The following is a 56,011-nucleotide window of genomic DNA, read 5'->3' on the forward strand; positions in this document are numbered from 1 at the left end:
CTGGCGGCGGGACTCGTACCTCTCGCACGCCGCGCGGCGCTGGCTCGCGCTCGCTCGCGACATCCTCGGCCCCGGCGGCGACGGTGAAGCAAAGGCCGCCATTGCGGGCGGTGCACGGCGGACATGACCGCGAACGTCACGTCGAACGTGACGCCGCCGAGCACGCATCGCTCGCTCAACGCACGCTCACGATCCGCCGCGATGCGACGATTGCGGTATCCTTGCCGCTGACAAATTTCCCCATGCCGCCCGTGTTCGAACGGTGCGGCACATCGACACACTCATGCGCATCATTACCGCGAATCTGAACGGCGTGCGATCGGCCGCCAAGAAGGGCTTTTTCGAGTGGTTCGGCAATCAGGACGCCGACATCCTCTGCGTGCAGGAGATCAAGGCGCAATTGCCCGACATGACGCCGGACTTTCTCAAGCCGCACGACTATCAGGGCTATTTCCACTATGCCGAGAAGAAGGGCTACAGCGGCGCGGGCGTCTACGTGCGCCGCGAGCCCGACGACATCGTCATCGGCTGGGGCAATCCGGAGTTCGACGCCGAGGGGCGTTACGTCGAAGTGCGCTACGGCAACCTGTCGGTGATCTCGGTGTACATCCCGTCGGGATCGAGCGGCGAAGAGCGTCAGGCCGCCAAGTTCCGTTTCATGGCGGACTTCATGCCGCATCTGCTGGCGCTCAAGGCAGCGGGACGCGAAGTGGTGCTGTGCGGCGACGTGAACATCGCGCACAAGGAAATCGACATCAAGAACTGGAAGGGCAACCTGAAGAATTCGGGTTTCCTGCCGGAAGAGCGCGCGTGGCTCTCGCAGTTGTTCGACGAGCACGGCTATGTCGACGTCTTCCGCACGCTCGACCCGCGCGCGGAGCAGTACACGTGGTGGAGCAATCGCGGACAAGCGTATGCCAAGAACGTGGGCTGGCGCATCGACTACCAGATCGCCACGCAGGCCATCGCCAGCAAGGCGAAAACCACGTCGGTGTTCCGCGACATCAAGTTCAGCGATCACGCCCCGCTGACCGTGGACTACGACCACGCGCTGTAAGCGCGGCTGACTTCGCCCCGTGCGTCGCAGGCACCCCGTTGCCGTCGTCGTCGTCCGCGCCCCAGGGCGCGACCTTCGGTAGCAGCAGCATGCCGGGCACGGCCAGTGCCGTGCAGATGAGGAAGAACGTCAGCCAGCCCACACCGTCCACGATGTAGCCGGTGCCCGCGTTCGCGAACGTGCGCGGCACCGACGCCAGACTCGTGAACAATGCGAACTGCGTCGCCGTATAGCGCGGGTCCGTCGTGCGCGCGATGTAGGCGGTAAACGCCGCCGTGCCCAAGCCCGCCGTGAACGCTTCGAACGCAATCACCGCGCCCAGCCCCGTGATTACCGGTCCGGCTTCCGCCAACCACGCGAAGCCCAGCACCGACACCAGTTGCAGCACGCCGAACACCCACAGCCCACGGTTGATACCGAGCTTGATCAGCCAGATCCCGCCGATGATGCCGCCCGCCACGCTCGCCCACAGGCTCGTCGCCTTGGCCACCACGCCGATCTGCGTCTTCGTGAAACCGAGATCGAGATAGAACGATGTGGCCAGCGACGTCGCCATCGAATCGCCCAGCTTGTATAGAAAGATGAACGCGAGCACCAGCAACGCCTGCGACCATCCCCCTCGCGTTACGAACTCGTGAAACGGCTCGACCACCGCCTCGCGCAATGTCTTCGGCGGGGTGCCGCGTATCTCCGGCTCCTTGACGACGAGCGTCATCACGATGCCGGGCAGCATAAACGCCGCCGTCGCGAAAAACACCTGCGACCACGGCAGATGATCGGCCATGATCAGCGCGAGCGACCCCGGCACGAGACCCGCCACCTTGTAGGCGTTCACATGCATCGCCGTACCAAGCCCCTGCTCGCGATCGGACAGCAGCTCGCGTCGATAGGCGTCAAGACAGATATCGAGACTCGCGCTGAAGAACGCCAGCGCCGCCGCCAGCGCGGCAATCGTCATCAGATCGCGCTGCGGTGAATACGTCCCCATGATCGCCACCGCGCCGGCCACGAGCAATTGCGTGACGAACATCCAGCCGCGACGCCGTCCCGGCTTCCAGCCGAACACGTTGGGCGCGAAGCGATCCATGAGCGGCGCCCACAGGAACTTCCATGTGTAGGGAAACTGGATCAGTGCGAACAGCCCGATCGACTTGAGATCCACGTGCTCGCTGCGCAACCATGCCTGCACGAGATTGAGCAGGATGAAAAGCGGCAAGCCGGAGGTGAAACCGAGAATCACGCAGATGAGCATCCGCGTGGGGTGGAAGACGCGCCCGTCGTCGGGCCGCAGCGAATCTGTCATGGAAAGGACAATTGGGGCCAGCCGCCCGTGCTGCACGGCACCCGGCCCCCGGCGTCTTCTTCCGTCGGGGCCCAGCGCCGCACTGCCCCGCGAGCTGCCGTCGGTTCAGGAACGCTTGACGCGATAGACCGCAAGACTACCACGCCAGTTCGCCCCCACCGACACGAGTTGCCCGTTGTGCAATACGGCGCGATCCAGAATCTTCACACCGACGTCCGGCGCCAGCGCCTCGAAGTCCTTGATCGTCAACACACGCACGTTGGGCGTGTTGTGCCACTGGAATGGCAGACTCTTCGACACCGGCATGCGTCCCTGCAACACCGACAGCCGATGCGGCCAGTAGCCGAAGTTCGGGAACGAGACAATCGCTTCGCGGCCGACCCGCACCGTCTCGCGCAAAATATCCGCCGTGCGGTGGATAGTCTGCAACGTTTGGGAAAGAATGACGGTATCGAAACTCTGGTCTTCGAACAGCTTCAGCCCGTCTTCCATGTTCTGCTGAATGACGTTGATGCCACGCTGCGCGGACGCGAGCACGCCGGCGTCGTCGATCTCGACGCCATAGCCGCTCACGTCAAGTTCGTCGGTCAGCAGGCGCAGCAACGAGCCGTCGCTGCACCCGAGGTCGAGCACCTGCGACGACGGCTCGATCCAGCGGGCAATGACACGAAAGTCGGGACGATCCGCGAGCGACGCCGAAATGCGATTACGCGATGCGGCCAGTTGTGCGGCCTGCGAACTGCCGGCCGGTACCGTGGACTGACTCATACCCCGACCTCCTGGGCGATACGTTCGTAATAGGCGCGCACCAGATTGTGATAGCGCGCATCGGTGAGCAGGAAGGCGTCGTGACCGTGCGGCGCATCGATCTCGGCGTAGCTCACCGTACGGCGCGTGTCGAGCAGCGCCTTGACGATCTCGCGCGAGCGCGTCGGTGCAAAACGCCAATCGGTCGTGAACGACACGATCAGATACTTCGCCGACGTGTGCGACAGCGCCTTCGCCAGATCGCCGCCGACCGTGCGGGCCGGATCGAAGTAATCGAGCGCGCGCGTAATCAGCAAATAGGTGTTGGCGTCGAAATACTCGGCGAACTTGTCGCCCTGATAGCGCAGGTACGACTCCACTTCGAACTCCACGTCGAAGCTGAAGCGGTAGCTGTCGTCACCATTGCCGTTACCTTTCGCATTGGCGCTGGTCTTCACCCCGTCGACCAGCGCTTCGGCGCGCCGCAGGGCACGGCCGAACTTGGTCGCCATGTCCTCGTCGGACAGATAGGTGATGTGACCGATCATGCGCGCCACGCGCAGCCCCCGGCGCGGCACCACGCCGTGCGCGTAATAGTCGCCGCCGTGAAAATCCGGATCGGAAAGGATGGCCGAGCGCGCGACTTCGTTGAACGCGATGTTCTGTGCGGAGAGCTTCGGCGTGGACGCGATCACCAGACAGTGCCCCACCCGCTCGGGATACATGATGCTCCACGCGAGCGCCTGCATGCCGCCGAGACTACCGCCCATGACCGCCGCGAACTTGTGAATGCCGAAGACGTCGGCCACGCGCGCCTGCGCGTTGACCCAGTCTTCAACGGTCACGACAGGGAAGCGCGCGCCATACGGCGTGCCGGTGGCCTCGTCGAGACTCATCGGGCCGGTCGAGCCGAAGCACGAGCCGAGGTTGTTCACCCCGATGACGAAGAAGCGATTGGTGTCGAGCGGTTTGCCCGGGCCGACCATGTTGTCCCACCAGCCGACGTCCTTGGGATTGTCGGCGGCGATACCTGCCACGTGATGCGACGCGTTGAGCGCGTGACAAACCAGCACCGCATTGCTGCGATCAGCGTTGAGCTCGCCGTAAGTCTCGACCATCAGGTCGTAGCCCGCGAGGGTGCTGCCGTTTTGCAATGCCAGCGGCTCAGCGAAATGCATCCGCTGCGGCGTGACGATTCCGATTGAAGATTCCATAAATCCCTGTCCGAAACATGTCGGGGCCAGTGTCGCTGTCAATCGTGATCGACGGACGGCGTCCTGAAGCGTTCTGTGCGGGAAAAGGGGTCGACGGAAAAACGGCGGGGTGCGCGAACGACCTCTTTAGCCGCATTTTTAGTGAATGCCCACTGCCAGGGGAAACCCCGGCCGTGTCATTCGCGCGCCCGCAAGCGAGTCACCAAATCGGCGCGCCAATTATCGCAACGAAGCCGGGCGGAAACGGCGCCAGCCTCATCGCGAGTTGCAAAAGTATAACGTAATCTACGTCGCGGGCGCAGACCACCCGCCTGACGCAGTTAGCGCAGCAATGCCGCGACTTGCGGCTCTGCGCCTTCGGCCGGCGAGCGCTTGAAGCCGCTCTTGGCGAAGCGATGCCAGCGGCCCAGCACGTAGGACACGAGCAGGTTGGCACGCGAGTTGGCGTCGAACGTCTCGGGCAGCGTGCCCTGAGCCACCGCCAGACGCAGCACCTGGCGCAGCGACGCCTCGATGCGGTCGAGCAACTGGTTCATACGCTCTTGCAGACGCTCGTGTTCGCCGACCAGCGCTTCACCGGTCAGCACGCGTGTCATGCCCGGGTTCTTCTCCGCGAAACCGAGCAGCATCAGCACGATCGCGCGCGCTTGCGTCACGCCGTCCTGATCCTGAGCGGAGATCTGGTTGATCAGACCGAAAATGGTCTGTTCGATGAACTCGATGAGGCCTTCGAACATCTGGGCCTTGCTCGCGAAGTGGCGATAGAGCGCCGCTTCGGAGACATCGAGACGCGCGGCGAGCGCGGCCGTGGTGATCTTCTCGCCTTTGGGGGTCTCAAGCATGGCTGCGAGGGTTTGCAACACCTGTACACGGCGCTCGCCCGGCTTGGGGCGAGTGGTCTTCACCGGCGCGGGCGCGGCCTCCAGCGCATCGGCGGTGCCATAGCCGGCGCCGCTCGAAGAGTTTTCCTGCTGCATCGTCTGGTCGTTATCGGTTGGGATTTGATTGTCGGACGGCCTTTACGCGTTTCGCGCCTTCCCCGATCGCCAGGCACGCCCGTAACTCGCGCAGAGATTGTACTTTGATATCCACGTAGTGTGGGCGGCCACTTCGCGGCATTACCTTGCCAAAGCTGTTTCTCGCCGGCAGATGCCCCGTGATCCAGACCGTCTTGATGCCGAAATGCCGGAGGTGTTTCAGGTGCGAGCGCGTGTCCTCGACCAGCCACGTGCGCTCGGGCGCCAGACCCTCGCGCACGAGCAGGCGTCGCAGCATGGTCGCGTCGGGTTTGGCCCGCCAGGCACGCCGGTCCGCCATGTCCTCGATACTCACGCAACGCTCGAAATGACGCCGAATGCCCAGCGCCTCGACAATCGGCATGGCGTAATGCGCCGGCGCGTTCGTCAGCAGAATCTTGCGTCCCGGCAATCCGGCCATGAGCCGGGCGACGCCCCGCTCGGCGCGCAGCACCTCGGCCAGCGGCGGCAACTCGTGCACCCGGGCGAGGAATTCGTGCGGATCGATGGCGTGATGCCGGATCAGACCGAGCAGTACCGCACCGTACCGCTCCGTATAGGCGAAGCGCAGCCGGTTGGCCTCGTCATGCGGCAGTCCGAGCTTCTCGACGATATAGGCGGTCATCGCACGATTGATGCGCGGAAAGATCGCGTGAGACGCGCGATGCAGCGTGTTGTCCAGATCGAACAGCCAAACCGGACCGCGCGTGCCGTGCTCGCTGCGGGCGCGATACGCCCGGCGTCGCCGGCTCAAAACATGAGAAGAAGACACGGAGATAGCGGAATTTTGCGAGGAGATACCGTGGATACGGGGAAATGACCGAAGCCGCCGGCCAGATGCCCTTTGGGCAGAGAACGCGGCGCAGCCTCAGCAAGGCAAGATGCTATCGCGCGGTGCCCGCTTTGACAAATCGGTTCGGCGAGGCTTCGGCGTCATCCTATCGCGCTTCTCTTCGCGCGTCCGATGGCGCGCGGTTTCCCCCACCGATTCCCATACATTCCCCATACAAAACCCCCTCCAGCGCAAGGTCGACCCCGCAACCCTGTGCCGTCACCCGGCCCGCGCCTTCGCACGCGCGCGCAGCAGGCTCACCCCGCCGCCCAGCGCAGCCAGTACGGTGGCACAAACCATCGCCGCGCGCGCCCCGCCGTCGCCATAAAGATCGAACAGCAGCGCCACGACGGCGGCGCCATATAACAGGCGACCGACGTGAGCGACGAGAGCGTCAGCACCGGCACGTGCATCAGGTCGAGCGGCAGTAGCGGCGTCTCCCGGCTGCGTTGGTAACGCACGAGAACCACGGCGACGACCAGCCCGAGCACGATCTGCGCCACCGCAACGTCGGGGTGCCATCGGTCGGGTCATACGTAAGACGTTGAGGAGAAAAAATCACGGCCCGGGATTCGCTTCTCGCGAGCCAACATGCGTGTTGGCATCATAGCCCGGGCCGGGCAGGAAAATCATGCGCAATGGCGCAGCTCGGGGAATGTTCGGCTGCGCACGGCCACGCCGCACGACGTCTGCCGGATCACTCTCTCGTGGTGCGCGGTATGCCACCACGACATTCGCCGCGCAACAGGGAGTGACGCAGCACCGCGTCACGCATGAATCGTCCCCCCGGACGTGTCACACGTGCTCGACATACGCGATGCCGCGCTTTCTGGCTTCCTTGCCGACTGCTTTATGAAGTCGGTACGTCGCGCGACGCCCTCACGGCATCGACGCGACGCCAGATCAGAACGTGTGCTGAATACCCAGCATCGTGCCGAACTGATTGCCACCGGTCACGACCGTGCCGCCTGCCGCAATCGCCACCGCACCGTTCTGGCTGTTCGCCACCCAGCCGGCCATGCCGTACAGCGACGTGCGCTTGGACAGCGAATACGTGGCGCGGCCGATGAGCATCGTGGCGTTGGCACGGCTCTTCAACTGATAACGAATGGCCTGCGCATCGAATGCCCAGGTAATCGTCGGCAGATAGGTGAAGCCGATGAAGTAGATGTCCGAGCGCAGCGATGCGGCGTCGGCGCTCACGTTGCGGTGAATCCAGCCGCCGCCCACGCGACCCGTCGACCACTTGTAGTACGCGTTGATGACCGAGTGCGAATCGGTGTAGTTCGAGCTGGTCAGCGGTGCGGCGGCGCCGGTGTTGCCACGCATCTGGTCATACGACGCCGAAATACCGAAGTTCTCGTAGTCGTAACCCAGCAGGCCGGTGAATTGCTTGCACGCCTGATAGTTGCCTGCGACCTGACCCGCGCAGTTCGTGGCCGACGGGCCGCCCGCCGCCGAACCGTCACGCCCGAAGCTGTACGTCGCGCCGACGGTCACGCCGGAGAACTTGCCCATGTACCCGATGGCGCTGTCGCTACGGGCGTTGGCGATGTACGGATCGATACTGGCCAACGAAAAGATCGACGGTCCGATCACGTCGGCGTTGCCCGTCACGTAGAACGTCATGTTGTTCTGACGACCGATGAGCAACGTACCCCACGAGCTCGACAGCCCCACGTTCGCCTGACGGCCGAACAGACGTCCGCCGTAGTTCAGACCGCCCGTGCCCGGCTGAAAGCCGTTTTCCAACGTGAAAACGGCCTTCAGGCCACCGCCCAGGTCTTCGACACCCTTGAAGCCGAAGCGCGACGGCACCTTACCCGTGAGGGTCGGCTCGCCGATGAAGCTGCCACCGTTGGCGGCATTGTTGTAATAGGCGATGCCGGTATCGACGATCCCGTACAGCGTCACGTTGCTTTGCGCGTGCGCCAGGCCCGCACCCAGCAGCAGGCCAGCGGCCAATGCGTATTTCACTCTCACTTCTGTCCCCTTGTTTTAAGTACACAGCAACTACAGACTTCAACCTCCGGAGCGGCGGCAATGTCGCCAATCCAGTCTTTTTTGGGACGGCACTTCGGCCGTCTCCGGTACTGCCCCTTCTTGCTCGTTCGGGTGATCGCCGCCGCCTCCTGTGCTGCGTCCGGCATGGATCCCCGCTGTTTTATGGCGCGACGTGAGGTGCTGTTTTTGCCTCACGCCTCGCGTACGAAAGTGAAACGCGCCTCGCGACGGGCAATGCGCCAGCCCTGTTCCGTGCGCACGAACGTGTCTTCGAATTCGCCCATCACCTGGCGGCCCTGCGCCGGGCGCCCGAACGGCCCCGGTGTGTCCTGTGCCGATCCGCTCCAGAGCAGCACGGTGCAGCTGCCGATCGCTCCCGTCGCCGAGGTGACGTCGATCAGCACATTGCCGACGAGATGCCGCGTGAGCCGATCCGCAGGGCGCTCGGCATACGCCGCCGCAATTGCCGCCGGCCCCACGAGCGTCTCGCCGTTGGGACGCACCAGCACCCCCTTCGCCGCAAACAACCCCGCAAGCCCCTGCGGATCGCGACGGTCGTTGCATGCGACGAAGCGCATCACGAGGTCGTAACAGGCCTGCTTGGCCAGCAAGGCGTCGAGCGTTTGCTGGTCGACGTCGTCGGCACGCGGCGGCTGAATGTCTTGCGTCATCGCGAAAGTCCCTCTTCCTGCGCCGACGGGAGCGGCAACGACAACCACGCACGCATGGCATCGGCCACGGCCTGCGGGCGCTCCATCGGACTCATATGTCCGCTGTGCTCGACAACGCTCAGCACCGCGCCGGGAATCAGCGCGGCCATGATTTCGTGACGTGCGAGCGGGCTCCACGTGTCCTGGCGAGCGCACAGCACGAGCGTCGGGCAACGCACATCGCTCAGTTGCGCGCTCGCATCGGGACGCCCGAGCAGCGCATGAATCTGCGCGGCGAATTGATCCGGATCGCTGCGCTCGATCATGTCGAGAATTGCGTCGAACAGCGGCGTGCCGATCTGGTCGGGATGCACCATGCCGGTCGCCCACACCTGCCCCATCGCGCGCATGCCGTGCGCTCGCGAACGCGCGAGCAATGCCGCGCGGGCGGCGCGCTCCTTCTCCCCCGCCTCGCCTTCCGGCAGCGCCTGATAGCCGGTGTCGAGCAACGCGAGACGACTCACGCGATGCGGTGCGCGGCGTACCACTTCGAGCGCCACGCGTCCGCCCATCGAATGGCCCGCGAGGGCGAAGCACGGCTCTGGCGTCGTGGCGAGCACGTGCTCGGCCATTGCGCCGATGGTGTCGAGCGAACCCCATGCCGGAATACGGCAATCGCATTGCGGCAGCAACGTTGCCGTGGCGGCCCATGCGACCTGATCGCAAAGCAGGCCCGGAAGCATGAGCAGTGGTGAACGTACGGGACTCATGATTTCGCTCCTTGCGCCCAGACTCGCGCGGGGATGCACACGTCGCCGTCGAAGAGCCAGCGCGCCGTGCGCAGCAGGCCGGCGCCGGTCACATCGGGCGCGCCGTCGGCATCGCGACCGAGCGCCAGACGCACCGTGAATTCGCCGGTCGGATGTTCAATGGAAAGTAGCGGCGCATCGCCCGGCGGCACCACCGCCATCTCATGACAGACGGTGCCCGACAGTGCTGCTGCCGTCGCCACGCTCACCGCCGCCAGCACGCCGATGGACGAGTGGCAACGATGCGGAATGAAGCAACGCGTCGCGAGCGCACCGCCGGCTTGCGGCGGCGCAACGAGACACATCTTCGGCACCGTGCGCGAGCGTACGTCGCCAAGGTTCATGCGTGGGCCGAGCGCGAGACGAATCGCCTCGATCCTGTCGCGCATCGCCTGAAAATCCGCGCCCGCGTCGAGCTGTTCGCAGGACTCCTCGCCGGTACACCCCAGGTCCGCTGCGCGCATCAGCACGAGCGGCATGCCGTTGTCGATGCACGTCACCGCGACACCTTCCACGACATCCTGACGTTGTCCGGTCGGAAACAGCGCGCCGCAAGACGAGCCTGCGGTATCGCGAAACATCAGCGGAATCGGTGCAGCCGTGCCCGGCACACCGTCGATAGCCACGTCGCCGTCGTACTTCGCCACGCCCCCCGGGGTCTGCACGGTGGCAACTGCCACCTGTCCCGTGTTGCGCATGTGAATGCCGACGTCGGTCACATCGCCCGTTGCGGCTACGAGCCCCCGCTCGATCGCAAACGGCCCCACCCCTGCGAGGAGGTTGCCGCAGTTCTGTCCGTAGTCGACACGCGCTTCGTCGACCACGACCTGCGCAAAGAGATAATCGACGTCGGCGTCCGGCCGGGTCGCACGCGAGACGATCGCGACTTTGCTCGTGAGCGGGTTCGCGCCGCCCATGCCGTCGATCTGACGCGCGTCGGGCGAGCCCATCGCCGCGAGCAGCACGGCGTCGCGCGTGGCGGCGTCGGCAGGCAGATCGTCGGCGAGGAAGTACAACCCTTTCGAGGTGCCGCCTCGCATGACGGCGGCGCGAATGCGCGTTTGGGAATGCTTCATGTCGGCCAAGTCGCGATCCTCACTTGCCCTGCGAGTCGTTCAATTCGCGCAATTCGTCGAGCGAATCGACATAACGCAGACCCTTCGCGGCCAGACGCTCGCGCATCTTGTAATAGTCGAGTCCCAGCGTGCCGCCTGCGAGCACACCGCGCTTGTAGGCTTCGTCGGCACCGCGTGCAGCTGCGGCCCTGGCCACCGCCTGCGCCGTGGCGAACGGCACCACGACCACCCCGTCGTCGTCCGCGACGATCACGTCGCCCGGGTTCACGATCTGATTGGCGCACACGACCGGCACGTTCACCGAGCCGAGCGTCTCCTTGACCGTGCCCTGCGACGAGACGGCCTTCGACCACACCGGGAATTTCATCTCGGTGAGCGTGCCGATATCGCGGCAACCGGCGTCGATAATCAGTCCGGCCACGCCGCGCGCTTTCATGGACGTGGCGAGCAGATCGCCAAAGTAGCCGTCGTCGCATGGCGAGGTCACGCCGACCACGACGATATCGCCCGGCTGCGCCTGCTCGACCGCAACGTGCAACATCCAGTTGTCGGACGGTGGCGCGAGCACCGTCACCGCGCTGCCTGCAACGGCGGCACCCGCATAGATCGGGCGCAGATACGTCGCCATCAGGCCCAGACGACTCTGCGCCTCATGGACGGTGGCGCTACCGGCGCTGCGCAGAATGTCGAGCGTAGCGGCGTCGACACGAGGAATTTGACGAACGACGACGCCGCGAATCATGACAGTTGCTCCGTCACCGTGGGCGTGAGGCGCATCAGCCCTTCCGCGTATTTGATGTCGCGCGTGGCCGTGATGCCGATATTGCGCTTGGCCTGCACGCCGCGTTGCAGCGCCACGCGCGTGTAGTAATCCCAGAGGTGTTCCTGACCGGCCATGCATTCGATGGCGGCGCGCTTCTTGTCCCACACCGGCGTGATATCCACGAAGGTGTTCGGAATCCACTCGCACTGCTCGGTCTGATGCGGCTCGAACGCCAGCACGGCAGGGGCGCCGATGATCTTCGCGCCCGGCTTGTGACCTTCGGCCTGCGCGATCACGCGGGCTTCCTGTGTGACGTGCATCGCCAGCGGATGATCGAAGTTGTACGGGTCCTTCTCCGAGTGGCTCAGCACGAACGACGGCTGCAACTCGCGATAGATGTCGACGAGTGTGAAGAGCGTCTCGTCCGACACGCGCATCGGGTAGTCGCCGACGTCGAGGAATTCGATCTCGGCACCGAGAATGTCGGCAGCCCGCTGCGCTTCTTCGCGACGCGCGGCCTTGACCTTCGCTTCGGTCATCTCCGCGCCCTTGCGCCAGAGCTTGGCCGACTCGCCGCGCTCGCCGAAGGACAGGCACACGATCTTCATGCGATAGCCCTGAGCGACGTGCGTGGCGATCGTGCCCGCCGCGCGCCAGACGAAATCCGCCGAATGGGCGCTGACCACGAGGCCGGCAAGACCGGACGTTGTGCTGCTGTTGGTGTTCTGTGTTGTGCTCATGTGTTTGACGTTGGTACGTGTTTCACGCTGCCCGCGCAGACGGAATAACGCGAGGTAGGACGGAATCGGCGGCCCGATGCAGAGGCATGCGCCCGGGCAGACTCATGCGCTTTCCAGACCGACCAGCGTGCCGAGCAATTCCGGCGACGCGGCGAGGTCGCTGCTGCGTCCCGCCCAGACCTGACGGCCCCGGTCGAGCACCAGCGCACGGTCGGTGAGCTCCAGCCCAAGTTCCGCGTGCTGCTCCACGAGCACCACGCCCATGCCGCCGTCCGCGCGCAGCTTCCAGAAGGCGTCGACCAGTTGATCGACAATCACCGGCGCGAGCCCTTCGAACGGTTCGTCGAACAGAATTACGCGGGGATTGCCGATCAGCGCGCGGCCAATGGCGAGCATCTGCTGCTCACCGCCCGAGAGCTGGTTGCCGAGGTTGCGACGGCGCTCTTTCAGTCGCGGGAACAGGTCATACACCCGCTCCAGCGTCCAGGTGCCGCCATCGTTCGTCGCGGGTGCGCCATCGCCCATCGCCGACACTTGCAGGTTCTCTTCGACGCTGAGCGACTTGAATATCTCGCGCTCCTGCGGCACCAGCGCGAGTCCCGCGCGGGCGCGTTTGTAGGCGGGCCACGCCGTGATGTCCTCGTCTCGATAGCGCAGCACGCCGCCGTGACGCGTAGTCAGCCCCAGCAGGCTGAGCAGCAACGTGCTCTTGCCCACGCCATTGCGACCGAGAATGGCGACGGCTTCCCCCGCCGCCACGCGCAGACTCAGGTCTTCGAGCACGATGGTTTCGCCATACCCGGCGCTGAGCCCGCCGGCTTCGAGCAGAATGTCAGTCATGATGGCGACGCCCCAGATAGATATCGCGCACGCGCGGATCGCTGCGCACTTCGTCCTTCTCGCCTTCCATCAGCACTGCGCCTTCGACCAGCACCGTGATACGGCGCGCGAAGCGAAAGACCAGATCCATGTCGTGTTCGATGACCATCACCGCAACGTCCTGCGGCAGACGCTCGAGCAGTTCGAACAGTTTTCGTCCCTGCCCCGACGGCACGCCGGCCACAGGTTCGTCCAGCAGCAGCACCTTCGGGTCGAGCGCGAGGCCCAGGGCGATTTCCACCTGACGGCGCTGACCATACGCAAGCTCGTTGATGCGCTTGCCCGCAAGATCGAGCATGCCGAGTTCGCGCAGACGTTCCGCCGCCTCCTCCACGACCGCCGGACGGCTCGCCAGCGGACGCCCGATGCGCCCGTCCAGACCGCGCCGCGACGTGAGCGCAAGCGCCACGTTCTCGGCCACGGTGAGCGCATCGAACAGCGTGTTGAGCTGGAACGTACGCGCCAGCCCCAGCTTCACGCGCTTGTGCGACGGCATCGACGTGACATCCGTGCCACCCACGCGCACCACACCGGCGTTCGGCTTGAGCACGCCTGTGAGCAGGTTCATCAGCGTGCTCTTGCCTGCGCCGTTCGGCCCGATCAGTGCATGACGTGCGCCGACCGGCAGCGAGAGGCTGACGTTGCGGGTGACGTCCAGTTGGCCGAAGCGCTTGGACAGACCTTGAATTTCGAGTGCAGCGCTCACGGCGTCACCTCCTTGTCCGTGGACGATGCTGCGGCATTGCCGGCCTGCGACGACGACGTCGTCGTCACCTGACGCGGACGGCGCACGCGCGCGGCGAAGCGATCCACGACACCGATCAGTCCGTCGGGTGCGAAGCGCACGACAACGATCAGCAGCACGCCGAGTGCCGCGAGCCAGTTCGTCGGATCGATGGCGGCAATGCGATCGGACAACACCATGAAGACGACGGCCCCGAGAACTGCGCCATAGAGGCGCCCGGTGCCACCGAGCGCAAGCATCACGAGCACGTTGGCGGAGAGCGTGAACGACAGTGTGTCGAGCGCCACGATGTTGTTGACCTGTGCCGAGAGCGCGCCCGCAACACCGGCCACGGCCGCCGCAATCGTGTACAGCATCAGACGACGCAGCCCCACGCGAACGCCCAGCAACGACATGCGCATGGCGTTCTCGCGAATGCCCTGCACCGTCAGTCCGAACGGCGAGTTCACCAGGAACTGCGTGAAGAGATAGACGACGAGCAGCACCGCGAGCGCATACAGATACGCCGTGTGACCGTAGATATCGAACTCGAACCAGCCGAGCACCGGCGCAATGGTGTAGCCGGTCAGACCGTCGTCGCCCATCGTGATCGACTTGGCGATGTTGCCCGCTTCGTAGAGCAGCGTGGCGCACGCGAGCGTGAGCATGATCTGCGTGAGTCCGCTCACGCGCAGCACGACAACGCCGGTAATCAGCCCCACCACGGCGGCAACCACCGCTCCCGCAACGAGACCGAGCAACGGATCGGGCGACACGTGCAGCGCGAAGAGCCCTGCGGCGTAAGCGCCGCTACCGAAGAACGCCGCGTGTCCGAGCGTCTCGATACCGCAGTAGCCCTGCACGAGATCGAGCGAAAGCGCGAAGACGATCATGATCAGCACGCTCGTGGCGAGCGCGAGATACAGATCGGCGAAGAAGTACGTGGCGACAGCGCCGAGCAGCAACACCGCATCGAGCACGCCGAGGCGTTTGCGGCGCAGCGCGGGCGCCACCGGCGAGCGCACGGCCGTCGAGGGCGAAGGATTCGTTTGAGACATCGTCACCCTCCGCTCAGGCACGCCCGACCAGCCCTTGCGGGCGGATCAGCAGAATGGCCAGCACGGCCAGATAGATCATGAACGCGCCGAGCGCAGGCACGTAGTAGCGGCCGAGCGTGTCGATCAGGCCGAGCAGCAGCCCCGCATACAGCGAACCGCGCAGACTCCCCAGACCGCCGGCGGCCACCACGATCAGCACGAGCACCAGATACTTCAGGCCGTAATACGGCTCCAGCGGCAGGATCTGGCTCGACAGCGCGCCGCCCAGCCCCGACAGACCGCAGCCGATGGCGAACGTGATCGAGAACACGAGCGGCACGTCGATGCCCACGCACCGCGCCATGCGCGGATTGTCGACCGCCGCGCGCAGCTTCGCGCCGAACGGCGTGCGCTCCAGCCCCCACCAGATACCGAGCGCCACGACCGCGCTGCACACCAGCGCGAAAATGCGGTACACGGACACCGAGAACGCCCCGAAGTCCCACGTGCCGCGCAGACCCTGCGGCACCGGAATCGTCTGCAACTCCGTGCCCGCCATGTGCTTGGCAATCGCGCAGATGATGAACGCGAGCCCGATCGTCATGAGCAACTGCCCCAGACCGTTGGCCGTGTAGACCCAGCGATACAACGTGCGCTCCAGTACCGCGCCGAGCAGCATCGTGCCGAGCACGCCCACGAGCAGGGCGACGAAGAAATCGAGCCCGGCACGCTGCATGGCCCACAAGGTGAAATAACCGCCGATCATGGCGAAGGCGGAGTGCGCGAGGTTGACCACGCGCATCACGCCGAGCGTGACCGTGAGGCCCACGGAGATGAGAAACAGCAGCATCCCGTAGGCCACACCGTCGATCGACAACGACAGGAAAGTGGCAAGCGATTGCGTCATGACGAATTACCGGAACCGAACGAACAGAACCAACCGAGCGACATCGCCCGCGTTACTTGGCGGCCACTTGCGGGTGGCTGATATGCCACGGCTCGACCACCGACTTGTAGGTATCGATGGGCTTGTTGCCGAGCTTGCCGTCGATGGTTTCCACGCGACGGATGTACACGTTCTGCACGATTTCGCGCGTCTTCGGATCGATCGACACCGGACCGCGCGCGCTCACCCACGAGTAGCCCTTCACGGCGGCGATGGCGCGATCGGCGTCCTTCTTGCCCTTGGTGGCCTTGATCATCTGTGCAATGAGCGTCATCGAGTCGTAAGCCGACACCGACGCGATCGACGGCAGTGCGCCCGGACCGTACTTCGCCTTGAAGGCCTTCACGAACGCGACGTTTTCCGGCGTCGTGAGGAACGGCGAGTAGTGCAGCGCGGTGATGGTGCCCAGTGCGCTGTCGCCAATGGCGGGCAGGTCGGATTCCATCGTCTCCGTCGTAGCGAAGAGCTGGATACCGGCCTTGTCGAGTTCGCGTTCCTTGAACGCCTTCACGAAACCAGCCGACATCGGGCCGACGGGCATGAACATGAAGACGGCGTCCGGCTTCGCGTCACGCACCCGTTGCAGGTAGCTGGAGAAGTCCGTCGTGCCCAGCGGCACCTTCACTTCGACGGCAACCTTGCCGCCGGCTTTCTTGAAGGTCTCGCTGTAGGCGTCGATGGCGTCGTAGCCGGTGGCGAAGTCGGCGACCACGATGGCGGCGTTCTTCACACCCTTTTTGGCGGCGTATTCGACGAGCGGCACGCTCACGGTCCACTGCGTGAAGCCCGTGCGCACGAAGTACGGCGATTTGAGCGTCACGCTCGACGTGCCCGAGTTGCCGATGACCAGCGGCGTCTTGGTCTGGTTCACGACATCGGCCATGGCCAGCACGTTCGGCGTGAACGAGCCGCCGAACAGGTACTGCACCTGATCGCGCACCACGAGTTCCTGGGCGAGCTGACGCGTGCGCTGCGGATTCACGCCGCCTTCGTCGCGCTCCAGGATCACGAGCGTGTCGTCGCCGACCTTGTTCTTGTTCTGCTCGAGCCACAGATTGATACCGCGACGGTATTCCGTGCCCCACCACGACGCCGAGCCGGAGAACAGACCCAGCACGCCGATCTTGATTTCGTCGGCGCGGGCCGGGACAGCGGTGAATTGGCAAACGCTCGCAAGTGCCACAGCGAGCCAGAGATGGCGCTTCATCATGGTGTCGTCTCCTCGTCGGCGTCGTAGCACCGATCCGTTTTGATGAGGTCACGCCGGGGGTTGGCGTGCCTTTTCATAGTGTCCGGAACAGCTTAGGCAGCCGAAATGAAGACGTCGAACGACCTTCTCGCGTCGAGCGTTGCGTTTTTCGTATATCCCCGAGATTTCCCCTACGTTTCGAGATGATTTTTACGAGGGGAATTTCACGCTGCGCGACGCACCGCGCGCCATCCACGGAACGCCCGCCGCACAAGGCGCGGCGGGAGGTCGTCAGCCGGTGACTCGCGACGCGCAAATCGCGTGCGAGCCAGTGAGGCGAGACATGCAAGTCATGGCGAATCCGGCATTTTTCGCCGCGCGCGCCGACACCGCGGCGAACGGCGCAGCGAACGATTTACGCGCCTCGCGCGTTACGCCGGATGCTGCATCGTCGGCGCCAGCGCGCGCAGTTCGTCGAGCAGTTGCTCTGCCGCAGGCGAGAGCAGACCGTCGCGACGCGTGGCCACACCGATGGAGCGGCGCGCGTGTTGCAGCGTCACGGGCACGACCGCCAGTTCGCCCGTGCGCAGTTCCGAGGTGATCTGTATCGGCGAGAGCAGCGCGAGACGATCGCTCGACGACAACAAGCCGCGCACCACCGGCGAGCTGCTCGCATGCACCTGCGTCTGCGGCAACGGGAGGCCCTCCGCGTGAAACACGCGCTCGAACACCCCGCGCGCCGGCGTGCAAGGCAGCGGACTCACCCAGCCGTACTGCGCCAGTTCCGCGAGCATGGGCGTCTTCCCCGACGTCAGACACGGGTGATCCGCGCGGGCGACGACCGACAGATGATCTTCGAACAGCGCTTCCTGACGGATATCCGGCGGCACGTCGTTCGCGCGCAGAGCGCCGACGATCATGTCGACGTCCGCCTGACGCAACTGACGCACCAGCGCCTCGTACGTGCCGTCGACCACCGTCACGGTGAGATACGGCGACTTGTACAGCAGGCTGTCGATGGCCTTGGGCAGCAGGAAGCCGCTGGAGAGCGGCAGCGCGGCCACAATCACCGTGCCCTGCTGACGCCCGCCGAAGGGCGCCAGTTCGTCTTCGGCAATCGCCAGTTCCGCCAGCGCCCGCTTGACGGGGCCGAGCAGCGCCAGCGCCTCGTCTGTCAGACGCGTGCCGCGCGGCGTGCGTCGGAACAGCTTGATGCCGATGAGGTCTTCGAGCTGATCGAGATTGCGCTGGATCGTGGGCTGCGAGCATTGCAGACGGCTCGCAGCCAGCGGCCCGCTGCCCAGCTCCGCGACCGCGATGAAGCTCGTGAGTTGCTGCGGCGCGACCACGGCAGCGAAACGGCTCGCCGCACGCGCACCGCCGTCGGCTTGCGACGCCGTGGCGGCAAACGCCTCGCGATAGCCGTTCGCCAGTTCGGCCAGCGCGCGTGTGGCGCGCACGCCGAGCCGCTGACCGGCCGCGTTCGGAATCAGACCGCGGGCGCTGCGGTGAAAGAGCGGAAAACCCAACTCCGCCTCAATGTCGGAAATCGAACGAGCGACCGCGGATTGCGAGAGATGCAGCATGCGTGCGGCGCGTGCGACCGAATCGCACTCCAGCACGGCGACCATCGCGCGCAGGCCGCGCAGCTTCCGGCACAGCAGCGTCGCTTCGTTGCTCTGCGGCGCACGGCTCCACGTGCCGCGTTCATGGCACGCGAGCCTGGGTACTCCCGGCGCGTTGGTCAGACTGATGGCAGTGTCGATCGCCATGTCAACGCATGGTCGGCACGCGACGCGTGGCCATGAACTCGTCGAGCGTTTCGCCGCGCATGAGCGCATAGACTTCGAGGTTGGTCTTGCGCACCACGCGGGCAAACTTCTCCAGCACGAAGAAGTTCACGCCGTGACGCACCAGCCCGATCCAGTCCTGCGCCTGCACCATCGTCTGCTCCTCAGCCGTGAGCCCGGCGGCAGTCATGGCAGCAACGGGATCGCTCAGGAACGTCTCGCGACTCCCGGCGCGAATCATGTGCCAGAAGAAGCGATTGAGCTTGAGCGTGCGGTTGCTCACGCGCAGATCGAATGCGTAAGTGCCGGTGATGGCTTCGATACCTTCGAGTTGCGGATTCATGCGACGTCTTCCTCGTAGAGCGCGACGGTCATGGCGGTCGTCGTCGCGAGGTAGTAGTTCAGATGCAGACGCCTGATACGCGAGCCCATTGCGCCGCGCATCGACAGCCACATGATTTGTTCCACGCTCTCGGCGCCGCCACGCTCGACATAGTCCACGTGCTTGAGCTCGGTGAGCTTCTCGGGCTGGTGTTCGAGCAATTCCAGGAATTCGCGATCCCACGCTTCGTCGTTGTAGCCCGCGCGCTCGCCGTGAATCTGATGCGAGAGTCCGCCCGTGCCCACCACGACCACGCGCAGATCTTCCGGATACGACTCGATGGCGCGCCGCACCGCCTGACCGAGGCGATAGCAGCGGCGGCCGGTCGGCAGCGGGTATTGCAGCACGTTGATGGCAATCGGCACGACAGTGCCCGGCCAGTCCGGCGTGTGGGGCCAGAGCAACGGCAGCGGCGACGCGCAACCGTGGTCGATCGGCTTGTCCTGGAACACGGTGATGTCGAACTCGTCGTTCACGAGCGACTCGGCGATATGCGCCTGCAACGCCACGTCACCGCGAATCGGCGGCAGCGGACGCAGCCCCGCGCCTTCGTCGGCAATCGGGAACGACTCGCCCACGCCGAGCGCGAACGTCGGATACATGTCGAAGAAAAACGTGGTGGCGTGATCGTTGTAGAAGAACACGAGGACGTCGGCCTGCTTCTCGGCCAGCCACTTCGCCACGGGCTCATAGCCCTGAAACAGCGGTGCCCACGCGGGATCCTGTTGCTTGCCCTTGTCGTACGCCACGCCGATGGTCGGCACGTGCGACGTTCCGATCCCGCCAATGATCTTTGCCACGCTTTCGTCTCCGTCTTTTGTTTTGTCATGCCTGGGCAGCAGAATGAAACCACCCGCATTTATGCAGCGCCGAGTCTATCCGGGATCCCATACCCACATAAACAAGGGTATTTACTAATGCGTTTACGAATTATGGGATCCCATAATGAAAAAAAGCCGGATCGGGCAGCGTCCAGAGCATCCGACGGCATTCCTGCGAACGAAAGGAGACGCATGCTGCATCCCACGCCGACCACGGTTCAATTGCGCGAGATGATCCTCAAGGGGGAACTCGCGCCGGGCGAACGTCTGGCCGAAGCCAAGCTCGCGGAGCAACTCGGGGTGTCGCGCATGCCGGTGCGCCAGGCACTGCCGGTGCTCGCAGAAGAAGGACTCGTGGTGCGTGCCGGGCAGCGCGGCTACGCGGTGCGTGCGCATACGCGAGAGGAGAGTATTGAAGCCCTGCATCTGCGCGGCGCGCTCGAAGGTTACGCCGCGCGATTGCTGGCCGAGAAAGGCGCGAGTGCGGCGTTGCTCGGGCAACTGCGCGACCTGCTGGCGGAGGGCGACGCCCTGCTCGCCGACCATACGATGACGCCCGAAGTGCAGATCGGTTACGCGTCGCTCAACGCGCGCTTTCACGATCTGCTCGTGACCGGTGCGCACAACCCGCTGCTCGAAGGCTTCATCGCGCGCTGCAATCGGGTGCCGTTCGTCGCACCGCGCACGGTGGCGTTCGGACATGAGGACCGCCGTCAGTATGTGGACATCATCGCGTACGCGCATCGTCAGCATCACGCGATCGTCGAGGCCATTGCCGCCCGGCAGCCCGATCGCGCCGAATTCATGTGCCGCGAGCACATCGTGACGCAGGAACACAGCATGGGCGCGCAGTTGCTCTAACGCGCGCGGCCCGAATTCATCCCGACCATTCCCTATCGAAACGAGAGCGTGCCAATCGAAGGCGCGCCAAGGAGACAAACGATCATGTTCCTCAAAAACACCTGGTACGTCGCGTGCACGCCGGACGAGTTCGCCGACAAGCCGCTGGGCCGCAAGGTCTGCAACGAAGCGATGGTGTTCTTTCGCGATGGCAACGGCAACGTCGCCGCGCTCGAAGACTTCTGCCCGCATCGCGGCGCAGCGCTGTCGCTGGGCTTCGTCAAGGACGGCCACCTCGTGTGCGGCTACCACGGCCTGACGGTCGATGGTGGCGGCAAGTGCACGAAGATGATCGGTCAACGCGTCGGCGGCTTCCCGAAGACGCGCGCGTTTCCCTGCGTCGAGCGCTACGGCTTCGTGTGGGTCTGGCCGGGTGACGCCGCGCTTGCGAATCCCGACGAGATCCCGTATCTCGAATGGGCGGTGAGCGAACAGTGGGCGTATGGCGGCGGGCTGTATCACATCAAGTGCGACTATCGCCTGATGATCGATAACCTGATGGACCTCACACACGAGACTTATGTCCACGCAACGAGCATCGGTCAGGAAGAGATCGAAGAAGCGCCGCCGAAGACGACCGTCGAAGGCGACATGGTGATCACCGCGCGTCATATGGAGAACATCAAGGCGCCGCCGTTCTGGGCGGGCGCACTGCGTGCGAATGGTCTGGACGATCAGCTCGCGTGCGATCGCTGGCAGATCTGCCGCTTCACGCCGCCGAGTCACGTGATGATCGAAGTGGGGGTTGCGCACGCCGGTCATGGCGGTTACGACGCCCCCGCCGACAAGAAGGCTGGCAGCATCGTGGTCGACTTCATCACGCCCGAGACGGATGAATCGATCTGGTACTTCTGGGGCATGGCGCGCAACTTCAAGCCGCAGGATGCCGAGTTGACGGCGGCGATCAAACGCGGCCAGGGCGGCATCTTCGCCGAAGACCAGGAAGTGCTCGAGGCGCAGCAGCGCAATTTGTCCGCGTATCCGGAGAAGAAGATTCTCAAGCTCAATATCGACGCGGGCGGCGTGCAGTCGCGCAAGGTGCTCGACCGTCTCATGGAAGCCGAGCGCGCAGGTGCGGCGGCGGCCGGCGCGGAGAACGCGGCATGAAAGTCCGGCTGGCGAACAAACGCGATGTCGCCACCGACATCTGCGAATTCGAACTGGTGAGCCTCGACGGCAGCGCGCTGCCGGCATTTACCGCAGGCGCACACATCGACGTGCATGTGACCAACGGCATCATTCGCCAATACTCGCTGTGCAACGCGCCGGGCGAGACGCATCGCTACTGCGTGGGCGTGCTGCGCGACCCGCAATCTCGGGGCGGCTCCGTCGGCATGCACGCGCTCACGGTCGGCACGGACATCGAGATCAGCGCACCGCGCAATCACTTCCCGCTCGCGCCACAGGCGAAGCACAGCATTCTGCTCGCGGGCGGCATCGGCGTCACGCCGATCCTGTGCATGGCCGAGGCGCTTGCGTCGGAGGGCGCGTCGTTCGAAGTGCATTACTGCACGCGCGAACCGGCGCGCACGGCGTTTCGCGAGCGCTTCGCATGCGAAGACATCGCTGCGAAGACACATCTGTATTACGACAGTGAAGGCGAGCGCGCCAACCTCGACGCGATTCTCGCGCAACCGTCCGGCGGCAAGCATCTGTTCGTGTGCGGCCCGGCAGGCTTCATCGACGCCGTGCTCGCGCGTGCCGAGGCGGCGCAGTGGCCGGAAGGCAACGTGCATCGCGAGTACTTCGCCGCACCCGTGCCAGCGAGCGCCGACGGCGACGACGACAAGCCTTTCCAGGTCAGGCTGCATTCGAGCGGACGCGTGATCGAGGTGAAGGCGGGCGAGACCATTGTCGCTGCGCTCGCCGCGCACGGTGTCGAAGTGCAGATGTCGTGCGAACAAGGCGTGTGCGGCACGTGTCTGACACGTGTCGTCGACGGCACGCCCGACCATCGCGACGTCTATCTGACCGACGATGAGCGCGCCGCCAACGATCAGATCCTGCCTTGCTGCTCGCGCAGCAAATCGGCCGTGCTGGTGCTCGATCTCTGAGTCGGCGCCCGCCAGCACGAGGAAGTAGACGATCACCGGCCAGATCTGACCGTGACTCCACGCCAGCAGGCTCGCCGCGATCATGGGTGCCAGGCCGCCCCCCAGCACCGTGCCGATCTGCTTGCCGAGCGACACGCCCGAGAAGCGCACCCGCGCATCGAACAACTCCGAGAAGAAGCTGCCTTCCGGGCCGAACATCATCGGATGAATCACACCCGCGCCGATCACGATGGCGAGCACGACCCATGTCGTCTGCAGGCTGCCCATCATCAGGAAGAACGGGTAGATGAAGAGCGCCGTGGCGGCCAGTCCCATCAGGAACATGGGGCGGCGTCCGAGCTTGTCGGAGAGCATGCCGAGCGCGGGGATTCAGACGCACGTAAGTGCCTAGCGCCACGAGCAGCAGACTCACGAGGAACGGCACACGCCAGCCCCACGTCAGCAGATCGTCTTCCGGCAAACGCGTGATGAGCACGATGGGCGCGAGAAAGCCATAGACGAAAAAGTCGTACCACTCGATGGCGGTGCCGAAGCAACTCGCCGCCACCACGCGACCGAAGTTCGGTGCGGCGATGGCCGGAGCATCGGTGTGGCCGAGCGCGGCGGATGCAGCGCTCGCGCTGCCACAGCGGCAGCACGGCCGTCATGCCCGCCGCAGTGCACACTTTCTCTTCCCAATCGCGATGCGGCTGAAGATCGATATCGCCGAACAGCCCGTGCGTGATGCCCTCGGCGCGCATGGCCTGCAACCGTGTGACGAACGTCGCTTCGTACTCGCGCCAGTTGGCCAGTTCGATGTCCAGCGCAATGCCGAGCGCGTCGGCCTGCGCCTGCATCAGATCGCGCGGCAAGCCATGCGAGCGCGAGCTGTCACCGGTTTCGTCGAACATCGCCAGCAATCGCCGCACGTCGAAATGCGGTGCGCCGCTCGTGTCGCACGACAGCGCGTGATGCAGGGCAAGGCAGGAGTCCTTGCCGCCACTCCAGGAAAAGAAGGCATGGGTAGGCATGGTGGCTTGAGAGGTTATCGATGCACAAATGCAAAGCGGACCCCGGAGGGTCCGCCGCTTCAAACTTGCAGGCTGCCGTGTGGCTTCGTTGGCGAGCGCATGACATCGCGCTCAGTGCGAGCGGATCATCGTGCCGAACGGCTGCTCCGTCAGAATCTCCAGCAGCACCGAATGCTCGATGCGGCCGTCGACAATGTGCACCGACTTCACGCCGCTCTTCGCAGCATCGAGGGCCGACGAGATCTTCGGCAGCATGCCGCCCGAGATCGTGCCGTCTGCGAACAGTTCGTCGATCTCGCGGGCCGACAGATCGGTCAGCAGATTGCCGTCCTTGTCCATCACGCCCGGGATGTTGGTCATCATCACCAGCTTCTCGGCACCCAGCACCGTGGCGAGCTTGCCCGCCACGAGGTCGGCGTTGATGTTGTACGCCTGACCGTCTTCACCCACGCCGATCGGCGAGATCACCGGGATGAAGGCGTCGTCCTGAAGCGCACGCACCACGGCCGGGTTGATCGAATCGACTTCACCGACGTAACCGATGTCGAGGAACTGACCGGCGTGCTCGCGATCCGGCATCAGCATCTTGCGAGCGTTGATGAGGCCGCCGTCCTTGCCGGTAAGACCCACCGCCTGACCGCCGTACTGGTTGATCAGCATGACGATGTCCTGCTGGACTTCGCCGCCGAGCACCCACTCGACCACTTCCATCGTCTCTTCATCGGTCACGCGCATGCCCTGGATAAACGTGCCCTGCTTGCCGATCTTCTTGAGTGCCTGATCGATCTGCGGGCCGCCCCCGTGCACCACCACGGGGTTGATGCCGACGAGCTTGAGCAAGATGACGTCGCGCGCGAAGCCTCGCTTCAATCGCTCTTCGGTCATGGCATTGCCGCCGTATTTGATCACCACGGTCTTGCCGTGATATTTGCGGATGTACGGCATCGCCTCGGCCAGGATTTCAGCCTTGAGTGCGGGCGCGATGTCGTCGATGGAAGACAGTTGCAGATCGGACATGGCAGGAAGGTTCTTCTCGCAGGGGGAGCAGGTGGACCAGGAAACACGGCGAATTGTACAGCCAAGAAGCCCGTGCGTGCGGGGCTTTGACCGCTTTCGGAAGGGTCTGGGACTTGCATCGGCCAATGCCCATGGCTACCCTTTGTCACACACGGGGCGGCAACCGCAAAAGCGGCGATTTTCGCCCCGTCAGCGGTACACCATAGTGCGTGCGTATCACCCCTTTCACTCATTCGCGGACGCCCGTCAGTGGCCGATTTTTACCGCATCGCCGCCCACCGCCCGATTTGCGCGCCGCGCCCGCCCGCTCGTGGCCGGCCGATGACAGCGTCTGCGCTGTTGCAGTTGTGCAACTTGGGGGAGGGAAGACGGCTGGGGACAGGGGATGTGAAGGCGTGCCGTCTCTCACGAGATGGAAATCGCGCAGCGAGGTGCGGTAATGGATGACGAATCGATGGCCGGAAATCGGCAGGCCGGTGACGGCCCCGAACCGTCGCGCTGCCCGCGCTGCGGAGCCGCGGTGGCTTGCGGGGTGGTCGCTTCGGCGAAGGAAGGACGGGACACGGTGGGGCGCGAGCCGGGGAGCAAGACGGGCGAGGTGCATTGCTGGTGCCTCGACTGGCCGCGTCTGTCCGCGTCGCTCAGGCTGGGTGCCGGGGCGTGTCTGTGCCCGGCTTGCCTGCGCGCGGCGCTGATCGCCGCCGGTGTGGCGATCGACGGCACCGCCGCCGACCCCGCCGCCACCGGAGCGGCCAGCTAAGCCTCGCCGGTTACTGGCTATGCGCGCCGTGCGCCATGCCGGACATGGCGCCGCCCGCCGGAGCGGCTGCCGTCAGGTCACGCACGGTGGCCTGAACCTGCTGCTCGGACTTCTTGTGATCGGCAGTCTCGAACTTCAACGTCAGCGGCACGATGTCGCCCTTCTTGAGCGGCCCCTTCAGTTCCGTGAGCATGATGTGATAGCTGCCCGGCTTGAGCTCCACCGGTTTGTTGGCCTCGAGCGGCAAGCCCTTGGGCAACGCACGCATTTTCATGAGCGTGCCTTCGAGCTTCATTTCGTGGACTTCCGCATTGGCCGCCGCCGGGGTGCTCACGCTGACAAGCGTGGTGGCCTGGTGCGCTTGGAGCGTCATATACACAGCGGACGAGGTCTGGCCCGGAACGGTGCCGCGCGCCCATGCGTCAGAGACATCGACCTGCGCGGTTTGCGCGAAGGCCGAAGCCGACATCATGCCGAGACCGAGTACGGCCGCCACCAAAAGCTTGTGCTTCATGCAAACTCCTTTTTATTGTCTACGGGCTGGATAGCGCGGGCTGTTCGACGAAAACGTGCGCGACATGATGTCGCGCAAAACGTGAACGACCATTGTAGTCGCGCGCCGCGGAACGCGTGTGCACACAATGCAATGCGCGGCGTTGCATCGATGCGGCAGAGTGTCGCAGCGCCCCGCCGCGCCGGATGGCCCGTGACCCGGACTTGGTACACTTGTCGTATGACTCATTTTCCCATCGAGCGAACCAACGTCGTCCAGCTCTTCTGGCTGCGCTGCCTGGCCATCGTCGGTCAGCTGGCCACTATCGGGGTCGCACAACTCTGGCTCGGCGTGCGTCTGCCGCTTGAGCCGATGCTCACCATCGTTGCCCTCGAAGTGCTGTTCAACGTGCTCACGTGGATACGCGCGCGGCGCGGCGTCGAGCGCGCGAAGCGTCGCACCGATCTCGATCTGATGGGCCAGTTGCTCGTTGATCTGGCCGCACTCACCTCGTTGTTGTTCTTCTCGGGCGGGGCGACCAATCCCTTCGTCTCCCTCTTCCTGCCGGGACTGGCCATTGCCGCCGCCGTGCTGCCGTGGCGCAATGCGTCGCAGTTGGCGCTGCTCTCGCTGGTCGCTTACGGCGCGCTCAATTTCCAGTACGTGCCGCTCGATCTCGCCGATCCGGGCAACCTGCTACGTCTGCATCTTGCAGGGATGTGGGTGAACTTCGTGGTCAGCGTGCTGGTGATCGCGTGGTTCGTGTCGCGAATGTCTCGTGCGCTTCGTGCCCGCGACGCGCAACTCGCTCGCGCGGAACAGCGTCTGTTGCGCGACGAACGGATGGCCGCGCTCGGCGCGCAGGCCGCGAGCGTGGCGCACGAACTCGGCACGCCGCTCTCGACGATGGCGGTGGTGGTCGGCGAACTGCGCAGCGAGAGTCTGGGCAACGCCGCACTCAAGCCGTTCGAGCCGGACCTTCAGACGCTCGAACAACAGATCGCGCTGTGCAAGAGCGCCATCGGCCACGTGCAGATGCGCGCCGCCGCGCCGGTGCGTCAGGCGTTGTCCGAATGGCTGCCGGCGTTCACGACGCAGTGGCGTCTGCGACATCCGCAGGTACAGTTCCAGTTACGCGTGCCGCCCGAGTTGACGGTGCGAATCGAAGACACCGTGCAGGTCGGGCAGATTCTGACGATCCTGCTCGATAACGCGGCTTACTTCAGCCCGTCGTCGGTCACGCTCGATGTCGCCGTGGCACCGGACTACGTGCGCTTCACGGTATGCGACGAAGGCCCCGGCATGAGCGCCGAACTTCGCACCCGGCTGGGGAATTCTCCCGTTATGAGTACGCATGGCGGGCATGGCATGGGGCTGTATCTCGCCTTTGCCAGTGCGCAGCGCCTGGGCGGCGACATCGCCCTTACCCCCAACACGCCGCAAGGCACGCGCGCCGAGTTGCGCCTGCCGATGGCCACCTTCTTCTTCGGTTCGCGGAGTCAGACATGAACGCCTCCCATTTTCTTCTCATCGATGACGACGTCGTCTTCGCCGAAACGCTTGCTCGTGCGCTGACGCGTCGCGGCTACGACGTGCAGATCGCTGCCGACAGCGCCGCCGCCTTGCTCGCGGCGCGCACGCGTCAGTTCGATCTGATCTCGGTCGATCTGCATCTGGGGCACGACTCGGGACTGCCGCTCATCGCGCCGCTGCGGGCATTGCAACCGAAGGCGCGCATGCTGGTGCTCACGGGCTATGCGAGCATCGCGACGGCCGTGCAAGCCGTGAAAGATGGCGCCGACAACTATCTCGCCAAACCGGCGAACGCGGATACCATTCTCGCGTCGCTGCGCAACGACGCCAGCGAAACGCAAGCCGACGAGGCCTTCGAGAACCCGTCGCCCCTGTCGGTGGCGCGTCTGGAGTGGGAGCACATTCAACGCGTGCTCGCCGAGCACAATGGCAACATCTCCGCCACGGCGCGCGCGCTGAACATGCATCGACGCACGCTGCAACGCAAGCTGCTCAAGCGCCCGGTCAAGCAGTAACACCGCTGCGATCTCAGGGCCAAGCGAAGCCACTGCCCGGAACGAGAAACACCCCAAACGTTGGACGTCAGTCCAGCCTTTGGGGTGTTTTTTCATGGGTCTGTGGCCTGCGCACATGACGGAGAAAGCGTTGACCGGTTTTCACCGAATGAGCCGCCGCCCGTGCACTACGAGGTATGGCCTGTCGACGCGCTGGCTTGCATGAGTTGAGCCGCCACTGCGGCAAGGGACTTTCGATCGATCTTTCCCCAGACATTTCGGGGAATGCTTTCGACGAAGAATAGGTGCTCCGGGATCTTGTATCCGGCCAGCTGCGCTTCAAGTTGTGCCCGCAATGCCGCCTCGGTACATGATTCTCCAGCACCGTTTCGCACGACGAGGGCCGCTACCCTTTCGCCAAACTCCACGTCGGGCAATCCGAATACGGCGGCTTCACGGACGTGGGCATCCGACAGCAGTACGCGTTCGATCTCGGCCGGTGCGATGTTTCGGCCCGCACGCACGATAATATTTTTGGTTCTCGCGACGTACCGTAGATCCCCGTCTTTCTCCAGGCGCATCAGGTCGCCGGTGCGGTACCAACCATCGACTTTGGGATCGTGGATCACACCGGGGGACACCCAGTACCCCTTGAAGATGTTATCTCCCCGCACTTGCAGCTCGCCTATCGCACCTGGCACCACACTGCCCCCCTCGCTATCGACCAGACGGGCACGCGCCGGGTCCGCGCGATAGGTACCGAACTGGCTTCCCGGGCCGACGCACATGCTCGTTTCGGTCGTACCGAAGACAGGCTGAGGCTTCCAGCCGAAGACTTGTTGGAAGTTATCGATCAACACGGGGGCACACGCATCCCCGCTAACCGTGCAGGTGCGAAGAGACGAGACATCTCGCTTGCGGGCGCGCTGAGCGCGAGTCAGTTCGGCCAATCCGTACGGCGAGCATCCCAGACGAGTACAACGATGCCGTTCGATCGCGTCGAGAAATACGTTGGCATCGAAGGCGGCACACTCGGGGAGTGCGATGGTTCTGCCCAAATGGATGCATTGGACGATCGCGAGGACAGACGTCATGCAGAAAATCGGCGTGGGCACGAGCTCGATCCAATCATCGGGCGCAGACGAGCGCGGCGTCACCATGGCGCCAAGAGTTCGCTGGGTATGGACGACAAGCTTTGGCTCCGCCGTGGTACCCGACGTCGCCATGATGACCAAAGGCATATCGTCCGTTAAGGTGTCTGCGACAAACGGTGTGTCGTCTTCGCTTTGAAGCACCGTCCAGTCATCGACTTCACACGGCGCGTCATGCTCGCCGACACTAAACCACTGTGCCGGGGGAAGGAGTCCGTCCAACGCACGGGCCGTCAGCGCGTAATTCTCGATGTGAAACAGAAAGAGCGACGGTTGCAGCCGTTCGACCGTGCGCCTTGTCTCATTTGCCGTATAGCTCGTATTGATGGGCGCCACAATGGCACCAAGACACATCGCCGCAGCCACCGTTACGACACCCGCCGCGCTATTGCCCAGTTGCATCGCGATGCGATCGCCGGGCTGGATACCCCGAGCGGCAAGTCCGCGTGCCAGGCGCCACACCTCGCTGCCGAGCCGCGCGTGATCCCAGACCTGCTCGCCGAAAATCAACGCGGGTACCGACGCAGACGCAATTGCGTTTTGTTCCAGCGCCCGGGAGAAATGGGTCGCGCCGACGCGGGGCGCGACGACGGCTTCCGATGCATGTTTCATGATGTCCAAGACCTCACAAATCGATAGTTGTGACCGGTCTCGACATCGCTTGAAAAGCAGGGGCGAGACCGTCCCTGCGTTTTTAGCATGCGGGTTTCGTGGCCTGATGCCCCCGCCCGTTCATTTGGGAAAAGCACTCGCCTAGCGGCGTCTTATCCGTCTCAAACGAAACGGGCCGGGTTCTGTGCGATACAGAACCCGGCCCGCCATTGATGGATTGGACGGCTACGTGAACCCGACGCGCCAACTTTCCGGGGTCGGTTCACAAAGCACCTTCTATCACCTTGCGGCGAATGTCACGACCTCACAGCACGTAGCGCGACAGATCTTCGTTCTGCGCCACTTCCTCAAGGAAGCGATTCACGTACTCGGTGTTGATCGTGATGACTTCGTCAGCCTGCTTGCCGGCGTTGTACGAAATGTCTTCGAGCAACTTCTCGATGACGGTGTACAAGCGGCGCGCGCCGATGTTTTCCGTCTTCTCGTTGACCGAGAACGCGATTTCCGCGAGACGCTTGATGCCGTCCGGGGCGAATTCGAGCTTCACGTCTTCCGTGGCGAGCAATGCCTGGTACTGCTTGACGAGACTCGCGTCAGTTTGCGTGAGAATCGCTTCGAAGTCCTCGACCGACAGCGATTCGAGTTCGACGCGAATCGGGAAGCGGCCTTGCAACTCCGGAATCAGATCGCTCGGCTTGGCCAGATGGAACGCACCGCTCGCAATGAACAGAATGTGGTCCGTCTTGATCATGCCGAACTTCGTGCTCACGGTCGTGCCTTCGACCAGCGGCAGCAGATCGCGTTGCACGCCCTGGCGCGACACGTCACCACCGCCCACTTCGCTGCGCGTGGCGATCTTGTCGATTTCGTCGAGGAACACAATGCCGTTCTGCTCGACGTTGCGAAGCGCGAGTTGCTTGACCTCCTCGTCGTTGAGCATCTTCGACGCTTCTTCGTCGGTCAGGATCTTGAGCGCGTCCTTGATCTTGAGCTTCTGACGCTTCTTCTTCTGGTTGCCCAGATTCGCGAACATGCCCTTGATCTGCTCGGTCATTTCTTCCATTCCCGGCGGACCCATGATTTCCATGCCCTGTGCCGGAATTTCCACTTCGAGCTCGATTTCCTTGTCGTCGAGCGCACCCTCGCGCAAACGCTTGCGGAAGGTCTGACGCGTAACGTTGTCTTCGCCGCTCGGCTCCGTGTCGTGCGACGCCGCACCGAATCGGATGTCGCGCGACGATTCGCGCCCCGTCGGCAGCAGCAGATCGAGAATGCGATCCTCGGCCAGATCTTCAGCCTTGGTACGCACCTTCTTCATTTCGGCTTCACGCGTCTGCTTGATCGCGATTTCCGCGAGATCGCGCACGATGCTGTCCACGTCGCGCCCCACATAGCCGACTTCCGTGAACTTGGTCGCCTCGACCTTGATGAACGGCGCGTCGGCCAGCTTGGCCAGACGGCGGGCGATTTCGGTCTTGCCGACACCGGTCGGACCGATCATCAAAATGTTCTTCGGCGTGATCTCCTGACGCAGAGGCTCGGCCACCTGCTGACGGCGCCAGCGGTTACGCAACGCCACCGCAACGGCCTTCTTGGCCTTGTGCTGGCCGATGATGTGTTTGTCGAGTTCGGAAACGATCTCGGAGGGGGTCATATGGGTCATGACGTTCGCCAGATTAGGGGGTTCGCACAGAAGGTGACGCCCGGCCGGTCAATCCCCGGCCGGCAAGTCGCGCCGCAGGAGTTCGCCTCGCGGCGCGCGCGTCATCCGTCGTTACTTCGCTGCCTTCGGCGGCAGCGACTCGATAATGTGATTGCCGTTCGTGTAGATGCACATTTCGCCCGCGATCGTCAGCGCCTTCTTGACGATTTCGGCCGGCGTCAGGTCGGTATTCTCGACCAGCGCGCGCGCCGCGGCCTGCGCGTACGATCCGCCCGAACCGATGGCAGCCACGCCGCCTTCCGGATCGAGAACATCGCCGTTACCGGTAATGACCAGCGTCGTCTCGGCGTCGGCAACGATCATCATCGCTTCGAGACGGCGCAGCATGCGGTCCGTGCGCCAGTCCTTCGCGAGTTCGACGGCCGAGCGCGTGAGATGCCCCTGGTGCTTCTGGAGCTTCGCCTCGAAACGGTCGAGCAGCGAGAAGGCGTCTGCCGTGGCGCCCGCGAAGCCGACCATGACCTTGCCGTCATAGATGGTGCGGACCTTGCGCGCCGTTCCCTTCATCACGATGTTACCTAGCGTGACCTGCCCGTCACCGCCGAGCGCGACCTGATCGCCGCGCCGAACGGAGACGATGGTGGTGCCGTGGTATTGCTCCATGCCTGTTCCTTTTCGGGGGACGCCATGCGCCCCGTAACGATTGTCCCGGATGCCGCACCGCACGACTGTGACGGCACGCCTTTCCGGGCGAGACGTGACTGTAGTTTAGGGCAATCGAAAGAATATCAAGAGGCGTCGACGGCGGCGTGCGAGGCGCGCCGTAGACGACCGGCCGACACCGCTCGATGGGTATGGAAAGCGGCATGGATCGAGGCATTCGCGCGGCGTTGCGCCGCGCGAATCGGGGGATGCGAAACAAACTCTCGGAATTTGCTTCGTTTTTGCGGCGCTACGCCGTTCAGAACGTGGTGCGCAACCCGACGCGGACCGCGCGTCCACCCTGCGGCGCAATGTCGCGCAGGACTGAACTGGCGAGGCGCACCTCCTGATTGGTCAGGTTCTCGCCCTTCAGATACGCCAGCCACTGCGCGCCGCCCGTCTTGAACTGATACGTGAGCGCCGCACCGAGCGTGGTGTAGCCGCGCGTCGTCAGATCGTTCACCGGCACGCGCCCCTGGTTGCTCGCATGCACCATCTCCAGACGCGCCCCCCAGTGCCCCAGACCGTAGACGAGCGCCGCCGTCAGGCGTAACGGGGCGATGCGCGGCAGCGGTTCGCCCGTGTCGCGATTGCGGCCGATGGTGTAGTCGCCGCGCAGCTCGACATCGAGGTTGCCGTAGCCCTGCCACACGCGCGCGCGGCCTTCGGCTTCGAAGCCATAGAGATCCGCCGGCACACCGGCGTATTGATAGACCGGCAGCGACTTGTCGTCTTCCTCGACCGTCTGGCCCGTGTTGTTCAGTGCGATGAAGTTGGTGAAGCGGCTGTAGAACACCCCTACGCTGCCCTTGTTCGGGCCGCGCTCATAGCGCAGCGACAGATCCGTCGAGAACGCCTTTTCCAGCTTGGCCTGCGGATTGCCGATCTCGAACACCCCGGTCGCAAGGTGCGGGCCGTTCGCGTACAGCTCGTAGAACGTGGGCGCGCGCTCGGTGTACGACGTGTTGAGCGCCACCGACCATGCCGGCGCCAGCGCGAAGACCGCGCCCGCCGACACGCTGCCCGGCGTGAAATTGCGCAACGGCAGGTTCTCGAAGCGATCGTTGCCACCGGCACTCGGCTTCACGCTCGAGTGCTCGATACGCGCACCGAACGAGAGCTTCACAGCCTGATTGACGGCCCACTCTTCGAGCGCGAACAACGCCACGTTATCGGTGTCGCTCTTCGGCACGAACGCCTCTTCGCCGAGTGCCGAGAAGGTGCTCTGCGAGAACTGCACGCCCACGGCTCCCTCAATCGGCCCGATCTTCGCGTGACGCGCTTCGATACGTCCCTCGTAACCGTGATGCTTGAAGGTCGTGCCCGTCTGTCCGTTCTCGATTTCCTTGTGCTCGTAGTCGGTGTAGCCAAAGTCGAACTTGAGCGCGGTGAACGGGCCGCTCAGGTTGCGCACTTCACTTGCGAGCGCGAGACGCTGCTGGCGCAAACGGATGCGCGTGTTCTCCTCGGCGACGGTGCCGTAGTCGGCGTCGTAACCGGAATAGGAAAGGCCGGCGTAACCGTTGGCCCACGTCCATGAGGCGCCCGCGGCGGCGCCGCTCGTCTGGCCGTCGCTGTTGGGCAGGGTGCCCGACGCTTGCGGCGTGTCTTCGTCGTCGCGAGCACGTTGCTGCGCCGACCGGGCGAAGCCAGGAATGCGCAGGTCTGCGCTCTTGCGCGCAAAGCCGTCGATGTGGAGCGCGAACTGGCCGTTGCCGAATTCGAGTTGTGCCGCGCCCGCGCGCTCGCGGTTGGCGCCGCCGTAGCTGACGTCCGTCGCCCCCGAAACGCCCGTGAAGGACTCGCGCGGAATGCGGTTGTCGATGGTGTTGACCACGCCACCGACGGCATTGCCGCCATACAGCAGCGCCGCCGGGCCGCGCACGATTTCCACGCGCTCGATGCTCAGCGGATCTTGCGCGACGGCGTGGTCGTAGGACAGCGACGAGGCGTCGAGCGATGCCGTGCCGTTTTGCAGCACACGGATGCGGTCGCCGTCGAGGCCGCGAATGATCGGGCGGCTGACGTTCGGTCCGTACGACGTGGCCGAGACACCCGGCAGGCCGTCGAGCGTCTCGCCGAGCGTGGCGGCGCGGCGCAGCGCCAGCGCGCGGCCGTCCAGTTCGGTGACGGGGGCGGCCAGGTCGGCGGCGGCGCGTCCGAGCGGATTGCCCGTGACGAAGGTGGTCGGCAATGCGGCTTCGAACGACGTCGCCAGTTGTGCGGGCGCGGCAGTCGCGGCTTGCTGCGTGGAAGACGCTGAAGACGTCGAAGACGTCTCATCGGCCTGCGCGCACAGGCTGGTCATCGCGAACACACCGAACGTGAGCGCCGCGGCGAGCGGCAGCGGGGCGAGCTTCAGCGAGGTGCGGCGGTTGGAAGCGGAGAAAGTGGAGAAAGCAGAGGCAGTGGACGAAGCGAGGGCGAGCGAGGACCTCACGCGATCACGCGCGACGTGCAAGGAAGGAGTTGTCATGTCGGTCTTGTTTCTATTCGGTCTGAGGGGGCCGGTCGGGGGCGTCGTCAAACGTCGCCCGGGCACCCCGTGAATCGGCACGAACGAACGCGCGGCAGCACGCCGACGCCGCAGACCGAAAGGCTGCGCACGTCAGTGCGGATGCACACGGGAATTCGTTGAAAACGCCAGAAGCGTTGCCGGAAGTTTGTGAAGCGCGCGAAGCCATTCGCGCGTCGGATCAGACCGAAACCGGTGGGGCGCGGGAGTCGAACGGGAGGACAACGGCGCTGGCGTGACTGCGTCCGTTGGCGCGCAACGGAGCGTCTGACGCATCGGCGCCACCTGTCCATTGCAGCACCGCCACGGCCATGGCGGCCGCGAGCGTCGCCCCTTCGAAAAGATGGCAATGATGATGGTGACTGCCGAAGCCGGAGTGCGACGTGGGCGCCGATGCCACGGACCAGGCGGCGGCAATCGCGGCGTCCGAGTCAGCCGCGTCGTCGGCGTCGGTGACATTCGAGGCATTCGCCGCGGGCGACGCACCGTTCTGCGCAGCCGCCGGTACCGCGCTGCCGGATAACTCGCGGGCGTGCGCGATCTCGTGCTGCAAGCCCCACATCTGCACGCAAAGCAACGCGGCGATGAGCCACGCGATCCAGCCGCTGCGTCCACGGCCGAGTGACGCACGCAAGCGCGTACGCCAAGGGCGAGCAGCAGGATCGATGGACGGCATGGGCAGATGAAATTGCAACTGAGTTGCAATTTTGCCATAACGCCGCGGTTCTCGCGAGCCTTACCTGCCGTTGCGCGCAGACGACAGTTCGAGACGGAAAGATCGTGGCCGGCCGGTCGACATCAAAAAGAAAATAAAAAAGGCATGTCGCGAAGACATGCCTTTGATCACCCAGATGGCCCGCCCCGACTAAGTGCCGACCTGCTGTGCACCGAGTGCGGACTGAATACCGCCACCGCGCGGCATCGGGCCTGAGCGCTCGACGATCAGTCGCCGAACAGCTTCTGACGCAGTTCGCGGCGCTCTTGCGCTTCGAGCGACAGCGTGGCCGTCGGGCGAGCGAGCAGACGCGGCACGCCGATCGGCTCGCCCGTCTCTTCGCACCACCCGTAGTCGCCCGACTCGATGCGGGCGAGCGACTGTTGCACCTTCTTCAGCAGCTTGCGTTCGCGATCACGCGTACGCAGTTCGAGGGCGTGTTCCTCTTCGATCGTGGCGCGGTCGGCCGGATCCGGAACGAGGATGGTTTCCCTCAGATTTTCAGTTGTCTGACCGGCGTTACGCAGAATCTCCGCCTGTAGCTCTTCCAGACGATTCTTGAAGAATTCGAGTTGAGCCGCATTCATGTAGTCCTTGTCGGACATCTTCAGAATTTCGGCCTCGGTCAAAAGTCGTTGCTTGCTCATGGGTTTCTGTGGCGTCTCTTTCGGATGATCCGGCGATGCCCCTGTAGCGGGTGGCACGTTTTGCTTACCGGCAATGCCGCGGGCGGCTTCCTGGGTTACTTTCCTGCCGGACGATTTGGCGGGCCCCTTCTTGGCAGCGGCCTCGTCGCCCGTCTTCGATTTGCCTGCTGGAGCACGCTTGGCGCCCGCTTCCGGCACCGGTTCAGACCGGCGCGTGGGGCGTGCGGTGGCAGTCTTGCGAGAGGCGGTGGCCATGGCGGTGCTCCCCTGCCTACCCTCCGGAGTGCCGCGTCAGTTCGCTGGCGGCAGTCCCAGTGGGCAGGTATTGTAACCGAATCGTTCGACAGTCCCGCTTAAGGGCTTTCCCGTCACCCGATTCGGCGATTCCGCTCAGACCAGACAGCGCTCCAGCCCTTGCAGGATGATGTCTTTCGGCAGCTCGGCACCGATGAACACCATCTTGGTGTTCGGCGTTTCGCCAGGTTGCCACTTGGCGCCCACGTCGCTCCCCATCATCTGGTGAACGCCCTGGAACACGACCCGGCGGTCGATACCGCGCATGTTTAATACGCCTTTATAACGCAATAAGCGTTCGCCGTACACCTGTAGGATGCTCCCGAGGAAATCCTCCAGCTTGGCCGGATCGAATGCCTTTTCGCTGCGGAAGACGAACGACTTGATGGCGTCGTCGTGGTGAACGTGAGGGTGATGATGGTGCCCGTGGTCGTGACCTTCGTGGTCGCACTTGCCGTGATCGTGGTCGCAATGCGAATGATCGTGGTCGTGGTCGTGACCGTGCTCATGATCGTGCGCATGCTCGTCGGCGGCGAGGAAATCCGGATCGATGTCGAGCTTGTCGTTCAGGTTGAAGCCGTGAATGTCGAAGATCTGCGTCAGATCGGCCTGACCGAAATCGACCACCTGCTGCGGTGCACGCGGGTTCATGTGCGCGAGGCGATGCTTCAGGTCGTCGAGCGCTTCCGGGTTGACCAGATCGGCCTTGGTGATGAACAGACGGTCGGCAAAGCCCACCTGACGCTGCACCACTTCGTGCTGATCGAGCTGCTGCTGGCCGTGCTTGGCGTCGACCAGCGTGATGATGGCGTCCAGCCGGTACGTGTCGGCCACTTCGTCGTCGATGAAGAAGGTCTGCGCCACGGGACCGGGGTTGGCCAGGCCGGTCGTCTCGATGACAACGCGGTCGAACTGGATCGAGCCCGCGTCGCGCTGGCTGTTCAGATCGGAGAGCGCCTGCACCAGATCGCCACGGATCGTGCAACAAATGCAGCCGTTGCTCATCTGCACGATCTGCTCGGCGTTGTCCTGCACGAGAATGTCGTTGTCGATGTTCTCTTCACCGAATTCGTTCTCGATGACGGCGATCTTCATGCCGTGCGCTTCGGTCAGAATTCGCTTGAGCAACGTGGTTTTGCCACTGCCGAGAAAGCCGGTCAGGATGGTGACGGGAGTCATGAATGCAATGTCCTGTTATGAAGCGGCATATCCGGCGACGCCCCGATGCCGTCGCGACCGGCCGAATATGCGTGATGCGTGAGGCGTGGATACGCCCGAATGTCGCTCACTCTACCCGAGGTGACAAAAGAGTGCCGGCAAGCTGAGCGATGTTCGGATAGCGCCGGGTAGGCGTTGCGTCAGTTCGTGGCGCCCGCGCACTGCGCGCAGGTGCCGTGAATCAGTAGCTCGACTTGTTCGCCCACGAAACCCTTGGGCAGGCGCTTGAGTTCGCGCTCACTCAATTGGGGATGCTGGGGCCAATCGTCAAGGCAGAAAGTTCGATGACAGCGTACACAGCGGAAATGACCGTGCTGCGTATGCGGACGCGGCGCGCTGGCGCGTTCGGGATCGACGTGTTCAGCCATCACGAAGCGGAAGATGCGATCGTCGCCTGCCTGCTTGATGGCCCAGCCCTGCGCGACCAGCCAGTCGAGTACACGGTAGGCCGTCACGCGGTCGAGCGGATCGGCGTCGGTGGCCAGGTCGGCCAGCACTTCCTGATGCGTGAGCGGCCGGCCTGCCTTGAGCAGCAACGCCAGCACACGGACACGCCCCGAGGTCACGCGGCCCGACTGCTCCTGCAGGCTCGTGCGGGCGGCTTCCAGATACGGTTGTAGTTGAGTAAGGCTCATGAATCGATTTAAGCACAGCGCCGTCAGCGCTGCAACCGAGTTGCAAAAGTGGATCGCTGATGCACTCGCTTCCGGGACCGTTTCTGGGATGTTACACAGCGGTTGACGTAAAGTGACCGAAAGTCGACGGGCAATGCGTCATACAATTGACACAAAAAACACCCTCCGTCATGTCGCTCACTGCCCTCGCTCTCGTCGTCACCGCCGCTTTCCTGCATGCCACGTGGAATTTCGTCGCCAAACGAATCGATACGCGCGAAGGTGGCGGCGCGCAACTCGTCTTCCTCTACGCCCTGCTGACCGTCGTGCTGTACACGCCGCTGGCGCTGTACTTCCTGATCGGCGCGCAAGCCGATTGGCCGTCACCGCTGGGCTGGGCCGTGATCGCGCTGAGCGCCCTGCTGCATTACGGCTACACGCTGGTCTTGCAGCGCGGCTACCGCGTGGGCGACCTGTCGGTTGTCTATCCGCTCGCGCGCGGCACGGGGCCGTTGCTGTCCTCGCTGGGCGCCATTGTGCTGCTCGGCGAGCGTCCCGGCTGGCTCGCGCTGGCCGGTATCGGTCTGGTGGTCGGCGGCGTGCTGGTCATTGCCGGCGGTGAGCGTCTGTTGCGCCGCGGCAGCATGCACGCGGGGGCGGGCTGGGGGGTGCTCACCGGCGGATTCATCGCGGCGTATACACTGGCCGACGCCTACGCCGTGCGCTCGCTGATGCTCGCACCGCTCGTCTATTACTACCTGGAGAACGTGCTGCGGGTGGGGCTTTCGGCGCCGGCGGCGTTCACGCGTCCGTCGCGCATCGCGATGCTCTGGCAAGCCAACTGGCGCAAGATCATGCTGATCTCGACGATCTCGCCAATGTCGTACTTCCTGATCCTGACGGCGCTCAAATACGCGCCGGTGTCGCACGTCGCCCCGGCGCGGGAGATGTCGATGATGGTCGCGGCACTCCTCGGCGTGCGGGTGCTGGGAGAAGGCGAGATGCACCGCCGCGTGGGCGGTGCCGTGCTGATCGCTCTCGGTGTGGTCGGTCTGACGCTGGGCTGACATCACGGCCACACACAAAAAAGCAAGCACTTACATACGTTGCAACCAAAGTCCCTTGAGGTATTCGCCTTCGGGGAATTGCGTGAGCATCGGGTGATCCATACCTGCGGACAGGCGGCGCAGGATACGCGCGTCGACCCCCGCGTCGACGGCGGCACCGGCCACGATCTTCTGGAAGAGGTCCGCATCGATCGCGCCCGAGCACGAGTAGGTCAGCAACTGGCCGCCCGGACGCAGCAGCTTGAAGCCCGCCATGTTGATGTCCTTGTACGCCCGCGCGGCACGGTCCACGTGGTGGGCCGACGGCGCGAACTTGGGTGGATCGAGCACGATCATGTCGAACGTACGACCCTCTTCGCGCAGGGCGCGGAGGGTCTTGAAGACGTCGGCGTCGCGCCACTCGGCACGCGCAGCGTCGAACCCGTTCAGCGCAACGTTGCGCGCCCCGATCGCCAGCGCCTCGCCCGACGAGTCGATGGACAACACGCTCTGCGCCCCGCCCGCCAGTGCCGCCAGCGAGAAACCGCCGGTGTAGCAGAAGCAGTTCAGCACGTCGCGGCCCTTGGCCTGTTGCTGCACCAGCAGACGGTTATCGCGTTGATCGACGTAGAAGCCGGTCTTGTGCCCATTGCGCACGTCGACGTAATACTTCACGCCGCATTCGTACGTGGTCAGCAACTCGGGCGCTTCGGGCGGCTCGGCCCCGGCCAGCACGCCGGTAATGCTCGGCAGGCCTTCGCGCTCGCGCACCGCGGCGTCGGAGCGCTCATAGACGTTCGGGCAGCCGGTCACGCCGACCAGTGCTTTCGTAATGGCGTCTTTCCACGCTTCCACGCCCGCCGCCATGAACTGGCAGACGAGTTGGTCGCTCGCCGGCTCGCCCGGCGCGCACTGATATCGGTCGACGATCAACCCCGGCAGGCCGTCGGCCTCGCCGAAGATTAGACGCGTGGCGCCCGTGTCTCGCACCATCGCTTCGCGATACGCGAGCGCCGCCGACACGCGACGCTTGAAGAACGCATGATCGACCGGCTCGTTTTCGTTGAACGTCCACACACGGGCACGGATGGCCGAGACCGGGCTGAACGCGGCGCGCGCGAGGAAACGTCCGTCGGCCGCACGCACCACGACCGTTGCGCCGGATGCCGGATTGCCGTCCACACGTGCCACGGCGGTGGCGTAAATCCAGGGGTGACGGCGCAGCAAGGACTTTTCTTTGCCGGGCTTGAGGGTCAAGGTATTCATGCGGGACGGACCAACGGTTGCGTTCGGAGTGACGGCAAGTCTCGCGGCACGGCGCGGGGAGCGGCACGGCCACACGCGGGCGGCGTCCGGGAGGCGGACGGACTAGGCACCCTACGGGACTTGCTGGGAAGGACGCGATTCTACACCGACTCGGCACGCCCGCCGCAAAGCACCGGGCAACCGTCAGGCGAGCTCAGGGCTTCTTGCGCGAGCGCGGATGCGCCTGATCGTAGACCTTGGCGAGATGCTGGAAGTCGAGCTTCGTGTAGATCTGCGTCGTTGAAATATTGCTGTGACCGAGCATCTCCTGCACGGCACGCAGATCGCCGGACGATTGCAGCACATGCGTCGCAAACGAGTGACGCAGCATGTGCGGGTGCACGTGCGTGGGCAACCCGGCGGCCAGCGCATGATGCGCCAGCCCCTGCTGCACCGCGCGCGCGCCGATGCGCTTGCCGCGCGCCGACAGGAAAAGCGCGTACGGCTCGGCCGTCGCCAGCGGGGCGCGCATCTCCAGCCATTGCGCGAGCGCCTGCGCCGCTTTCTCGCCGACCGGCACGCGACGCCGCTTATTCCCCTTGCCGGTCACGACGACCTCGCGCTCCGGCAGATCGAGCCAACTCGCAGAACGGTAGCCGTCGGCCCCCGCCTCCACGTAGTGATGGTCGAGCCCGGTGAGTTCCGACAGACGCAGACCCGACGAATACAGCAGTTCGAACATGGCCCGGTTGCGCACCGCCTCGGCGGAGGTACCCGTCGCAAACTCGACAAGCGCCGACGCCTGATCGGGCGACAGCGCTTTGGGCAACGGTTTGGGCTGTTTCGGCGCTCGCACGCCTTCGACCGGGTTCGCGGCCAGTTCGGATCGCCCGGCGAGCCATGCGAAATAGCCTCGCCATGCTGAGAGCTTGCGCGCAATCGAGCGGCCGACGAGCCCCTCGCTGTGCATCTGCATGACGAAGCGCCGGATGTCGCCGTGCTGCAGCGATTCGAGCGGACGGCCGTTCGCCAGACGCTGCAATTGACGCAGGTCGCGGGTGTAGTTCTCGAGGGTGAGCGCCGCGAGCTTGCGCTCGCTGTCGAGCGACGTGAGATACGTACGGATGGCGGGGTCGAGCGGCATGTCCTCAAGCCCGTCGTGCGACTTGTCTGCCGGCGGCTGCCCGCGACCCGCAGCGCCTGCGGATCGGGCGGCAGATGGTTTTCGCTTCGTCTCCTTCGTCCGCGTCACGGCCTTGCCCCCCCTCGCCCCCTTGGCGGCGGGAACACTGGAGGCGCCGGAAGATCGAGGCGAACGGGGCGACATAACCATAAGGCGCTTCGCGGGTATCGTCGTTGGATCGCCGTCGATCCGAGCGGCATCAGTCGTGAGCGCGCAGCTTGCCGAGGGCGGCCCCGGCCAACTCGCCGATCTGCGTCAGGAAGTCGGTCGCCATGCCTTCGTGGAAACGGCGGGCGTCTTCCGACCCCATGACGAGCAGGCCGAAGACTGGGCCATCCGCCACTTGCGGGTCACGCAGCGCGAGCAAGGCGACGGATGCCGGATCGCTCGGCGCGCCCAGCCACGTCACCGCTTCGAAGCCGGTGTTGGCACCGCAATACGGCGTGGCGAGGCTCGACGCGAAGATCTTCACCTCTTCGCTCACGCTGCGGGCGAACTCGGCCGGCTGGTACGGCGCGGCAACATTCCACAGACGCACCGCGGCGTACGGGACGTTGAAAACGTCGCGCAATCCACGGGCGATCGCCTCGGGCAACGCGTGAGGATCGCGCTCGCCGAGCAGGCCGAGGGTCCAGCGGTGCAATTTGCCCGAGATATCGTCGTTTTCGTGGCCGTAGCGCATCAGTTCGGCGAGGCGTCGCTCGATCTGCTTGGTCTTCTCGCGCTGCATCTCGATCTGACGCTCCTGCAACGACACCGCCCGCTGACCATGCGGGCTGGTGAGCCGCACACCGGCCAGCAATTCGGCATGGCGCTCGAAGAAGTCGGGATGCGCGATCAGGTATTCCGCAATATCTCGGTCGTTCATGAATGTCCGTCTGCTGTTCGTCAACTGCCACCGGCCGCGCCTTGAGCACAAAGCGGGCCTGCGGCCGCCTGGGTCGCTAAATCAGAATCCGTCTGAAACCAATGCCGTACTGCCCTGCTGCCCGTCCTGACGCGCGGCGTCAGATCTCGATGGTGCCTTCGAAGACCGTGGCAGCCGGCCCCGTCATGATGACCGGACCGCTTGCGCCGTCCCAGTCGATGGTGAGTGTGCCGCCGTGCGTCTCGATGGCGACGGGCGCGGTGAGCAGGCCGCGACGGATGCCCGCCACCGCTGCCGCACAAGCGCCGGTGCCGCAGGCGAGCGTTTCACCCGCACCGCGCTCGTACACGCGCAAACGCGCTTCGTGCCGATTCACCACTTGCAGGAAACCGGCGTTCACACGGCGCGCAAAGCGTGCGTGACGCTCGACCAGCGGGCCGTGTGTCTCGACCGGCGCGGTGTCGACGTTCTCGACCACCTGCACGGCATGCGGATTGCCCATCGAGACCACGGAAACCCAGGTCGTGCCGCCCGCGATGTCGAGCGGCCAGAGCATGTCGTCGCCCTCGCGACGGCCTTCCAGGCCGCTGGCGTCGAACGGCACGTCGGACGGCGTCAGGACCGGTGCGCCCATATCCACGCTGACCTGACCGTCTTCACGCATCGTGAGCGTAATCACGCTGTTCTGTACCTCGACACGCACCGTCTGCTTGTCGGTAAGGCCGGTGTCGCGCACGAACTTCACGAAGCAGCGCGCGCCGTTGCCGCAATGCTCGACCTCGCCGCCGTCGGCATTGAAGATGCGATAGCGGAAGTCCACGCCCGGCAGTGCCGAGCGTTCGACGAGCAATAGCTGGTCCGCGCCGACGCCAAAATGACGGTCGGCAAGCGCACGCCACTGTTCGGGCGTGAAATCGATGGTCTGCGAGATGCCGTCGATCACGACAAAGTCGTTCCCGGCGCCTTGCATCTTGGTGAATTTGAGCTTCATGCCGCTATTGTAGTGGAGAAGGTCGACGCACATCCGGTGGCGGTCAATAGACGCCCGGCTGGCCCTCCGGGCGCGTCTTGAAACGCTTGTGCACCCAGTAGTACTGCTCCGGCATTTTCAGAATCTGTTCTTCGAGGAACGCATTCATGCGGCGCGCGTCGGCGTCTGGGTCGCCGCTGGGATAGTTTTCCCAAACGGGGAACACTTTCAGACGGTAGCCCTTGTAGTTCGGCAGCACCTCGCCGATGAACGGCAGAATCTGGGCGCGGCCGACTTCGGCCAGTCGCGACACGGACGTCAGCGTGCAGGTCTCAACCCCGAAAAACGGCACGAACGTGGAATTTCGCGCGCCGTAGTCCATATCGGCCGCCAGCATGACGGGCTTGTTCTTGCGGAACATGCGCAGCACGTCGCGGGCGCTGTCGCCGCGCGGGATCATCTCCGCATCGAAGCGGCCGCGCTGCTCGCGGGCCATCGCGTCGAACGCCGGGTTCGACATGGGCGTGTAGAGCGACGCGCACGGCCGGTGCAGCGAGTAATTGATGAACACCGACCCCGCCTCGATTCCCACGAAGTGAAAGCCGAGCAGGATCGTCGGGGGCATGTTCGGGTCGCGCAGGTCGACCGCCGAGTCGAGTTCGATGAGCCGTTCGAGCTTCTTGCCGTCGGCAAACCATTGCACGCTGCGCTCGGCGTAACTGCGAATCGCGTGCACGAACGACGCCTTGGCGACGCGCTCGCGGGTCGCCTCGTCCCAATGGGGGAAACACAGGCGCAAATTGGTGTGCACGACTCGCTTCCGGGAGCTGGGAATCAGGTACAGCAAATGCCCGAGGCCCGCGCCGAACCGGGCGACCCAGCTATAGGGCAGCAGGTTGAGACCACGCAGCAGACCGACGCTGAGGTAGTACCCGAGGGATTTCTTGGGAGTGGTTGCCATGTCGCAAGCAAGATTTCTTTAGGGGCGTATAATAAGCGACATCGCCGAGTTAACTGACAACTTGCGGGGCGATTCGAGTGAGCCACCATACATAGGCAGCCCATTCGACCAACTTTCCGCTAAAGCGTCGCCGCTTCCCCTCCGATGACGGCTACGTGAGTCGCCAAATTCATTTGAGGAGCCAGAAGTGGCAAACGACTATTTCTTCACTTCCGAATCAGTTTCCGAAGGCCACCCGGACAAGGTCGCCGACCAGATCTCGGATGCCGTTCTCGATGCCATCCTGACGCAGGACAAGTACGCACGCGTTGCCGCGGAAACGCTTTGCAACACGGGTCTCGTCGTGCTCGCCGGTGAAATCACCACGACCGCCACGGTCGACTATCAACAAGTCGCACGCGAAACGATCCGTCGTATCGGTTACGACAACACCGACTACGGTATCGATTACAAGGGCTGCGCCGTGCTGGTCGCCTACGACCGCCAGTCGCCGGACATCGCGCAGGGCGTGGACCGCGCACACGACAACAACCTCGATCAGGGCGCTGGCGACCAGGGCCTGATGTTCGGTTACGCATGCGATGAAACGCCGGAACTCATGCCGCTGCCGATCTACCTGTCGCACCGTCTGGTCGAGCGCCAGTCGCAAGTGCGCCGTGACGGCCGTCTGCCCTGGCTGCGTCCGGACGCCAAGTCGCAGGTCACCATCAAGTACGAAAACGGCCGTCCGCACAGCATCGACACCGTTGTGCTCTCGACGCAACACCATCCGGACATCGGTCTGGACGCGCTGCGCGAAGCCGTGATCGAAGAAGTCATCAAGCCGGTGCTCCCGGCCGACCTGATCAAGGGCGATATCAAGTTCCTGGTGAACCCGACCGGCCGTTTCGTGATCGGTGGCCCGCAGGGCGACGCCGGCCTCACGGGCCGCAAGATCATCGTCGACACGTACGGCGGTGCTGCACCGCACGGCGGCGGTGCGTTCTCGGGCAAGGATCCGTCGAAGGTCGACCGCTCGGCAGCCTACGCCGGCCGTTATGTCGCGAAGAACATCGTGGCCGCCGGTCTGGCATCGAAGTGCGTGATTCAGGTCTCGTACGCCATCGGTGTGGCCCGCCCGACCTCGGTCATGGTCAACACCTTCGGCACGGGCAAGATCAGCGATCAGCGTATCGCCGAACTGGTCGAGAAGCACTTCGACCTGCGTCCGAAGGGCATCATCCAGATGCTCGACCTGCTGCGTCCGATCTACGAAAAGACCGCCGCTTACGGCCACTTCGGCCGTGAAGAGCCGGAATTCTCGTGGGAAGCCACCGACCGCGCCGCCGCCCTGCTGGCCGACGCCGGCCTGCGCGCCGTGGCCTGATTCGGGACACGCTCACGACCGACGCCAGCGCCAGCCGGCGTCGGTCGAACAAAACCCCCGCCCGGGTGACCATAGATTGTTTTGGGGCGACGTCCCGTGCCGCGCGTGCGTCCGACGTCAGCGCAGCAACAGACGCATCATCGTCGTAAAGACCTTGCCGTAAGGCGGATTGAGCAGTCCCGCGCCATTCCAGCGCGCCTGCCGGAAGATGGGTTTCTCCTTGGAGAACGTCCGGAAGCCGATTTCGCCGTGATACCCGCCCATCCCCGACGGCCCCACGCCGCTGAACGGCAACGTGTGCTCGGCGACATGCAGCAGCGTATCGTTGATCGTCACGCCACCGGAAATCGTGCCGTCCACCACCTGATCGATGCGCGCATTGTCGGTGTCGAACACATACAGCGCGAGCGGACGCGGGTGCTCGTTCACATACGCGATGGCCGATTCCAGATTGTCGTAAGGCACCACCGGCAGCAGCGGCCCGAAAATCTCCTCTCGCATCACGCGCATGCCGTCGTGCACACCGGTCAGCACCACGGGCGGCAGACGTCTGCGCGTCGCTTGCGCCGGAGTGTCGAAGAGTTCGTGGGACGTGGCGCCCTGCGCCACCGCCTCGCTCGCGAGCCCGCTCAGACGCTCGAAGTGACGTGCCGACACGATGCTCGTGTACTGCGGATTGTCGACGGCCTGCGGGTACAGCTTCGCTGCCGCCTGCCGCGCGCTCGCCACAAAAGTGTCGAGCTTTTCGCGCGGCACGAGCACATAGTCGGGCGCAATGCAGGTTTGCCCCGCGTTGACCAGCTTGCCGAACATGATGCGCTCCACCGCGTGCTCCCAGCGCGCGCCGGGGCCGATGATCGCGGGCGACTTGCCGCCGAGTTCGAGCGTCACCGGCGTGAGATGTTCGCTCGCCGCGCGCATCACGTGATGGCCGATCGACGTCGCACCGGTAAACAGCAAATGGCCGAACGGCAGCGTCGAGAACGCGCGCGCGACTTGTGCATCGCCGGTCACGACCGTCACCCATTCCGGCGGGAACGTCTCGGCCATGGCCGACGCGAAGACTTCCGCGAAACGCGGCGTCACCTCCGAGACCTTGATCATCACGCGATTCCCGGCGGCCAGCGCATCGGTGAGCGGCCCGATGGCGAGCAGCAGCGGGTAATTCCACGGCACGATCACGCCTACGACCCCCAGCGGCTGTGGGATCAGGGCACGACGCCCCGGTAGCATCCACAGACTCGCCCAGCCGTGCGAGCCGCGCATCCAGCGACGCGTGTGCCTCAGCGCATGCTTCAGGTTGCCCAGCGACGGAAACACTTCGAGCATGTCGGTTTCCAGCGCCGAGCGGCCGCCGAAATCCTCGTCGATCGCCTTCGCGAAGGGCTCGCGATACTTGTGCAGCATCGTTTGCAACGCCCTGAGCTGACGTTTGCGCGTTGGCCAGTCGACTCGCGGCGAGGCGTCGTGAGCGCGGCGCATCGCGTCGAAACGCGGCAACAACAAGGCGCGCGCGACATCGTCGTCATGCGCCGCGTGCAATGCCGCGGCGTCGTGCAGACCGCCCGCTTTGCTCACGTCCCCCACTTCACCCATTCCACCCACTCCACCCACTTCGTCTTTGTGTCCCATGCCGTTCCCCCTTGCGTGCGCCGGCGCATCGCTGCGCCGGCCGCCGCCGTCGATAGGTTGTCGTTATGTCAGGGTGATGCCGTGCAGTCCGCTTGATGCAAACGCGGCGCATCGACCGAATCAACCAAGAAAAGCCCTGTCGAGCCACGCGCGCTGCACGGCGACGGAGAGCGTGTCCGGCATCACGCCGTAGACGCGCCCGCCGGCGTTGGAAAACCGGCTTTCGATGAAACCGTGCGCCAGCTCGGACGGCGCGTGTTCGAGCAGCAACGCGGCCTGCGCGAGCAACACGATTTGTTGTGCGATGGCACGGGCTCGCACCGCATGCGTCGCCGGATCGGCAGCGAGCCAGCCGTGCAACTGGGCCAACGCGGCGCGCAATGTCGCATGCGACGCGACACGTTCGCCAAGCCACTGGAACCAGCTTTGGGCGACGTCCGGCTCACGGCTCATGGCGCGCAGCACGTCGAGACACATCACGTTGCCCGAGCCTTCCCAGATCGAGTTGACCGGCGCCTCGCGATACAGTCGCGCGAGCGGTCCCATCTCGACATAACCATTGCCGCCCCACACTTCCATGCACTCGCCCGCGAGTTCGAGCGCGCGCTTGCACACCCAGAACTTCGCGGCAGGCAACACGATGCGCCGCCATGCGCGCTGAGTGGGTGAATCGTCGTCTGCGGCGCTCGCATCGAACGCCTGCGCGAGACGCATCGCCAGCCACGTCGCCGCCTCCGACTCCAGCGCCAGATCCGCGAGCACCGTCGTCATCAAGTCCTGATCGACGAGCTTCGCGCCGAACGCCGTGCGATGCCGCGCGTGATGAATCGCCTGCACCACCCCCGTACGCATCATCGCCGCGCTGCCGATCACGCAGTCGAGCCGCGTGTACGTCGCCATCTCGATGATCGTGGGCACGCCGCGCCCCGGTGCGCCCACGCGCGTGCCGTAAGCGTCCTGAAACTCGACTTCGCTGCTGGCGTTGGAGCGGTTGCCGAGCTTGTCCTTGAGACGCTGGATCTGCACCGCGTTCTTGTGGCCGTCCGGTGCATGGCGCGGCACGAAGAAGCAGGACAGCGCATCGCTGTCGCTCTCGCGCGCGAGCACCAGATGGGCGTCGCACTGCGGCGCGGAGAAGAACCACTTGTGGCCGACGAGCGAGAACGTGCCGTCGCCCCGGTCGGTCGCCGTGGTGGTGTTGGTACGTACGTCGGAGCCGCCCTGCTTCTCCGTCATACCCATACCGATGAGCACGGCGTGCTTCTGCGCGAGCGGCACGTCGCGCGGATCGTGCTGCGGGGCGAACAGTTTGTCCTTGATCGTTGCGAAGAGCGCGGGCTCCCGGGCAAGCACGGGAATGCTCGCGAAGGTCATCGTCGTGGGGCACAGCGCGCCGGCCTCGTTCTGCGCGTGCAGGAAGTACGACGCCGTGCGCGCCGCCATCGCCCCGCCGCGAGGATACGCCCACGGCAGCGATTGCAGTTCTGCGCCGCGTAACAGCGCCATGAGCGAGTGCCATGCGGGATGAAACTCGACGCGATCGATGCGATTGCCTCGAGCATCGAAAGATTGCAATTCCGGCGAGTGACGATTGGCCGTCTCCGCCCATTGCTGCACTTCCGTCTCGCCCAGACGCGCGCCCTGCCGGTGCAACGCCTTCGCATGCCAATCGGCGTCGAACGTGGCGACAGCGGCTTGCAGCGCGGTGTCGGTGGCGTAGAGGTTGTAATCCGTGAGCGGCGGCACCTGATTGGTGACGTCGTGCGTCTGCCAGGCTTCAGTCATACTCATCTCCCTTCGATCCCCGCCACCGCATCTCCCGTGCCAAGCATAGGACGGACATGCCAGTCGATCCTTTCATCATAGCGCCCGGGCCCGCTCGCTCCGCAGAATTAGAGGAATGCTTCACTTCGCCCCCGGGCACAAGCATTGTCTGCCTACAATGAGTGCCGCTGCGAGGTTACGTCCATGAAGTCACGCCCGTGAAGCGACATTCACGATGTCCGGCACGCGCAGCGAGAGACATTGGCATCGCAAAAAAGATAAGCAAAAAGCAGCGAACCCGCATTCAACACCACAGTTGAAGCAATGCCATCCAAGGGAGGATGACAGCATGGACTATGACTACGTCATCGTCGGCGGCGGCTCGGCCGGTTGCGCGGTGGCCGCGCGTCTGGCCGACGCGTTGCCCGGCAGCACGATCGCCCTCCTCGAAGCGGGGCCGCCCGACAACAGCTTTCTCGTGCGTCTGCCGCTCGGTCTCGCGGCGCTCGTCCCCTTCGCGTCGCGTCGCAACTACGGCTATCGCACGACACCGCAAGCCGGGCTGTCGGGGCGTCAGGGCTATCAGCCGCGCGGACGCGGTCTCGGCGGGTCGAGTTCGATCAACGCGATGATCTACACGCGCGGCCATCCCGACGATTACAACGACTGGGCGCAGGCCGGCTGCACCGGCTGGGGATGGGATGACGTGCTGCCGTACTTCCGTCGCAACGAACATAACGAGCGCGGCGCAAACGAATGGCACGGCACCGGCGGCCCGCTTAACGTGGCCGACCTGCGCACGATCAATCCCTTCTCGCGACACTATCTCGACGCGGCGCGCGAAGCCGGATTTCCCGTGAGCGACGACCTCAACGGTGCGCAATACGAAGGTGCGGGCATCTATCAGGTGACGCAGAAAGACGGGCAGCGATGGAACGCCGCGCGCGCCTATTTGCACGGCAAATCCCGCGGCAATCTGCATGTGATCACCGACGCGCTCGTACAGCGCATCGTCTTCGGCGGCAAGCGCGCGGCGGGCGTCAAATTGCAACGGCACGGCGCGCTGGAGACGATTCGCGCGCGCGCCGAAGTCGTGCTGAGCGCCGGCGCATTCAACTCGCCGCAGTTGCTGATGTGCTCGGGGATCGGCCCCGCCGGGCAGCTTCGCGCGCATGGGGTGGAAGTTCGCGTCGATGCACCGGGCGTCGGGGAGAACTTGCAGGATCACATCGACTTCATCATCAACAAGTACGTCGCGCATCGCGATCTCGTCGGCTACACACCCGCCGGGCTATGGCATCTGCTCACGCAGGGGTTGGACTACTTGCGCGAGCGGCGCGGCCTGTTCGCGAGCAACGTGGCCGAGGCGGGTGGCTTTCTGAAGAGCGATCCGACGCTGGCGCGCCCCGATTTGCAGATGCACTTTCTCGTGGGCATTTGCGACACCCATAATCGCCGTCTGCATTTGCGACGCGGTCTGTCGTTGCACGCGTGCGTGCTGCATCCGAAAAGCCGTGGACGTGTCACGCTCGCCTCCGCCGACATGCGCGACGCCCCGCGCATCGACCCCGCATTTCTGCAAGCGCAGGAGGACGTCGACACATTGCTGCGCGGCGCGCGCGTGATCCGCCGCATTCTCGCGGCGCCGTCGCTCGCGCAGTACGGCGGCGAGGAATTGCATAGCCGGGGTGTGGAATCGGACGAAGCGCTCACGGCGCTGATCCGGGCGCGTGCCGACACCATCTATCATCCGGTGGGCACCTGCCGAATGGGGAGCGATGCGGCGTCGGTCGTGGATCCCGCGTTGCGGGTGCGCGGTGTCGAGGGGCTGCGCGTGGTGGATGCGTCGATCATGCCGTCGCTCATCGGCGGCAACACCAACGCGCCGTCGATGATGATCGGTGAAAAGGCGGCGGATCTGATGCTGGGGCGTGCGGCGGCGTCGATACAGAACGTGCACATGGCGTGCGTGGATCGCACGCTTCACGAGACGGCGCCGTTAGCCGCCCGTACGCAACCACAAGTCTAGAAAGCGCTCGCCCCATAGCACGCTCGCCAATGCCCCCAGCACCAGCCACGGACCAAACGGCAGCGGCTCGCGCAGCGCGCGCCCGCGCACCAGTCCCAACACGGCGAAGGCGAGCGTCGCCGCGAGCGCACCGAACGCCAGCATCAGCGGCACGCCCACCCATCCGAGCCACGCACCACACGCGGCAACGAGCTTGGCGTCGCCACCGCCGAGTCCGTCCTGACCGGTCAGCGAACGATAGCCCGCAGCAATCGTCCACATCACGCCGTACCCCAGCGCCGCACCGATCACCGCCTCGTCCAGGGGCAACGTCAGCCCCACCACGCTGCACAGCAGGCCGCCCCACAGCAGCGGCAGCGTGAGCCAATCGGGCAGCAGGCGCGTGTCGATGTCGATGAGCGTGAGCGCAAGCAACATCGCACCGAAGCCGCACCATGCGAACATCGTGGCGAATTGCTTCATCGGCGCGAACTTCCATGCGACGGCGGCGAACAGCACGCCCACGATCAGCTCCACGAGCGGATAACGCATGGAAATCCCCGTGCGGCAATCGGCACATCGTCCGCGCAGCAGCACATAGCTGAACACCGGGAAGTTGTGACGCGCCGCGATGCGCGTCTCGCAATGCGGACACCGCGACGGCGGCCACGCGAGGTTGAAGACAGGCGTGACCGGCGGCATCTGCCCGGACCATGCGGCGACTTCGTGCGCCCAGTGCGTCTCCAGCATGCGCGGCAGACGATACACGACCACGTTCAGGAAACTCCCCGCGAACAGCCCGAGCACCGCCATTGCGGCGGCCACCGCCTCACGCGGCAGCGCCCGGAATTCGCACCACAGAAAATCGATGAGAGATGCCATCGTCAGAACATCGATTGGGCGTATTCGCCCGCCGCGTGGCCGATCTGCAACATGCCGCCGACGGTGAAGATGATCGTCAGACCGACCATCGCGAGCAGTGTGGAGCGCAGCATGGCGGAGCGTTGCTTGACACGCTCCGCCACTTCTTCGACGGTCATCAAACCGATCTTGCGAATGCCGGCGTCGAAGTTCGTCCGTCCCGAATACTCGACCAGTCGATCGAAGATTTCCTCGTTGAAAATGCCCGTGTCCATCGCCTTGATCATGCTGCTCTCGCTCTTGAGCGACGCGCGCATGCGCAGCAGATGCGAGCGCATCCACGGCGTCGCGCCCGACATCAGCAGCGAAATGGCGTCGAACACCGATGTCTTCGCGCTGGTCAGCGCAGCGAGCGAGACGAGCAGCTCACCGGCGCGCACGTCGCGATACACGGCGTAGGGCCCGAAGTTGTCGAAGCGGCGACGCAGCGGCCCCGTCCAGCGGTTGAGCGACATGGATACCGCCACCACCAGGGCCGCAGGCACGCCGTAGAGCAACGGCCACCAGTCCGCCACGAAGCCCGACATCGCGTACAGCCCCGCGCCGACCAGCGGGAAATGCTCCGGCGGCATGACTTCGGTCATGATCGGCATCATGCCGTAGGCCACCCCCAATTGAATCGCTGCGAGCAGCACCGACATGAAGATCGGCAGCGTGATGGCCCCGGCAATCGCGGCGCGCGTCTGTTGCTGCAACGTCACCACACGCGCGAGAAAGCGCAGTGTCTCGGCCAGATCGCCCTTCTCACCAGCGGAAATCACGATCAGATCTTCGTTGGGTATCGTGCCTTCCCACGACTTTCTCAGGTTCTTCGAACTGGCCCGATCGCGCCATATCGCATAGAGCGGCGCCATCGGATTGCGCCGCTGCTTGGCGCGCACGTAGCGCCGCGAAAACAGTTCGAACGGATTCGCGCCGTCTTCGATCGCGTCGGCGAAGTCGCTATAGAACTTCGCGCGCGTCTTGCGAAAGCGGCGCTTGGCTTTGGCCAGTCCCGGATACGGATCGCGAGCGGGCGAGAGTCTGGCGAGCAGACGGTTGACGGCTTCGAGCATGGGCTATTGAGTCGCGCGTTGGATTCGGACAGCTTTCGAGAAAAGGGAACGTCACACGCTGGCGAGCCGACGTGGCGGCGGGGTCGTGGTGGCGCCTCCCGTCCAGCATTGAAACTTCTTGAGCTTATAGAACGCCGCTTCGATGTCGAGCGGATCGATGCGGCCCTGCGTCATCTTGTAGATCGCGTGTTCCATCGCCGACTTGCCCAACATGACGGGACTCATCAGATCGCCGTCGTGATGCGAGCGCCAATAGCGCTGCGCGTCCCAGAAGTTCGCCTGACGCAGCAAGTCGAGCAGTTCGTCGGTCATCTCGCACACTTCGGCAACGACGGTCTGGCCGGACGTGCCACGTCCGCTGCATTGCTCGCAACCGGGGCCGGTCACGCGCACACGCGTCACGTCGATCCCGAGACGCTCGATCACCGCGAGCGTCGCCTCGTCGAGATTGCCCACCGCCGGGAGTTTGCAGGCGTCGCACAACACGGGCATGAGCTTCTGGTAGACCATCGCCGTCAGGAAGTTGGGCGACGTGACGGCCGAGAGCGGCATGCCGATTTCGTCGCTCACCAATCGGGGGACGATGCCGAAAGCGCTCGACGCGTGCACGGTCGAGAGCACCTGATGGCCGGTCTCGGTCATCGACTTCGCGAACGAGCCGGTTTCGACATCGCGAATTTCGCCGGGCATGAGCTTGTCCGGATCGCCGCGCAGCAGCACTTTGGCCGCCGCACCGAACGCCGACTCTCCGAAGCCGTCTTCGGCGCGCCGCTGAATCGGAATCTGCGTCACATGCGGCTGGATGTATTCGACGGGATCTTCGATGGAGAAGAATTTCTTACCAGCGTCGCGCTCGTACATCATCATCGTGCGCAGCGTGGTGGATTTCCCCGACCCCGTCTCGCCCGCGATGATCGTGAGACCGGGGCTGCGGTACACGGCGTTCTCCAGCACCTCGACCTGATCCTCGGAATAACCCAGCTCGGAGAGCGACAACACGTCGTCGTCGACGACTTCGTTCACGAGCAATCGTAGGATGACGTCGACGCCGCGATTCTCCTTGACGCTCTGCAAACGCAGTTGATACTTCCGATTGCGCAACGTCATCGGAATCGAGCAGCTCTGATGCTGATCTTCGTCGAAGTGGTTATGACTGCGGCTGCTGGGATCGGCGCGCGAGTTGTAAGCCGCGGAGACGGCGTCGAGCATCGCGTGATAATCGCGCGAGAGCCGGTCGGTCTCGTTCGCAACGCGCAGCTTGCCATGAATGCGCATGCGCACTCGCACGTGCCGTCCTTCGCGAAACTCGAAGTGGATGTCGGAGGCGCGCGCGTCGATGGCGCGCTCGATGATCAGATCGAAGTTGCGATAAGCGCCGGTGCGTTGCTCGTCCGAGCGCACTTCCGTGTCGCCGGGCTGCTGGAGACGCGACTGCATCAGCAGAATTTCTTCTGTCGTGCCGACGTAAATGCCTTCGAGATCGAGCCGGTGCGTGGCCTTCACGGCATGCTCGAAACGCGTGAGCAGATCCGAGCCCTGCATGCGCACGAAGCTCGTGTGTTCGAGCAGCACCAGAAAGAGTCGCGGCTTCATTGCGACCAGCACAAGCGACCCGCTCTCGGCCCCGGCTAACGTAATACCCAGGTCCTGACGCCAGCCGAGCGACTGAATGTCCTCGGGGCGCAGGTCGGCGATCGGTCGCGCCACCGATCCGATGTGCGCGCTGTCACGCGCAAACGCTGCCTGAAAGCGCTCAGTAAACGTCGCCATCGCGTCTCCCCGGTGGTGCCAGCCCGGCACGGCTTTCGGTCACCGCATTCGGCAACAGTAGCCGGCGCGGCTTGCCCGCACGCGTCACGTCGACGAAATCGCTGCCGATATTGACCACGCGCCAGTCCCCGAAGCGATCGCCCGCGCTCACGCTGTAGCCATATCGACCGTCAACGCGCAAATAGGCAACCGTCGTGTTCTCCACGGCATGAATGAAGAGCAGCTCGGGCGGCACCTCGGGTGTGGCCGGTTTCGCGGGCGCCGGGGCCTCGGCGGTGTCGGATGTGCGTTTGGCGTCCAGCGCCTCTTGCGAGGATTTGAGATGCGCGCGAGCGAACGCGTCGATCGTCTCGTCCGCGCACGCCAACTGACTCGCCATCGGCAGCAATACGGCGACCATCATGGCCCTCGGTGCCGTCCGGCGGAGCTTAGTGAACATAGTAGGTTCCTTGTGCGGTGAAGACGGGTTTGTTGTCGTCGATCACGACCTTCAGTTCTTGCAGCGACATGTTGCCGGCACGCATCATCAAACCGGCCACCGAGTCGATGAACGCGAGATGACCGGCGATCTTCCACTCGCCTTTAGCGATGGGCGGCGGCACGTCCGGGCGCGCGGTCACGGCGGGCGGCGCGTTGACGAGTGGCGTGGGCATCGACAGCGAGATGTCCATGCCGTAGTCGCCGAGCGATTGCAGACGCGCACCGGCCGAGCGCAGGAATTGCGCGCGCGGCACGGGTGTCACGCGGGCATCGCCGTCATCGAAATCCTCCAGGTCCTCGAAGCCCTTGTCGTCGACGCGCACCACGCTGCCACTCGTGGGCGCGGGGGCGGCTGTCGCCGCAGGCAGCGC

At 64.6% G+C, this 56,011-nt stretch carries 54 protein-coding genes (2 of these 54 running past the window's edge); 11 read left to right on the forward strand and 43 right to left on the reverse strand.

Translation table 11 applies throughout. The features are described 5' to 3' along the window. Nucleotides 1-127 carry the 3' end of a LysR substrate-binding domain-containing protein gene (locus tag ACIPHM_RS16685; protein ID WP_400330282.1) on the forward strand. It extends 818 nt beyond the left edge of the window, so the window shows 127 of its 945 coding nt (coding positions 819-945); the start codon falls outside the window, past its left edge; it ends in the stop codon at nucleotides 125-127. Between the two features lie 156 nt (nucleotides 128-283). Further along, nucleotides 284-1,057, forward strand: a complete 774-nt coding sequence (locus tag ACIPHM_RS16690; RefSeq protein ID WP_400330285.1) for an exodeoxyribonuclease III — start codon at nucleotides 284-286, stop codon at nucleotides 1,055-1,057. Here the strand turns inward: ACIPHM_RS16690 and ACIPHM_RS16695 are convergent. The 20 genes from ACIPHM_RS16695 to ACIPHM_RS16790 all read right to left on the reverse strand — a co-directional run bounded on the left by ACIPHM_RS16695 (nucleotide 1,011) and on the right by ACIPHM_RS16790 (nucleotide 19,958). Further along, a complete protein-coding gene (locus ACIPHM_RS16695; RefSeq protein ID WP_400330287.1) occupies nucleotides 1,011-2,360 on the reverse strand; it encodes an AmpG family muropeptide MFS transporter in 1,350 nt (449 codons plus the stop codon). The genes ACIPHM_RS16690 and ACIPHM_RS16695 overlap by 47 nt on opposite strands. A 105-nt stretch (nucleotides 2,361-2,465) precedes the next feature. Continuing rightward, nucleotides 2,466-3,128, reverse strand: coding sequence for a methionine biosynthesis protein MetW (gene metW, locus ACIPHM_RS16700; protein ID WP_400330289.1), 663 nt, complete (start codon nucleotides 3,126-3,128; stop codon nucleotides 2,466-2,468). After that, nucleotides 3,125-4,321 (reverse strand): homoserine O-acetyltransferase, encoded by a 1,197-nt coding sequence (locus ACIPHM_RS16705; RefSeq protein WP_400330292.1) that lies wholly within the window; start codon nucleotides 4,319-4,321, stop codon nucleotides 3,125-3,127. Before ACIPHM_RS16705 ends, metW begins: the two co-directional genes overlap by 4 nt. Nucleotides 4,322-4,641: 320 nt before the next feature. Next, the gene (gene slmA, locus ACIPHM_RS16710; protein ID WP_400330295.1) at nucleotides 4,642-5,298 is read right to left on the reverse strand and encodes a nucleoid occlusion factor SlmA; all 657 of its coding nucleotides are present in this window, start codon (nucleotides 5,296-5,298) and stop codon (nucleotides 4,642-4,644) included. Nucleotides 5,299-5,308: 10 nt separating this feature from the next. Next, a complete protein-coding gene (locus ACIPHM_RS16715; RefSeq protein WP_400330297.1) occupies nucleotides 5,309-6,109 on the reverse strand; it encodes an HAD-IA family hydrolase in 801 nt (266 codons plus the stop codon). Between the two features lie 317 nt (nucleotides 6,110-6,426). Further along, entirely contained in the window at nucleotides 6,427-6,672 is a 246-nt protein-coding gene (locus ACIPHM_RS16720) for a hypothetical protein (protein WP_400330299.1), read from the reverse strand. Nucleotides 6,673-7,072: 400 nt separating this feature from the next. Then, nucleotides 7,073-8,146: a porin gene (locus ACIPHM_RS16725; protein ID WP_400330301.1), complete on the reverse strand. Its 1,074-nt coding sequence runs from the start codon at nucleotides 8,144-8,146 to the stop codon at nucleotides 7,073-7,075. 218 nt (nucleotides 8,147-8,364) lie between these two features. Further along, nucleotides 8,365-8,844 carry a nuclear transport factor 2 family protein gene (locus ACIPHM_RS16730; RefSeq protein WP_400330303.1) on the reverse strand — a complete coding sequence of 160 codons (480 nt, stop codon included), beginning with the start codon at nucleotides 8,842-8,844 and terminating at the stop codon, nucleotides 8,365-8,367. Continuing rightward, a complete protein-coding gene (locus ACIPHM_RS16735) occupies nucleotides 8,841-9,593 on the reverse strand; it encodes an alpha/beta fold hydrolase (RefSeq protein WP_400330305.1) in 753 nt (250 codons plus the stop codon). The genes ACIPHM_RS16730 and ACIPHM_RS16735 overlap by 4 nt, the downstream gene beginning before the upstream one ends. Continuing rightward, nucleotides 9,590-10,708 (reverse strand): 4-oxalomesaconate tautomerase, encoded by a 1,119-nt coding sequence (locus tag ACIPHM_RS16740; RefSeq protein WP_400330307.1) that lies wholly within the window; start codon nucleotides 10,706-10,708, stop codon nucleotides 9,590-9,592. The genes ACIPHM_RS16735 and ACIPHM_RS16740 overlap by 4 nt, the downstream gene beginning before the upstream one ends. 19 nt (nucleotides 10,709-10,727) lie before the next feature. Beyond that, nucleotides 10,728-11,450, reverse strand: a complete 723-nt coding sequence (locus ACIPHM_RS16745) for a 4-carboxy-4-hydroxy-2-oxoadipate aldolase/oxaloacetate decarboxylase (protein ID WP_400330309.1) — start codon at nucleotides 11,448-11,450, stop codon at nucleotides 10,728-10,730. After that, nucleotides 11,447-12,211: a PIG-L deacetylase family protein gene (locus ACIPHM_RS16750; protein ID WP_400330311.1), complete on the reverse strand. Its 765-nt coding sequence runs from the start codon at nucleotides 12,209-12,211 to the stop codon at nucleotides 11,447-11,449. Before ACIPHM_RS16750 ends, ACIPHM_RS16745 begins: the two co-directional genes overlap by 4 nt. Before the next feature lie 102 nt (nucleotides 12,212-12,313). After that, nucleotides 12,314-13,051, reverse strand: a complete 738-nt coding sequence (locus ACIPHM_RS16755) for an ABC transporter ATP-binding protein (RefSeq protein WP_400330313.1) — start codon at nucleotides 13,049-13,051, stop codon at nucleotides 12,314-12,316. Further along, on the reverse strand, nucleotides 13,044-13,796 hold the full coding sequence (locus ACIPHM_RS16760) for an ABC transporter ATP-binding protein (protein ID WP_400330315.1): 753 nt from the start codon (nucleotides 13,794-13,796) through the stop codon (nucleotides 13,044-13,046). The genes ACIPHM_RS16755 and ACIPHM_RS16760 overlap by 8 nt, the downstream gene beginning before the upstream one ends. Further along, nucleotides 13,793-14,872, reverse strand: coding sequence for a branched-chain amino acid ABC transporter permease (locus tag ACIPHM_RS16765; RefSeq protein ID WP_400330317.1), 1,080 nt, complete (start codon nucleotides 14,870-14,872; stop codon nucleotides 13,793-13,795). The genes ACIPHM_RS16760 and ACIPHM_RS16765 overlap by 4 nt, the downstream gene beginning before the upstream one ends. Nucleotides 14,873-14,885: 13 nt before the next feature. After that, nucleotides 14,886-15,758, reverse strand: coding sequence for a branched-chain amino acid ABC transporter permease (locus tag ACIPHM_RS16770; protein ID WP_400330319.1), 873 nt, complete (start codon nucleotides 15,756-15,758; stop codon nucleotides 14,886-14,888). A gap of 52 nt (nucleotides 15,759-15,810) precedes the next feature. Next, the gene (locus ACIPHM_RS16775; RefSeq protein ID WP_400330322.1) at nucleotides 15,811-17,007 is read right to left on the reverse strand and encodes an ABC transporter substrate-binding protein; all 1,197 of its coding nucleotides are present in this window, start codon (nucleotides 17,005-17,007) and stop codon (nucleotides 15,811-15,813) included. 410 nt (nucleotides 17,008-17,417) lie between these two features. Then, nucleotides 17,418-18,758: a LysR family transcriptional regulator gene (locus ACIPHM_RS16780; protein WP_400330325.1), complete on the reverse strand. Its 1,341-nt coding sequence runs from the start codon at nucleotides 18,756-18,758 to the stop codon at nucleotides 17,418-17,420. 1 nt (nucleotide 18,759) lies between these two features. Continuing rightward, entirely contained in the window at nucleotides 18,760-19,119 is a 360-nt protein-coding gene (locus tag ACIPHM_RS16785; protein WP_400330328.1) for a protocatechuate 3,4-dioxygenase, read from the reverse strand. Next, entirely contained in the window at nucleotides 19,116-19,958 is an 843-nt protein-coding gene (locus ACIPHM_RS16790; RefSeq protein WP_400330331.1) for a gallate dioxygenase, read from the reverse strand. Before ACIPHM_RS16790 ends, ACIPHM_RS16785 begins: the two co-directional genes overlap by 4 nt. Nucleotides 19,959-20,171: 213 nt before the next feature. On the opposite strand from ACIPHM_RS16790, the gene ACIPHM_RS16795 reads away from it, so the two are divergent. The 3 genes from ACIPHM_RS16795 (at nucleotide 20,172) to ACIPHM_RS16805 (ending at nucleotide 22,933) form a co-directional block, all read left to right on the forward strand. Then, a complete protein-coding gene (locus ACIPHM_RS16795) occupies nucleotides 20,172-20,840 on the forward strand; it encodes a GntR family transcriptional regulator (protein ID WP_400330333.1) in 669 nt (222 codons plus the stop codon). A gap of 84 nt (nucleotides 20,841-20,924) precedes the next feature. Then, a complete protein-coding gene (locus ACIPHM_RS16800) occupies nucleotides 20,925-21,986 on the forward strand; it encodes a Rieske 2Fe-2S domain-containing protein (RefSeq protein WP_400330336.1) in 1,062 nt (353 codons plus the stop codon). Further along, the gene (locus ACIPHM_RS16805) at nucleotides 21,983-22,933 is read left to right on the forward strand and encodes a PDR/VanB family oxidoreductase (RefSeq protein WP_400330339.1); all 951 of its coding nucleotides are present in this window, start codon (nucleotides 21,983-21,985) and stop codon (nucleotides 22,931-22,933) included. The genes ACIPHM_RS16800 and ACIPHM_RS16805 overlap by 4 nt, the downstream gene beginning before the upstream one ends. Before the next feature lie 314 nt (nucleotides 22,934-23,247). On the opposite strand, the gene ACIPHM_RS16810 is transcribed toward ACIPHM_RS16805, so the two are convergent. Continuing rightward, the gene (locus ACIPHM_RS16810) at nucleotides 23,248-23,943 is read right to left on the reverse strand and encodes a hypothetical protein (protein WP_400330341.1); all 696 of its coding nucleotides are present in this window, start codon (nucleotides 23,941-23,943) and stop codon (nucleotides 23,248-23,250) included. A gap of 111 nt (nucleotides 23,944-24,054) precedes the next feature. Beyond that, nucleotides 24,055-24,960, reverse strand: coding sequence for an acetylglutamate kinase (gene argB / locus ACIPHM_RS16815; RefSeq protein WP_400330344.1), 906 nt, complete (start codon nucleotides 24,958-24,960; stop codon nucleotides 24,055-24,057). Nucleotides 24,961-25,414: 454 nt separating this feature from the next. Between argB and ACIPHM_RS16820 the strand changes: the two genes are divergently transcribed. Then, the gene (locus ACIPHM_RS16820; RefSeq protein WP_400330855.1) at nucleotides 25,415-25,720 is read left to right on the forward strand and encodes a cysteine-rich CWC family protein; all 306 of its coding nucleotides are present in this window, start codon (nucleotides 25,415-25,417) and stop codon (nucleotides 25,718-25,720) included. Between the two features lie 10 nt (nucleotides 25,721-25,730). Here the strand turns inward: ACIPHM_RS16820 and ACIPHM_RS16825 are convergent, their stop codons facing one another. Beyond that, on the reverse strand, nucleotides 25,731-26,234 hold the full coding sequence (locus ACIPHM_RS16825) for a copper chaperone PCu(A)C (RefSeq protein ID WP_400330347.1): 504 nt from the start codon (nucleotides 26,232-26,234) through the stop codon (nucleotides 25,731-25,733). A gap of 219 nt (nucleotides 26,235-26,453) precedes the next feature. Between ACIPHM_RS16825 and ACIPHM_RS16830 the strand changes: the two genes are divergently transcribed. Further along, on the forward strand, nucleotides 26,454-27,722 hold the full coding sequence (locus tag ACIPHM_RS16830) for an ATP-binding protein (protein WP_400330349.1): 1,269 nt from the start codon (nucleotides 26,454-26,456) through the stop codon (nucleotides 27,720-27,722). Beyond that, nucleotides 27,719-28,261 (forward strand): response regulator transcription factor, encoded by a 543-nt coding sequence (locus ACIPHM_RS16835; RefSeq protein ID WP_400330352.1) that lies wholly within the window; start codon nucleotides 27,719-27,721, stop codon nucleotides 28,259-28,261. The genes ACIPHM_RS16830 and ACIPHM_RS16835 overlap by 4 nt, the downstream gene beginning before the upstream one ends. 167 nt (nucleotides 28,262-28,428) lie before the next feature. Here the strand turns inward: ACIPHM_RS16835 and ACIPHM_RS16840 are convergent, their stop codons facing one another. The 8 genes from ACIPHM_RS16840 to ACIPHM_RS16875 form a co-directional block, all read right to left on the reverse strand. Continuing rightward, nucleotides 28,429-30,003 (reverse strand): class I adenylate-forming enzyme family protein, encoded by a 1,575-nt coding sequence (locus ACIPHM_RS16840; RefSeq protein ID WP_400330355.1) that lies wholly within the window; start codon nucleotides 30,001-30,003, stop codon nucleotides 28,429-28,431. A 304-nt stretch (nucleotides 30,004-30,307) separates the two neighbouring features. Continuing rightward, a complete protein-coding gene (gene hslU / locus ACIPHM_RS16845) occupies nucleotides 30,308-31,666 on the reverse strand; it encodes an ATP-dependent protease ATPase subunit HslU (RefSeq protein WP_400330358.1) in 1,359 nt (452 codons plus the stop codon). Between the two features lie 111 nt (nucleotides 31,667-31,777). Further along, nucleotides 31,778-32,329, reverse strand: coding sequence for an ATP-dependent protease subunit HslV (hslV, locus tag ACIPHM_RS16850; protein WP_046290402.1), 552 nt, complete (start codon nucleotides 32,327-32,329; stop codon nucleotides 31,778-31,780). 298 nt (nucleotides 32,330-32,627) lie between these two features. Next, the gene (locus ACIPHM_RS16855) at nucleotides 32,628-34,676 is read right to left on the reverse strand and encodes a TonB-dependent receptor (RefSeq protein WP_400330858.1); all 2,049 of its coding nucleotides are present in this window, start codon (nucleotides 34,674-34,676) and stop codon (nucleotides 32,628-32,630) included. Between the two features lie 388 nt (nucleotides 34,677-35,064). Continuing rightward, nucleotides 35,065-35,517: a hypothetical protein gene (locus tag ACIPHM_RS16860; RefSeq protein WP_400330362.1), complete on the reverse strand. Its 453-nt coding sequence runs from the start codon at nucleotides 35,515-35,517 to the stop codon at nucleotides 35,065-35,067. 308 nt (nucleotides 35,518-35,825) lie between these two features. Next, nucleotides 35,826-36,245: an RNA polymerase-binding protein DksA gene (gene dksA / locus ACIPHM_RS16865; RefSeq protein WP_400330861.1), complete on the reverse strand. Its 420-nt coding sequence runs from the start codon at nucleotides 36,243-36,245 to the stop codon at nucleotides 35,826-35,828. A 390-nt stretch (nucleotides 36,246-36,635) separates the two neighbouring features. Next, nucleotides 36,636-37,718: a CobW family GTP-binding protein gene (locus ACIPHM_RS16870; protein ID WP_400330365.1), complete on the reverse strand. Its 1,083-nt coding sequence runs from the start codon at nucleotides 37,716-37,718 to the stop codon at nucleotides 36,636-36,638. Between the two features lie 179 nt (nucleotides 37,719-37,897). Then, entirely contained in the window at nucleotides 37,898-38,392 is a 495-nt protein-coding gene (locus tag ACIPHM_RS16875; RefSeq protein WP_039394764.1) for a Fur family transcriptional regulator, read from the reverse strand. A gap of 170 nt (nucleotides 38,393-38,562) precedes the next feature. Here ACIPHM_RS16875 and ACIPHM_RS16880 point away from each other — a divergent pair, with 170 nt between their 5' ends. After that, a complete protein-coding gene (locus ACIPHM_RS16880; RefSeq protein ID WP_400330369.1) occupies nucleotides 38,563-39,438 on the forward strand; it encodes an EamA family transporter in 876 nt (291 codons plus the stop codon). Nucleotides 39,439-39,468: 30 nt separating this feature from the next. Here ACIPHM_RS16880 and ACIPHM_RS16885 read toward each other — a convergent pair whose 3' ends face one another. From ACIPHM_RS16885 to ACIPHM_RS16905, 5 genes are all read right to left on the reverse strand, one after another. Beyond that, nucleotides 39,469-40,683: a class I SAM-dependent rRNA methyltransferase gene (locus ACIPHM_RS16885; protein WP_400330372.1), complete on the reverse strand. Its 1,215-nt coding sequence runs from the start codon at nucleotides 40,681-40,683 to the stop codon at nucleotides 39,469-39,471. Between the two features lie 193 nt (nucleotides 40,684-40,876). Next, the gene (gene xerC / locus ACIPHM_RS16890) at nucleotides 40,877-41,806 is read right to left on the reverse strand and encodes a tyrosine recombinase XerC (protein WP_400330375.1); all 930 of its coding nucleotides are present in this window, start codon (nucleotides 41,804-41,806) and stop codon (nucleotides 40,877-40,879) included. A 238-nt stretch (nucleotides 41,807-42,044) separates the two neighbouring features. Then, complete coding sequence (locus ACIPHM_RS16895) at nucleotides 42,045-42,713, reverse strand: DUF484 family protein (RefSeq protein ID WP_400330378.1); 669 nt, start codon at nucleotides 42,711-42,713, stop codon at nucleotides 42,045-42,047. A 139-nt stretch (nucleotides 42,714-42,852) separates the two neighbouring features. After that, nucleotides 42,853-43,704 carry a diaminopimelate epimerase gene (gene dapF, locus ACIPHM_RS16900; protein ID WP_400330380.1) on the reverse strand — a complete coding sequence of 284 codons (852 nt, stop codon included), beginning with the start codon at nucleotides 43,702-43,704 and terminating at the stop codon, nucleotides 42,853-42,855. A 43-nt stretch (nucleotides 43,705-43,747) separates the two neighbouring features. Continuing rightward, the gene (locus ACIPHM_RS16905; RefSeq protein WP_400330383.1) at nucleotides 43,748-44,644 is read right to left on the reverse strand and encodes a lipid A biosynthesis lauroyl acyltransferase; all 897 of its coding nucleotides are present in this window, start codon (nucleotides 44,642-44,644) and stop codon (nucleotides 43,748-43,750) included. A 187-nt stretch (nucleotides 44,645-44,831) separates the two neighbouring features. Between ACIPHM_RS16905 and metK the strand changes: the two genes are divergently transcribed. After that, complete coding sequence (gene metK / locus ACIPHM_RS16910; protein ID WP_400330386.1) at nucleotides 44,832-46,010, forward strand: methionine adenosyltransferase; 1,179 nt, start codon at nucleotides 44,832-44,834, stop codon at nucleotides 46,008-46,010. A 117-nt stretch (nucleotides 46,011-46,127) separates the two neighbouring features. On the opposite strand, the gene ACIPHM_RS16915 is transcribed toward metK, so the two are convergent. Both ACIPHM_RS16915 and ACIPHM_RS16920 read right to left on the reverse strand, forming a co-directional pair. Next, nucleotides 46,128-47,492 (reverse strand): coniferyl aldehyde dehydrogenase, encoded by a 1,365-nt coding sequence (locus ACIPHM_RS16915; RefSeq protein ID WP_400330864.1) that lies wholly within the window; start codon nucleotides 47,490-47,492, stop codon nucleotides 46,128-46,130. A gap of 270 nt (nucleotides 47,493-47,762) precedes the next feature. Further along, on the reverse strand, nucleotides 47,763-49,427 hold the full coding sequence (locus ACIPHM_RS16920; protein ID WP_400330388.1) for an isovaleryl-CoA dehydrogenase: 1,665 nt from the start codon (nucleotides 49,425-49,427) through the stop codon (nucleotides 47,763-47,765). 328 nt (nucleotides 49,428-49,755) lie between these two features. Between ACIPHM_RS16920 and ACIPHM_RS16925 the strand changes: the two genes are divergently transcribed. Further along, the gene (locus tag ACIPHM_RS16925; RefSeq protein ID WP_400330390.1) at nucleotides 49,756-51,435 is read left to right on the forward strand and encodes a GMC family oxidoreductase; all 1,680 of its coding nucleotides are present in this window, start codon (nucleotides 49,756-49,758) and stop codon (nucleotides 51,433-51,435) included. Here the strand turns inward: ACIPHM_RS16925 and ACIPHM_RS16930 are convergent. The 5 genes in view from ACIPHM_RS16930 to pilO2 are tightly spaced (at most 51 nt apart) and all read right to left on the reverse strand, a layout consistent with a single transcriptional unit that may run on beyond the window. Next, nucleotides 51,406-52,296 carry a prepilin peptidase gene (locus ACIPHM_RS16930; RefSeq protein ID WP_400330392.1) on the reverse strand — a complete coding sequence of 297 codons (891 nt, stop codon included), beginning with the start codon at nucleotides 52,294-52,296 and terminating at the stop codon, nucleotides 51,406-51,408. The two genes, ACIPHM_RS16925 and ACIPHM_RS16930, sit on opposite strands and share 30 nt — an antisense overlap. Nucleotides 52,297-52,298: 2 nt before the next feature. Beyond that, entirely contained in the window at nucleotides 52,299-53,390 is a 1,092-nt protein-coding gene (locus ACIPHM_RS16935) for a hypothetical protein (RefSeq protein WP_400330395.1), read from the reverse strand. Between the two features lie 51 nt (nucleotides 53,391-53,441). Continuing rightward, on the reverse strand, nucleotides 53,442-55,160 hold the full coding sequence (locus ACIPHM_RS16940; protein ID WP_400330397.1) for a GspE/PulE family protein: 1,719 nt from the start codon (nucleotides 55,158-55,160) through the stop codon (nucleotides 53,442-53,444). After that, nucleotides 55,144-55,599 (reverse strand): hypothetical protein, encoded by a 456-nt coding sequence (locus tag ACIPHM_RS16945; protein WP_400330400.1) that lies wholly within the window; start codon nucleotides 55,597-55,599, stop codon nucleotides 55,144-55,146. Before ACIPHM_RS16945 ends, ACIPHM_RS16940 begins: the two co-directional genes overlap by 17 nt. Further along, nucleotides 55,589-56,011 carry the end of a type 4b pilus protein PilO2 gene (gene pilO2 / locus ACIPHM_RS16950; protein WP_400330403.1) on the reverse strand. Its footprint extends 936 nt past the window's final position, so the window shows 423 of its 1,359 coding nt (coding positions 937-1,359); its start codon lies beyond the right edge, outside the window — the gene reads right to left on this strand; the stop codon is at nucleotides 55,589-55,591. Before pilO2 ends, ACIPHM_RS16945 begins: the two co-directional genes overlap by 11 nt.

Origin of the sequence: Pandoraea sp. NPDC087047 (assembly GCF_044745225.1) — a bacterium.
Classification (GTDB): domain Bacteria; phylum Pseudomonadota; class Gammaproteobacteria; order Burkholderiales; family Burkholderiaceae; genus Pandoraea.

What these genes read in the sequence shown, in the direction of transcription:
- ACIPHM_RS16895 (WP_400330378.1), bottom strand. Translation starts at nt 42,713, where the DNA reads ATGAACGACCGAGATATTGCGGAATACCTGATCGCGCATCCCGACTTC.
- ACIPHM_RS16765 (WP_400330317.1), bottom strand. Translation starts at nt 14,872, where the DNA reads ATGTCTCAAACGAATCCTTCGCCCTCGACGGCCGTGCGCTCGCCGGTG.
- ACIPHM_RS16885 (WP_400330372.1), bottom strand. Translation starts at nt 40,683, where the DNA reads ATGAATACCTTGACCCTCAAGCCCGGCAAAGAAAAGTCCTTGCTGCGC.
- ACIPHM_RS16880 (WP_400330369.1), top strand. Translation starts at nt 38,563, where the DNA reads ATGTCGCTCACTGCCCTCGCTCTCGTCGTCACCGCCGCTTTCCTGCAT.
- ACIPHM_RS16705 (WP_400330292.1), bottom strand. Translation starts at nt 4,321, where the DNA reads ATGGAATCTTCAATCGGAATCGTCACGCCGCAGCGGATGCATTTCGCT.
- ACIPHM_RS16695 (WP_400330287.1), bottom strand. Translation starts at nt 2,360, where the DNA reads ATGACAGATTCGCTGCGGCCCGACGACGGGCGCGTCTTCCACCCCACG.
- ACIPHM_RS16750 (WP_400330311.1), bottom strand. Translation starts at nt 12,211, where the DNA reads ATGAGCACAACACAGAACACCAACAGCAGCACAACGTCCGGTCTTGCC.
- ACIPHM_RS16820 (WP_400330855.1), top strand. Translation starts at nt 25,415, where the DNA reads ATGGCCGGAAATCGGCAGGCCGGTGACGGCCCCGAACCGTCGCGCTGC.
- ACIPHM_RS16875 (WP_039394764.1), bottom strand. Translation starts at nt 38,392, where the DNA reads ATGAGCCTTACTCAACTACAACCGTATCTGGAAGCCGCCCGCACGAGC.
- dksA (WP_400330861.1), bottom strand. Translation starts at nt 36,245, where the DNA reads ATGAGCAAGCAACGACTTTTGACCGAGGCCGAAATTCTGAAGATGTCC.
- ACIPHM_RS16780 (WP_400330325.1), bottom strand. Translation starts at nt 18,758, where the DNA reads ATGGCGATCGACACTGCCATCAGTCTGACCAACGCGCCGGGAGTACCC.
- ACIPHM_RS16800 (WP_400330336.1), top strand. Translation starts at nt 20,925, where the DNA reads ATGTTCCTCAAAAACACCTGGTACGTCGCGTGCACGCCGGACGAGTTC.
- ACIPHM_RS16920 (WP_400330388.1), bottom strand. Translation starts at nt 49,427, where the DNA reads ATGACTGAAGCCTGGCAGACGCACGACGTCACCAATCAGGTGCCGCCG.
- ACIPHM_RS16805 (WP_400330339.1), top strand. Translation starts at nt 21,983, where the DNA reads ATGAAAGTCCGGCTGGCGAACAAACGCGATGTCGCCACCGACATCTGC.
- ACIPHM_RS16775 (WP_400330322.1), bottom strand. Translation starts at nt 17,007, where the DNA reads ATGATGAAGCGCCATCTCTGGCTCGCTGTGGCACTTGCGAGCGTTTGC.
- ACIPHM_RS16735 (WP_400330305.1), bottom strand. Translation starts at nt 9,593, where the DNA reads ATGAGTCCCGTACGTTCACCACTGCTCATGCTTCCGGGCCTGCTTTGC.
- hslU (WP_400330358.1), bottom strand. Translation starts at nt 31,666, where the DNA reads ATGACCCATATGACCCCCTCCGAGATCGTTTCCGAACTCGACAAACAC.
- ACIPHM_RS16825 (WP_400330347.1), bottom strand. Translation starts at nt 26,234, where the DNA reads ATGAAGCACAAGCTTTTGGTGGCGGCCGTACTCGGTCTCGGCATGATG.
- ACIPHM_RS16935 (WP_400330395.1), bottom strand. Translation starts at nt 53,390, where the DNA reads ATGCTCGAAGCCGTCAACCGTCTGCTCGCCAGACTCTCGCCCGCTCGC.
- ACIPHM_RS16945 (WP_400330400.1), bottom strand. Translation starts at nt 55,599, where the DNA reads ATGTTCACTAAGCTCCGCCGGACGGCACCGAGGGCCATGATGGTCGCC.
- ACIPHM_RS16905 (WP_400330383.1), bottom strand. Translation starts at nt 44,644, where the DNA reads ATGGCAACCACTCCCAAGAAATCCCTCGGGTACTACCTCAGCGTCGGT.
- ACIPHM_RS16835 (WP_400330352.1), top strand. Translation starts at nt 27,719, where the DNA reads ATGAACGCCTCCCATTTTCTTCTCATCGATGACGACGTCGTCTTCGCC.
- slmA (WP_400330295.1), bottom strand. Translation starts at nt 5,298, where the DNA reads ATGCAGCAGGAAAACTCTTCGAGCGGCGCCGGCTATGGCACCGCCGAT.
- ACIPHM_RS16915 (WP_400330864.1), bottom strand. Translation starts at nt 47,492, where the DNA reads ATGCGCCGCGCTCACGACGCCTCGCCGCGAGTCGACTGGCCAACGCGC.
- ACIPHM_RS16770 (WP_400330319.1), bottom strand. Translation starts at nt 15,758, where the DNA reads ATGACGCAATCGCTTGCCACTTTCCTGTCGTTGTCGATCGACGGTGTG.
- ACIPHM_RS16740 (WP_400330307.1), bottom strand. Translation starts at nt 10,708, where the DNA reads ATGAAGCATTCCCAAACGCGCATTCGCGCCGCCGTCATGCGAGGCGGC.
- ACIPHM_RS16930 (WP_400330392.1), bottom strand. Translation starts at nt 52,296, where the DNA reads ATGGCATCTCTCATCGATTTTCTGTGGTGCGAATTCCGGGCGCTGCCG.
- dapF (WP_400330380.1), bottom strand. Translation starts at nt 43,704, where the DNA reads ATGAAGCTCAAATTCACCAAGATGCAAGGCGCCGGGAACGACTTTGTC.
- ACIPHM_RS16830 (WP_400330349.1), top strand. Translation starts at nt 26,454, where the DNA reads ATGACTCATTTTCCCATCGAGCGAACCAACGTCGTCCAGCTCTTCTGG.
- ACIPHM_RS16840 (WP_400330355.1), bottom strand. Translation starts at nt 30,003, where the DNA reads ATGAAACATGCATCGGAAGCCGTCGTCGCGCCCCGCGTCGGCGCGACC.
- ACIPHM_RS16785 (WP_400330328.1), bottom strand. Translation starts at nt 19,119, where the DNA reads ATGAATCCGCAACTCGAAGGTATCGAAGCCATCACCGGCACTTACGCA.
- ACIPHM_RS16925 (WP_400330390.1), top strand. Translation starts at nt 49,756, where the DNA reads ATGGACTATGACTACGTCATCGTCGGCGGCGGCTCGGCCGGTTGCGCG.
- metW (WP_400330289.1), bottom strand. Translation starts at nt 3,128, where the DNA reads ATGAGTCAGTCCACGGTACCGGCCGGCAGTTCGCAGGCCGCACAACTG.
- hslV (WP_046290402.1), bottom strand. Translation starts at nt 32,329, where the DNA reads ATGGAGCAATACCACGGCACCACCATCGTCTCCGTTCGGCGCGGCGAT.
- ACIPHM_RS16730 (WP_400330303.1), bottom strand. Translation starts at nt 8,844, where the DNA reads ATGACGCAAGACATTCAGCCGCCGCGTGCCGACGACGTCGACCAGCAA.
- ACIPHM_RS16855 (WP_400330858.1), bottom strand. Translation starts at nt 34,676, where the DNA reads ATGACCAGCCTGTGCGCGCAGGCCGATGAGACGTCTTCGACGTCTTCA.
- ACIPHM_RS16755 (WP_400330313.1), bottom strand. Translation starts at nt 13,051, where the DNA reads ATGACTGACATTCTGCTCGAAGCCGGCGGGCTCAGCGCCGGGTATGGC.
- xerC (WP_400330375.1), bottom strand. Translation starts at nt 41,806, where the DNA reads ATGCCGCTCGACCCCGCCATCCGTACGTATCTCACGTCGCTCGACAGC.
- ACIPHM_RS16745 (WP_400330309.1), bottom strand. Translation starts at nt 11,450, where the DNA reads ATGATTCGCGGCGTCGTCGTTCGTCAAATTCCTCGTGTCGACGCCGCT.
- ACIPHM_RS16810 (WP_400330341.1), bottom strand. Translation starts at nt 23,943, where the DNA reads ATGCCTACCCATGCCTTCTTTTCCTGGAGTGGCGGCAAGGACTCCTGC.
- argB (WP_400330344.1), bottom strand. Translation starts at nt 24,960, where the DNA reads ATGTCCGATCTGCAACTGTCTTCCATCGACGACATCGCGCCCGCACTC.
- ACIPHM_RS16795 (WP_400330333.1), top strand. Translation starts at nt 20,172, where the DNA reads ATGCTGCATCCCACGCCGACCACGGTTCAATTGCGCGAGATGATCCTC.
- ACIPHM_RS16870 (WP_400330365.1), bottom strand. Translation starts at nt 37,718, where the DNA reads ATGACTCCCGTCACCATCCTGACCGGCTTTCTCGGCAGTGGCAAAACC.
- ACIPHM_RS16690 (WP_400330285.1), top strand. Translation starts at nt 284, where the DNA reads ATGCGCATCATTACCGCGAATCTGAACGGCGTGCGATCGGCCGCCAAG.
- ACIPHM_RS16940 (WP_400330397.1), bottom strand. Translation starts at nt 55,160, where the DNA reads ATGGCGACGTTTACTGAGCGCTTTCAGGCAGCGTTTGCGCGTGACAGC.